This window comes from Enterococcus malodoratus, assembly GCF_027659535.1.
GTDB classification, from domain to species: Bacteria; Bacillota; Bacilli; order Lactobacillales; family Enterococcaceae; genus Enterococcus_A; species Enterococcus_A malodoratus.
Map to the genome: position 1 here is coordinate 403,701 of NZ_JAQDPG010000001.1, position 57,671 is coordinate 461,371.

The following is a 57,671-nucleotide window of genomic DNA, read 5'->3' on the forward strand; positions in this document are numbered from 1 at the left end:
GTTGCTCGTTCTTCGGGTTCATCTTGAAAGAGCAAGTTGATGATTGAGACCGCTAATGAATTAAATAGACCAAAGCCTGCGCCTAAAATGAAGCGGCTGATCAGGATCGGAACATAGCTGTTTAAAAATAAGGGTGCTACCCCGCCGCCAAAGCCAACTAGGAGTAATCCTAGCTGGACGGTGCGTTTCGTGCCGATTTTTCCAGCGATAAAACTAGAAAGGACAACGAATATTACGACCGCTAAAGCGGGTAAAGTTGCGACTAATTCTACTTGTGTCGTGGTCATACCAAGCGCTGCCCGCATTTGCGGCAGTGCTCCATTGATTGATAAGGCACTGGTTAATAAGAGTGAGATAGACAAAATAGATAAACGGGTCATGATACTGTTTTTATTAATCATTTTTCTACGCCTCAACTTTCTTTATATGAAGCAAAGCAGTTTGGAAATCGCCATAAAAATCAGGTGCGTTGACGCCGAGATTCATCAGTTCATCTCCATAATACTGTTGCTCTGTCGCCTGATCTTGATAGCGAGCGGTTTCATCTAAGCCGGTCAAAAAGACTTCATGGAAAACCGGCTGTGCCGATGCCAAGGTACGGGCCATCATGACTAATGCTTCTGTTTTGTCGACTGAGACAAACATCCACGCGGTCAGATTCCCTTCAAAAGGACTATTCAAGCGATAAAAGTCACCGAATTGGACTAAAGGACGAATCGTTTGATATTGCTGCACCTGTTCTTTCACAATTATTTTCTCTTCTTCGGACATTTCCGTCAAATCCAATTCGTAACCGAAGACTCCGCTCATAGCAACGTCACCTCTTGTTTTCAATGAAGTGATTCGACCTGTTTGATGATTTGGCACGGCCGAAACATGTGCAGTCATAGAAGAAATCGGATAAGCCAAACTTGTCCCATATTGAATCTTCAAACGTTCCACTGCATCGGTATTGTCAGTTGGCCAAGATTGTGGCATGTAATAAAGGAAGCCGGCATCAAATCGTCCGCCGCCGCCAGAACAGCCTTCCCATAAAATCTTCGGATAGCGTGCGATTAGATTTTCCATTAATTCGTAAACACCTAGAATATGGCGATGAGCCGTTTCTCCTTGATTTTCAGCTGAAAGTTCAATCGAATAAACATCTGATAAGCTGCGGTTCATGTCCCATTTGATATAATCAATCGGCACTTCATCTAAAATGCAGCACATTTGATTTTCGATATTTTGACGGACCTCTTTGCGTCCCATATCCAATAAATGCTGATCACGTGAAGATGACGGCGTCCGATTTGGTTCTTGCATTAAGTAATCAGGATGTTCTTCGTAAAGTTTTGAATCGACGGAGATCATTTCCGGCTCAAACCACACGCCGAATTGCAGGCCTTTTTCATGAACGTAATCCGCGATGCCCTTCAACCCGTCTTTTAACTTGCCCTCGTATTCAAACCAATCTCCTAATGAAGAATTATCTGAATCGCGATGACCAAACCAGCCATCATCCAGCACAAACATTTCGATACCTAAATCAGCAGCCTCATCAACGATCTGCTCGATCTTTTTACTGTCAAAGTCGAAATAGGTTGCTTCCCAATTGTTTACTAAAATAGGACGCTCCTTCAGTCGGTGTTCCCCACGAGCTACTCGTTCCCGCAATAAATGGTGAAGGCTGCCACTCATTCCATTCAACCCTTGATCGGAGTATGTCAGAATGACTTCCGGTGTTTGAAATTCTTCATTGGAAGAAAGTTCCCAAGAAAAATTGTAGTCATTGATCCCTGCCAGCACTCGAACTTGATCAATTTGATCTTTTTCCAATTCGAAGGCGTGATTGCCGGAATAGACCAGATGCATTCCGATGGCCGGACCGCTCATTTCATTCGTATCGTGATTGACTAACGCGATAAAACTATTCATATGATGGCTTGAAGCACCGCGCCGACTCTCAAAGCTTTGGATACCGGAATGAATGCTGTCGCGATTGATTTGGCGTTCCCGCAAGTGGGCCCCGGGTAATGAGATGACTTCATCATAGACTCCGCTGTTACTTAGGTCCATTTGCATCGAAGCGATTTTTTCTAAAACGATCTTTTCGCTGGTCTTATTAAGAACTTTTGCTGACCGCGTGATTACTGGCCGTTCATGGTAGATCGTATACGCTAACTCTACGTAGATTTCTTGATCGCGATCTTTCAGAACGATGACTAAGGTTGTCGCTTCCGCCTCATTCAGCACATAAGCTTGCGGCATTCCTTTTAGTTCTGGTTTGCCTGCTTCGATGCGATAATCAAAGTAGCGCAGGTCGTGCAAGTTTGAACCATTTTCCCGCCGAATGATGGATGCTGGTAAACGATAATCCATTGATCCGTGACTGGAATACTCCTGCGGCAATGTATCCTTTGAGTAAGCCCTTTCAGCGTTGCCCGGTACATTTCCCGAAAATCCGCGATCTCTGCGCAGATAGTTTTTATTACCGGTATAGTGTTGGACAGTTTTCCCAAAGTATAGATGATGAAGAACCCCATCCTCTTCTATTTGTGCGATGTAAGAGATTTCATTGTTGTGTAGATGGAAAACCTGTGTTTCTTGATTAAATGTTGCGTAGGTTTGTGACATTTTTTTATTCCTCCTCTTAACTTGTTGTTTACCTTATAATGTTTACTAAACAATTATGTCAAGAGAAATCTGCAAAAAAAAGAGAACTTTTTTTCAAAAGCCCCCTACATCACTATTTGTTTGGAATAAAACTTTCCCGCACGACCAGCTTTGAAGGAAAAGTCATGATGACTGTTTCTTTTCGTTCTTCCTCAATCCGTTCTTTGGCTAAACGTACGGCTGCTTTGGCAATTTCCTGTGCGCTGATATGCACCGTTGTTAAGCTGGGAGTCAAAAGCTCCGCGATTTCGATGTCATCAAAGCTGGCGATCTCAATGTCTTGTCCGACCGTAATCTGAGCAGATTGCAGGGAGCGGTATACACCGACGGATAACGGATCACTGCCGACTAAAAGTGCGGTAGGCAGCTCTTCCTCTGAGTTCAGCCATTCATCCATCAGCCGCTTTCCTTCAAGCGGTTCCCAAAGTCCCAGTTTTGCCTGCTTCTGCAATTCGTTCTTTTCCATAAATTCCTGATAGGCGCGAAAACGTTTCTCGTCTTCGCTGTAAATTTTCTCGCCGGCCTCATTGATGTCAATATTAAACCCGCCAATATAGCCAATGCGCCGATGTCCCTTCTCATAGAAAAGCTGTAGGACACGTTTGGTCATTCGCTCAAAATCGGCGTAGACCATGTCGACCTCTTGATTGATATCCGGATTATCGATCACAACGATGTTCTTATTTTGTTTGCTTAACCGTTGCACAGCCGTCTCTGAGACGGTCCCGACAATAATAATCGCTCCGAGTTTATCGAAGTCCTGCCAGGTTTTTGGATTGTCCTCCAGATTGTAAACGCGGTTCATACCGAGATGCAGCCGCCGTGCTTCTTGCTCCAAACCAATTCTGAGAGCATTAAAATAAGGATCATCCAACTCCTTTTGACGACTGGTCGTGGTGATCACACCAATCGAAGGCAATCGGCGTTTTACGTACTTTCGTTTATCGATATCATAGTTCAAGTCTTTGATTGCTTGATAGATTCGTTCTTTGGTTGATTCTGCGACGGATAATGTCGGATCGCTGTTCAATACTCTTGAAACGGTTCCGGGGCTGACCCCTGCTTTTCTGGCAACGTCTCGAATTCCTACCATCTATGTTCACCTCAATTGTTTACTAAACAATAACTTGGATTTTGCTGTTCGTCAATGATTTTCGGCAATAAATTGCTTGATCGTCTCGGCGACCTTTTCCGCACTGGTTCCGATGGCTGGATGTCCGGGAGTCTCAAATAATTTGAATTGCGCTCGTGGGACCTCCTGAATGATCGCTTGATATTCCTCTTCTAGGTTCGACCGAAGCGCGCCATCATTTTTAGAGCCGGTCAGGAGTAATGGGCAGCATAAAGACTCCAGTGAATCGACAAATAAGGACTTTTCTGAAGTGATTAATCGCAGCATCGAATCGGTATCTTTCTTGACAACGTCGCTCCAATCATCACCGATACACCAATGATAAAATTGCGAAGTTTCGGGATCTGCTGCTACGGCCGATCGTTCAGCTGCTAATTCTTCAGCAAAACCCTCATGCAGAGTGCGGCCGTCAAAACTATCAGCGGTAACTGTCGCAAACAAATCAGGCCTCAGTAAAGTCGCATTGAGCGCGACCCAAGCGCCGCCACTGGTTCCGATTAAGTGAACTTTTCCCAATTGGAGGTGTTCAAGTAAAGCAATCACTTGAAGCACCTCGGCTTTCCAAAGTTCGGTAGGAAATGTATCTAGGCGATCAGACTGGCCATAACCTAAAAAATCGAGCAGAATCACTTGAAAATCCGCATATAACGGCAACATTGGTGTAAATAATTTTGATGACGAGGTATTCCCATGCAAAAAGAAGAGCGGCTCGCCTTCCCCGATGATGTCGTAATAAAGCTGTTTACCTTGATAATTGAAGAAGCTCATCGTCAAATCCTCCTAGTTTATTTTCAGTATAAAACAAAAGCAATCACTCATGTTATGATCCACGTCATAAAGTAGTGATCGCTCTTGTAGTCATTTTCTAAGTGTTCCTCAATTGAATTCGGTAATGAATTGATTGATTGTTTCGGCAACCTCTTCCGCGCTGGTTCCTATTGCGGGATGTCCGGGATTATCAAATATCTTAAATTGACCATTAACGACTTCTCCTGCGATCGCGCGGTATTCTCTTTCGATATTGGGGCGAATGGTTTCATCTTTTTTAGTCGCAGTTAAAAGTAATGGTGCCTGTAAAATTTGCAGTGAGTCGAAAAATAGTTCTCTTCTAGAAATGATCAGCCGCCACATGGAGTCTGTATCCTGTTCAACAACTTCTTCCCAATCGTCACCGATACACCAATGATAATATTGCGAAGTCTCGAAATCGGTTTGGTTTGAACAAGATTTTGCCAATAAGGTTTCATCAAAGCCCTCGTGAAACGTCCGACCGTCAAAACTGTCCGCGGTAACGGTTGCAATCAGATCCGGTCTAAGAAATGCTGCGTTGATCGCGACCCAGGCGCCGCCGCTGGTACCAACTAGGTTTGCTTCTCTGATGTTTAAGTGCTCTAATAGTGCAACTGTTTGACGTGCTTCATCTTTCCATAGTTCTGTAGGGAATTTATCCAAGCGATCAGATTGACCATAGCCTAAAAAATCAATCAAAATCACTTGAAAGTCATTATAAAGGGGTAAAATGGGCATAAACAATTTTGATGACGAGGTATTTCCGTGCAAAAAAACGAGTGGTTTTCCTTCTCCAATTGTTTCGTAAAAGACGTTCTTTCCCTTATAGCTGAAAAAGCTCACTATAATCCCTCCTTAGAACTTAATACATCCATTTTTATTATATCAAGAAAAGTAAGTGGGAATAATTATTTGTCTTAACGATAATTTTACAAAAAATAAAATATTTGGGTTTGACAAAATATTATAAATATGATTTTTAATATTATATTTCGTTTTCGACCCTCATTTGTTTAAATATTTTGATTGAAAAGAATGCGATCAGAACTGTCACAAGTGAAGTTCCGGCAATCAATAGCAACAGCATTGCTTCTGAGGCTACAGCCGCGAAACCGCCGTACATTACTTGTCCTAACGGTACCGCTAAAGTTGTTACGATCATAACCAAAGACATGATCCGGCCAAGCAGTGCTTTGTCTGAAACCAATTGAATGTAGACGATTAGTTGGACTGAAACTACTGTAACAACGCCCATTGCACAAGCAACGATGATTGTCATAATCCAAAAGGCCAAAGCCGCGTTTTGAATCAGACCAAACGGGATCACCAATAAACTAAACAGGATAGCAACCAAGATCAGATTTTTGGTAATACTTGTTTCATTCAAACGATTGGCGATCACACCATACACCACGGTTCCAAACAAGCTGCCGATCGCTAGAATGGTATTCATTAAGCCAAATTGGGCGTCGCTCACCCCTAGTTGAATGCGTGAAACGTAAGGGATGATCACTTGAATGAAGGATGCTAAGAAAAAGTTCAATAAGAACGCCACCATAGCGACTTTGACAATCACCTTTTGCGCCTTCAAATATTGCGTGACTTCTTTCAAATCACCCGCTACGACTTGGAAAAGCGAGCCTTCTGTCACCGCTTGTGATTGCGTCGGAATAGTTAACAGCACTTCACAAAAAATAGCAATTAAGAACAAGACGCCGGTAATCACAAAGATCTGATAAACTGCATCGAAACGATAGATGATGCCTGCAATAATTGGACCTAAAACGGTACCTAATGTTCCAATAGAACTGATGATGCCGTTCGCTCTCGGAATTTCCTCGTCAGTACAAATCACTGGGATTGCTGATTGAACGACTGGCGTTTCAAAGGCTGAGACCATTCCGATGATTATGGTCAGAATTCCGATGGCCGTAACAGGATTCGCTAAACGAGTGACTAAGAAGAGCCCCACTGACAAGATTAGATAAAGGCAATCCATGAACAGCATCAAGTTTCTTTTTGGCAGACGATCGGCCAGCACACCGCAGAACGGCAGACAAATCAAACGTCCCACAACTGATAATGAAGCAATCACACTAAATGTGAAGGCTGATTTGGTGATATCCAAGACATACAAGGAGATCACGAATTGAACGATCGTGGTTCCTAAAACTGAAAATAATTGACTTCCGATTAATAAATTAAAATTTTCATTTTTTCTCATAGTTAAACCCTGCTTTCCTACTCCTTCAGTGACGATCAATAATACTCATTAACATACCTACCGTTGGTATCTATGTGTTTAAAAAAAATAGCTCATTCACTGCTATCTTTTTTAATATACTCAAACATCTTATACGCTTCTGTCATGATCTCCTCATTGAAGATCGGAATTCCCATGCTGTCAAAAATCTTCTTAGTAAAGTCAATCTTGCGTTTTAACTGTTCTTCTGTAAAAACGGTCAGATGCAGTCCAATCCAAGTGTTCAGGTTCATCATCAAGACATCCGCTACCTCTTCCGGATATTCCGTCTCGATCGATCCGTCATTGACGCCCTCTTCCACGATCTTTTTGATCTCAGGAATCACTTCACTAAACATATCAATGAACTGCTCTCCGATAAAACGCGGGCTTCGCAGCGTAACCGCCGCTGAATAGTTCAATCTCATCCGTGAATAGTCGGTAAAAGCATCTAAAATCGCGCTTTGCAGCTTTTCTAGTCCAGTATTCCCCTGGTGCTTGCGCAAACTTTCCTCCGCCGATTCTGCTGGTTCAATAATCGTTTCAAAAATCTCAAATTTCGATTTGAAATGCTGATAGATCGCACCTTTGGTCATTCCATCTAAGCCGTTCACGATATCTTGAATTGAAGTGTTGTCGTAGCCCTTCTCAAGAAATAACTTTTTCGATACAGAGAGGATTTTTTGCCTTGTTTCCTCAGGATTTTTCCCTCTAGCCATAGCGTCAGCTCCTTACATACCACTGGTATCTATTTAGAATATACCCCGCTTTTAGCTAATTGTCAAACGGTTTTTAGGAAAAGATATTTGTAAATATTTTCTTTGCGATATTTTTAGTCCGTAATCTCCCCCTTCATCCTCCCCTTCCCTGTTTCATTAAACCTTTAATAGCGGTATGTAAAAGGTTTTTTACCTGTTTTTTCTCGTAGTTCTGCGCAGATTGTTTTATGCTGTAGGAAAAATATGAATCCACAAGAATCCCCCGTAACACCATTGTTGGATGTTACGGGGGATTCTGAAGTATCGATATTGGAAGTCGCTGTATTAAACTATTTTTCCCACCACTGATTGCGCTTCGACATAACCGACCATGACCTTTACATCTTTATCTTTCAAGTTAGGAAAGACGACCATCGTAATCGTTTCTTTGCCTCTAACTTTCAAATATTCCAAATCGATTTCTACTAATGGCGAGCTAGGTTTTACTGACTGCCCTTCTTTTGCTAAGAGGTTGAAGCCTTCTCCCGCCAAGTCTACCGTGTCAATCCCGATATGGATTAATACCTCTGTACCCTCATTATCCACTAGACCAATTGCGTGTTTTGTAGGGAATATTGAAGTTACTTTCCCTTTAATTGGTGAAAAAACCTTGCCATTAGCCGGTTGGATCGCAAAACCGTCCCCCATCGCCATTGTCGAAAAAACTGGATCATTGACTTGAGTGATATTAATTAGATCCCCGGTGACAGGCGCGTAGATTTCTTTTTCTTTCTTTCCAAAACCAAACATTGATCTTCCCCTCTTCGACTATACTTTATTCACAAATTTGAATGGCGCGACCGGATAACCGACTTCATTAAATAATCCAACGAATGGCGCATTTTCCCACGCATATTGAACCTCTTGACTGTTTTGTATCGTATCGACAATCAGTCTGTTTTCCTTAACGGAGATATTTTTGATACGTGCATCTGTTTTAATGAGCGATTTGTCCGATAAATTTAAAGAAGCCGCCTCATCTACTTCAATCACAACTTTTGTCTCGGTCCAGCTGATAACTTTTGCTACAGGCGCGCTCGGATAATATACATCGTCCAAAATTTCCCCAATTCGCTTCCCTAGAACTGCTTTTTCAGTTGGATGGATGTCCTCAACTTCTCCACAATCAAGACTAGTTACTAAGAAAACGTTTTTGAATTTTTGACTAGCTTGAGTCTGCACCGCTCGAACGCTTGCCCAATCATGCTCGAGCTTGTCCGCGCAAATTGGCAGTTGAACGATATAAAATGGGACTTGCGTCTTCAAATCCATTCTCCACCGATTGATCAGCCGATCCAGTAGGTTTTCATATAGAGGACCGAACATTGTGTCCTCTTCCCCTTGATACCAGATTACCGAGGAAAAAGTGAACGGTGTGATCCGCATAAACATCTTTTGATAAAGTCCGCTTGGACGATTGAACAAATAGGGATTTGCTGGTGGTGGCCAAGGTGAATGACCGATTTGCTCTTTGATCTGACCCATTGTCAACTCAGGATGCTTCTTCACCCAAGCAGCTTTTTTTTCGACATAGTCCTGATAACTCTCAAGATAGTTAGTGAACTCGGTATCGAAAAACGCCTTTTCTTTTCCACTTGTTTTTTTTATAAAGGGCGCCAAAATTACTTCATTCAGCACAGCGTCATTCTCTAAATCTTCTGAACTTATCCAGCACCCGGCACTGGTTCCCCCCTTGCTGCAGACCACGGCTCCAATGATCCGTCCAGGATGTTTTTTTTGATACTCCTTCATGGCATAATAAGCGACGGCGGATAACTTACCTAAATTGTCTGACTTTAACTGCGCCCAATTTGTTTCAGTCACTTCATCAAGCTTTAATTCAAAATCAGGCATTGGAACTACATAGAAGAAAATCGGTTCCTCCTCAGTGATTTGCAAATGCTCCTCGTTAAAATGAGCCTCCTGCGACATCGGGTATTCCATATTGGATTGACCAGCAAAGAGAAAAACATCTCCATATTGAACGATAATCTCTTTTTTTTCTTTTCCTGCTTCAATTCTCATTTTTTCGGTAACACCATAGGATTGCGCAGGGATCGTAAACACAAATTCGCCCTCTGAATTACTCATTTCATTTAGCGTTAATTCCCCCATTGAAAGGAGAACGGGATGATACGGTACTGTCATTCCATTAATCAAATGAACGTGTTCTGCCTGCAAAACCACATTATCTGTTAGCAATGGATTTAGATTTAACATGATTATCAATTCCTTTTTTCATGCTGTGACGACCTTGACTATTTGGTGATAGGAAATAGCCGGCCATCTGCGTTTTAGTAATTAATTACTCTTTAATTATTTGGCAATGTAATATGTTACACAAATGATACCGTTTTCTTGCTATACTGTCAAGTTTTTTTGAAATATATTTCTAATTGATAGATAAAATTGAAATTTATTACTTATTTTGTTAAAATGGAAACAGGAAGCTACAGAAAGGGTGTTAACTTGATGCAAAATATCGAAGAAGCCATCACGATCCATTACACAAAGATGTTTAAAACAGACAAAAAGATTTTTGAACAAATCATGGCTGCTCCAGCAGAATATGTCGGGCTGTCGATTCACGATATGGCGGAACGGTTCGATGTGAGTTCACCGACGATTTTACGAGCGATCAAAAAAATCGGATACAGCGGATATCCAGAGTTTAAGCTGGCATTAGAATCTTTTGTCATTGATAAAAACCAAGAAGAACCCGCTATAAAAAATTCATTGTTCCATGAAGTCATTAATACTTACGAACGCTCTTTCACGAAACTAAGAGAACTAGATTTTGAAAAAGACATCATCGAGATCGTCGAATGGATGCACAATTCACAAGATGTGAAGTGCATTGGTTTTGATAATACGGGGCTCGCCGCGCAACAGCTAGTTTATTCCCTCTATTCTCAGGGAGTTTTCTATGAAGCAATTACAACGGAGACCCAGATGCACTATCTTAGTCAGACCGCAAGAAAAGACTGGGTCTACATCATTTATTCAGTTACTGGTATGTCGATATACAACGAATTGCTCGATGCAGTCACTGAAGCGGGCGCTAAGACTGTGTTGATCACCATGAATAAAGACGCTGAAATCGCAAAAAAGGTATCTAAAACCTTTGTTTTGCCCGCCGCTTCGACCTTTCTTCGTGATGATGGATCTTTAAGACAATTAGATGTCCGATTCGAACTGTTTCTCTTTTCGGAAGTCATCTCCTATTACTTTAATTGGATAGGTGATCAACGGGAACAAAACAGCCATTCGTAATCAGCTAAAGTCGTTAAATCCTGCTATCGGATTTAGCGCTTTTTTTTGCGACAAAAAAGAGGATTGTTGAGCTTTCAACATCCTCTTTTGACTATTTCTTTATTTCTCGGATCCCTTTTCAGCATAGCTCATATCATTGATAGTTTCGACTTTCCATTTGCCAGCTTGATAAGTTGCTTTCGAGATACTCGCATTTTCTAAGCCAGACATCGGAATGTCACCAGATACACTAGAATCCAATTCATTCAGCAGAGTCGCTAAGGTCATGCCATGAGATACCACTAAGATTGAATCGTCGCCATTTTTACTTGCAGCTTTGACGATATCATCCAACGCTTCTTTTGAACGACTTGCTACGGTGTCATAATTTTCCGCCGGCCAATTTTCGTTTTCTTTAACATTTTCTTTGTCAATCTCTGCCAGATCATCTGAAAGCTCTTTGATAAACCCGTTATAGCCACCGCCCTCTTTAGCAGCTTTTTCGGTATATTCGTTGGCGCTTAGGTCTTTTCTTTTAGCAATTGCCTCTACCGATTCCGCTCCTGGTGTAGCCTCAAAGGTCCCAAAATTGAATTCTCGCAGCCGTTTGTCTTTATTGATTTTTACCTTTTGACCTGATTTATCTAAGATAATCTCTGCTGTTTCAATAGCCCGTCCGCTATCACTGCTATAGACTTTATCAAATTTTATGCTGTCACCGATCCCTTCACCAACATCCTCTGCCACTTCAATTCCTGTAGGCGTTAACGGTGCATCGCTCCAGCCTTGTGATTTTCCCGTCGTGTTCAGCATCGTTTTCCCATGTCGAGTAAAATAAACTGTAATGGCTTCCGCTTTTTTATCTGTGGCTGCATCGGTAGAATTAGTTGCAGCGTCTCTCCCTGAGCAACCTGCCAACACCCCAACTGACAATAGCCCGACAGCTATTTTTTTCAAATGATTCATTTGCTTCTCCCTCCATCTTTGATCGTTTTGCAATCCTCACAGCTACTAAATAACTATTAAAAGACCAAGACATTAAACGAGTTTTTTCAAAGTTCTTCTCCATTACTTGCGATTACCTGTTTAAACCAGTTAAAGCTTTTCTTCCTGTAGCGTTTTAAATCCTTAAGATCGGTCTCATTGCGATTCACATAAATAAAACCATAGCGTTTCTTCATCTCTCCCTGCGAGCTTAAAATGTCAATCGGTCCCCATGTAAGAAAGCCCATCAGATCGATACCATCTTCCGTAACAGCCAAGCGCAATTGTTCTACATGATCACGCAAATAGTCGATTCGGTAATCATCCTCTACCGTCAAATCATCGTTCAATGTTTCTTTCACCCCAATACCGCACTCAACGGTAAAAACAGGTAATTTGTAATGGTCAAATAATTCTTTTGCGGCTAAGCGCAGCCCTTTCGGATCAATGATCCAGCCCCATTCGCTCACTGCTAGGAAGTCATTTTTCTGCTGAGTCCCACCCAAGAACGAATCTAAGAACGAATTCACAGTAATATTTGCTCCCGTTTTCGCCATCGCGCTTTGATAGTAACTAAACGGAATGAAGTCGACTATTCCCTCTTTTAGATACTGCTTATCTTCTGCAGTAATCTCCGGCATGATTCCATTCATTTCCCAGTCATGCAGAAAATCCTGAGGGTATTCTCCGTACACAAAAACATCTGTTGTTTGGTATGTCAACCTTCTATTTGCAATTTGAGCACTTAGAATCGCATCTGGATGGCTTGATTCTGGATAAAACGGTGAAAAAGCGACCATTCCGCCAACTTGCGCATGCGGAGCAAAAGCCTTCACCAAATGTTTAACTGATGCAGAGGCTAAGAATGAGTGGTGCTGTGCTTGAGCTTCATATCCCGCCAATTTTTTTCGATCAATATCTTTTGGTAGTAAATCACTAGTCAAAGTGAATGCCACATTTTGTTCATTAATCGGAATATAGTAGTTCACTTTTTTACCGAAATGCTTGATCACGATTGCCGCATATTTCTGATAGGCTTCCAAAACGTTCCTCGATTGCCAGCCGCCGTATTTTTCCGCGAGAGCATCTGGCAGATCAAAATGATAAAGACAGACGATTGGCTCGATCTTCTGTGCAATCAATTCATCAATCACCCGATCGTAAAACGCTAATCCTTCATGGTTCACGTTTCCTTCACCATCCGGTAAGATACGTGCCCAGCTTAATGAAAAACGGTACGTGTTAAAGCCCATTTCAGCGAAAAGCGCGATATCTTCTTTATAATGATGGTAAAAATCGATACCATTCTCCCAATCCGAAGAAGTCTCGGCATAGGTTTTCTTTTTCTTCGTATCGTAGACAGTCAAACCCTTACCTTCTAAATTCCAAGCGCCCTCCGCTTGCATACTTGAGACAGAGCCGCCCCACATAAAATTCTCTTTAAATGAATCCATAATCAATCTCCTCACATCCTAATATCTAACTTTCCTCCAAACAGACTTTATGCCGGTTTCTCTTCATCTTTCCAAAAGAAAGTAACAAGAAGAAATGAAAGGATTAACGTTACAATGATTCCAATAACGAGACCATAAAATCCTTGGTCGATTCCATTTGGTCCGATAACGCTTGGAAGTAAAAAGATCCCTGCAATCAGCGCATAGCCCTTCGTGCCCATCAATCCAACAATCAAACCACCGATAACAGCACTGATACAACCTAAGATAAATGGTTTTCTTCTAGGCAGGTTAATCCCATAGATTGCTGGTTCTGTGACACCAAAGATTCCTGAAATAAATGCAGGATAGGTCAAAGCCTTTAATTTCTTGTCTTTTGTTTTTAGCATTACCGCCAATACAGCGCCGACCTGTCCGAAGATCCCAATCGTAGTGGCCGGGATCGTCATGTCATAGCCTAAGACCGCCAAATTGTTCAACGTGATTGGCACGATGCCCCAGTGAATCCCGAAGATCGTACAAATTTGCATCACGCCAGCTAGAACTGCCGATGTAATAACTGGACTTAAATTATACAACGCTTGTGTACCTGCTCCGAATAATTGCGATGCCCATGTTGCAATAGGACCAATGACGATGAAGGTCAATGGGATCACGACTAATAACGTACCTGCCGGAACAAAGAAAGATTTCACCACATCTGGAACGACCTTCTTCAACTGTGTTTCGACTTTAGATGCAATCCATGTTGCAATGATGATCGGAATTACACTAGAAGCATAACTCATCAAAATGACTGGAATCCCTAAAAATGTCAAATGTACAGGAGACTCGATAATCGTTCCTGTAAATAAGGTGTATAACGGTTTTTCCGCCATAATACCCGCCAGAGTCGGATATACCATCGCTGTTCCAAGTGCCATTCCGATAAAGACATTTCCCTTAAACTTCTGCGCAGCAGTATAGCCTAAGAATACTGGGAAGAAGTAGAAGAAACAGTCGCCGATGATATTTAAAATTTGGTATGTGCCGGAAGTCATATCCAATAAGCCTAAAGCAATAAATACGGTGCTCAACCCTTTAATCATCCCCGTTGCTGCTAAAATCCCAAGCGTCGGTGTGAAAACACCTGATACTAAATCAATGAAACGATCAAAAATTGAAAGTTTTTTCTCTTCGCCCGGTTCTTCCACTATATGCTCACCTTCATTGATTTCATAAATACCGTTGATATCGTTGTATACATCGCCCACTGCATTGCCGATAACAACTTGATATTGGCCGCCGCTCTGAACTACGGAGACAACACCCTCAGTACTCTTAAGGATATCTGTGTTGGCTTTATTCTCATCCTTCAATTTGAAACGTAAACGTGTCATACAATGACCAAGATCATTAATGTTTTCTTTTCCTCCAACATTTTGCACGATCGTGCGTGCTAATTCTTCATATTTCATCCTTCATTTTCCTTTCTTTTTCCACCAAGATAGTAACGAAAAATAAGTGCATGCTGTCTTCAACAATCTTTACTGCGGGGATTTAGATGTACTCCCGATTCCCCTATCACCCAGAGAATCTAAGGTTCTATTTCCAACGCTAAGTAATTTATTACTCATTAATAATAATAAATGAAACATATTACACTTTGAATGATAACGGTTTCTGAAAGGGAAGTCAACAGATTTTTTGAAATACTATTCATAATAATAAATAAAAGTGTAACTTATTACTTAAGTTGAAAATCGATCACTCTCCTCATTAGAAACAAACGAAAGACTTATAAACACAAAATTTACTTTTTATATAAAAAGTGTATTGCTCCACCTGGTAAAAAGTCAGAAGACTCTTTATTAAAAATTGAGCTCTCCTAATTTGCTGAATTAAACCTTTAATAGCGGTATGTAAAAGGTTTTTTACCTGTTTTTTCTCGTAGTTCTGCGCAGATTGTTTTATGCTATAAGAAAGATAAATAAACGAGGGATTAAAAATGGATGTTGGACAACGACTGAAACAACGAAGAAATGAATTGCAGCTGAAGCAAGATTATGTGGCGGAGAAATTGGGTATCACCCGCCAGACGATGTCGAACTGGGAAAATGGCAGAAGCTACCCCGATATCGAACGAATCATTCGCTTATCAGAAATTTACGACTTATCGCTGGATGAGTTGTTGAAAGGAGATCGAGAGATGGTCAAGCATTTGCAGGAAAACACAGTCGTCAATCATTTTTTGAAGATTTTTATTACGATGCTTTTTATCAATGTGTTCTTAATGGTTGTGCTTTTGTTTAATCAAACGATGAGTGAGCCTTTTATCATCATTATCTTCTCCTTGATTGGGGCCAATACTCTCTCGCTTTTTTATCTGATTATTAAAAAAATTTAGGAGCTGATTTTTATGAGTCAAACAATGATAGTGATTCTTTTGATGGTCTTACTGGTACTAGCGGCGGGATGTATGTGGTACTTTATTTACTCTCTTGTTATGATAGACGCCAAAAGTCGTGGAATCAAAAATCCTAAGTTTTGGTCTATTGTATCTTCCGGCGGACAAAACGGCGGCGGCCTGCTCCTCTATCTCTTTACACGGCGAAAGACTGTTAGTCGGATGAACACTGCGGAAACGGCTGAATTTCTTACTCTCAAAAAGAAGATTTATTGCTTATTAGCCGTGATGTTTTTTCTATTCTTGTTGTTTGTGATGGTCATATTTCGTTTCAGCTAAAAAGCGAACCAATGTTACTCGGCTCGCTTTTTAGCTGTTTCTTTTATTTTTCCCGCCTTCTTCTCCAGCTCCAGCAGATACTGCTTTCGTTCCAATCCGCCGGCATAGCCGGTCAAATTCCCATCGCTCCCGATTACTCGATGACATGGTACTACGATCGCTAGTTTGTTTAACCCATTGGCCCGTCCCACCGCGCGAACTTTATTTTTATCCCCTAATTGAAGAGCGACGTCTCGATAACTCAACGTTTCACCACTGGGAATCGTTTCTAGAATTTTCCAGACTTCTTTTTGGAACGGCGAACCGTCATAAAACAACGGCAATGAAAATTCGGTCCGCTCGCCTCTGAAATACTCACTTAGTTGTTCTTCCACCTGCTGATTAATAACCGTTCGTCCATAGATGATGCGGAAGTTATACTTTGACCGTAATTGCTCGACTTCTCGTTCCAAGCCGCGCCGATCTTCAAACTCCAATAAGTACAAGTACTCATCGTCACTCAAACAGAGCATCCGACCGATCGGTGTTGAGATAAATGAGGCATTTAATGTTCGAGCATCCAACTTTTTCGCCGGATTGCCCATGATTTTGGTAAAGGCGTCATTAAATCCGCTGGAGGATTCATAGCCCGTTTCAAGCTGCTGATCAATTACTTTACTGCCGTGACTGATTTCTTTAAAAGCCAACCCCATTCGGCGTGCTCGTGCATACTGAACAAAAGTCATATTGTAGACCTCTTTGAACCTTCTGCGGGCTGTAGCGGAATTCAAACCGATAGCTGAGAAATCTGCTTCTTTCCAACGTTTTTCCGGCTGTTCTTCCACCGCGTTGACTAGTTGCTGCACCTCTTCAGGAATTGCTTGCGGAAAAGACAACGGCTGACAGATCTTGCATGGGCGATATCCCGCCAACAACGCTTCTTCCGCCGTTGAGTAAAATTCACAGTTTTCAAATTTTGGTTTTCTAGCACGGCAAGTCGGATGACAGAAAATTCCTGTCGTCTTGATTCCGGCAAAAAAGAGCCCATCGTAATGACGATCCTTTTCCTTTAAGGCATGATAGTATTCTACTTGTTTTTTCTTTGAAGTAATCATGAGTTACTCCCCCTTTATTACCCCTAGTATATCTTTTTGCGAATCGGCTTTCTTGCGGAAAATGAACAACTATTTTTTATACCGTCGATTATTAAATAACTAAAATATGATAGCAACAATCATTTCAAAGGTTATTATACCTTATAAAATAACTGTCGTTTGACAAGGTTTAGCCTCTGTCATATACTTTTAGTTATAAAGGAGCTGGCCAGAATGAATCAGCAAGAAGCCAATCGGCGAATGGAGGAAGAAATCCAGTTTTTTCCCTGGTTCGTCCAAAATTATTTTCGTAAAAAAAGCGGTGATCAATACTCTTCCATCACCTTATATGAATATGCCAAGGAATATCGGCGCTTTTTGAATTGGTTGATTCAAGAAGGTTTTTCTTCGGCTGACCAATTAGCTGAAATTACTTTGGCTGAATTCGCTGCTTTGTGGCCAGAAGATCTGGAATTTTACAAAGCGCATCTTGTCAAAGCACCGAAAATTTTAAAAGAATCAACCAAAAAACGCCTAGAAGAAAGCGATCAAGCTCTTCCCTTACGGCAAAATGCGACCGTTCAACGCGGTGTCACTGCTTTGCGCTCGCTTTTCAGTTATTTGAGTGAAGCGATCGACCGCAAGACAGGCAAGCCTTATCTTGAACACAATATGATGGGAAAAGTCGCAAATGTCAAGGATAATAAAACGATGGCTGAACGCGGGGCGGCTATTGAGAAGAAATTATTCTTAGACGAGGAAGCCTTGGATTTTCTTGATTTTATTGAGAAGCGCTACATCGATACCTTGGAAACGCGCCAGGCAATTACCGCATTTAAGAACAATCAAGTACGAGATCTCGCGATTATCGGGCTTTTTCTCGGAACGGGAATGCGGCTGTCTGAGCTGGTCAATATGAACGTGCAGGACCTCGACTTGAACACTGGCGAAGCACGGGTATATCGTAAAGGCGGAAAATGGGATATGGTGGTGATTTCTTCGATCGCGATCGAATATCTAAACGTCTATCTGGAACAGCGAAATCAGCTTTACCAGCCAGACGAAAATGAATCGGCCCTCTTCCTCACCCGCTATCGCGGCAAGGCCAAGCGCATCGCCAACGGCGCCGTCGAAGCCATGGTTGGAAAATATTCAGAGGCCTTCAAAATCAAGATCTCGCCGCACAAACTGCGCCACTCAGTCGCGACCCAATTATATAGCAAAACCAATTCACTCGTGCAAGTCGCCGAACAGCTCGGCCAGTCCGGAACCTCAGCAACGACCGTTTATACACATATCGCTGGTAAGAAGAAACGCGATGCGATGAATGATTTGTGGACGTGATAAAAGGAGCCAAGAAATCGCAATGATTTCTTGGCTCCTTTTTAAATTTCCCATTGAAGGGGGCTTCCTAAGTATCGAGAACGAATGACAAAGTGAAAATACAGTCTAACTATTGGGCTTTACTTCACACTCAAAAAGCTTCTGAGGTCTTCTTCTACGTTTTAACTAAATAATCTAAAGCTGTTTCTTGTTACTATTTATTAAGCCCAAATATCTCCAATTGTAAATCCTTCTGTAAATGGATCAGTCGGATCTAAAACCAGATTATTGAAGCCATAGATCCATGAACAGCCAGTGATTGTTGGGACAATTGCTTTATAGTCCCCGAACGTTGTCTCTTCAACTAATTCTCCTTTATAGACAACACCTAAAAGTCCTTGATGTAGGAAAGGTTCATTTAGTTTTAGTTCACCTTTAGCATACATCGCAGCCATACGAGCACAGGTACCTGTTCCACAAGGGCAGCGATCGAGCGCTCCGATCCAGGTAGACGGGTTATCAAAATCGACCTCACCACTGGCTACGGTTACCGCATTTTTGACATCTGCATTTGGATCATCCGTTGGGCCGAACAATTGAGAAATAGTAATCCCTACTCCAGGATAATCTGGATGAACGACAGGTAATTGCTCTTGTGCCGCTTTTAAAATCAATGACGAAATACGTGTGATCTCACGACCTTGATCAGGCTCTAATTCTACCCAAGGGAATTGACGAACATCTGCCATAGCATAGAACATTCCTCCCCAAGCAACATCGACGGTGACCTTTTCAACGCCATGTCCAATGTGAGGCACATCAATGACAGTATCTGTGTAAGCAGCAAAAGCAGGAACATTTTTAAAGGTCACTTCTGTAACTTTGCCATTTTCACATTTTGCCTTGATCCCGATCAAGCCAGCAGGAGCTTCTAAATTAAATTCAGTGTATGGTTCTTGCATCGGGATAATCCCCGTTTCTAATAAAGCAGTAGCCACAGAGATTGTGTTGCCTCCAGACATCATGGGATACTCTACCTGTTCCATGATAATGAAACCAGCTGCCGCATCAGGGTGCTTTGGCGGCACAACAATATTGCAACAAAGAGGCGGATATCCTCGAGGTTCTCTAAGAAGAAATTTGCGTAAGCTATCATCTGTTTTTCTTAGGTTTTCCATCATTTCGTACACACTGTCACCTGGGATATGTCCTACGCCTCCAGTTACAACGCGCATAGGCTCGCCGTCATGTGTCTCTACACAATTGATCATTCGTTTAAATGCCATAATTACTTGCTCCTCTTTAATTGTATTTTTTATTACTAAAATTCGGCTGAAATAAATAGGTTTTCAGGTGCAATTTTGTCTTCAACCCTATCCTTCCAGTCATCTGCTTCAACGTCTTGAATGGAAACGGAAAAATATTTTTTGTCTGCTTGCATTTCTTCAGCAAGAACAGCCTGCATTCTTTTAGCAATTTTATCTTTCGTTTTTTGATCCCGTCCTGGATACATTTGGATCGCAATATGGGGCATCGAGTTTCTCCTCCTTCCGCTTAAATTTATTAGACGTTTCAGGGGCATACAATTGACAAAAGACACCGCCGACTATTAGAACAGCCGCACAAACACCTAGAGCAGTATATGCACTAAAACGATCAACAATCATCGGTAAAAGAAATGTTCCGAGGGCAGCACCAATACGACTTATCGCAATCACGGCACCCACACCTGAAGCTCTCAATCTTGCTGAAAACAATTCAGGCGGATAAGGATTCTCAGCAACAACGGAGGCAGCCATGCCGAGCGCAAAGATAGAAAATAAAACAATCGTAATCACGAGCGGTGCCTTTTGCAAAAGAATCATCCCAATAACCGCAATAGCCGGTACGTAAAAAGTTGTCATTAAAAAGGCTCTCCTTGAGATTCGATCAAAAAGAATAACACCGACGATTGCACCAACTACAACAAAAATATTGTAGATTGTACCAGACGTACCGCTATTTCCCATGTTCATGTTTTTGACTAATATGGGAATAAAGATACTTACACCAAAATAAGGAAATACTTGGCAGCCGTAGAAAATACCGCCAACTAGAGTATTTATTCGATTGTGTTCATTAAACAACTCTGACCAACTAACTTTCTCAGACTCTCCTTGCTCAACTATCGGTAAACTATAGTCCGAACCCAGCTGAGCGTGTACTAAACGTAAAGCCTCATCCTTTTTGCCAACAGTCGTTAACCATTCTGGAGACTCTGGAATATTGAGAACAATTCTAACAATCGCCGCCACGACACTAAGCAGCGCAGACGACATAAAAATCCATTTCCACGCGCCATTCCCTAAATTAACCATGGCGCTTCCAACAAAATAGGATGCAACAAAGCCGATACTCCAGAATATGATCAGATAACTTTGAAATTTATCCGCCCATTTATCTGGCAGCCATTCGGTCAACAAGGCACTACCTACTGTATAATCGATCGCGATCATTAACCCCAAAGCAATTCTTAAAATAAATAAGCTGATTGGACCGACTACGAAAAATTGAGCTAAGGAAATAACTGTAAACAGGATCATGTCTATATTGAAAAGGATTCGTCTACCCATGCGATCGGCTAGATTACCAACCACAATGCTCCCCATTAAACCAATCAATGTCCCGGCACCGATTAATCCCATCCAAAAACTGTTCAGTCCTAACGGTTCGGAAGCTTGTGTTAATGCTGTCCCTGCAATTCCTAATGCATAGGAACAAGCCATTTGTCCTAAAAGCATACAAAGAAATACTTTTTTATGAATCGTCTTTAACGATGAATCCTTATAACTCGTTTTCATTTCCATCATCATTTACCCTTTTCCTCTTTATAAAGACTTTGGTACACATAGATCGACAAACCAATATCCAAAACACCTGAACCCACACTTTCATACAAGGTGATTTCTTGATCGTTGTCTCTGGCAGATACTTTTTCAGTCAATGCGTCACCGAGTTCTCCAGTTACATCCTCTTTAGTAATCTTCCCTTCATTGAAAGGAATCAAAATATCGCCAGCGGCTTCCCACAAACCCTCTACATGCTCAGTTAAAATCTTCGATGCTTTAAGAACGGTGTTTTCATCGATTTCCTGCATGAAAGGAGTAAAAGAACCAATCGCATTTACATGTGTCCCGGGATTAAGCTTCTCACCTGAAAAAACTGGAGATTTTGCTGTCGTACACGTACAAATAATATCTGCTTGTTCTGCACATTCATCCCCTGATGCAGCAGCGACAATCGAATAGTCCTGATTTTTTTCTTTTTCAATCATTGAGATGAATTCATCGATACGTTCGGGCACAACGTCATAAACATAGACTTTTTCTAATTTTCTAACCTCTTGAATAGCAAGTACTTGAGAATATGCCTGCAACCCTGTACCGATGATAGATAAAACAGACGCGTTTTTTCTAGCCATTAAATCTGTCGCAACAGCAGCACTTGCGCCTGTTTTAATCGCCGTTAAATAATTCGCATCGATCAAAGCCTGCAATACTCCTGTTTCTGCTGAGTAGAGGCTAATTTTTGAAATGGTACTTGGAAGTCCAATAGTCACATTTTTGGGAAATACAGAAGAAAATTTTGAACCAAAAAATGGTTGACTAAGTGAATTAGCGACTAACCATTGCCCTACATTTTCTTCACCGCGTATAGGCATATATATTCTATTTCCAGCACGTATTTGGCCTTCTGCACATTCAAAATATAATTTCTTCACAACCTCAATCACATTTCCCATACTTAAAAATGTTTTGACCTGCTTTTCATTGATTGTCTTCACGATATCATCCCTTCAACATTTGAGTTATTTACGAGATTATTGTAACGATGGGCTTGTCGTAAATAAACCAACAAAAAGTGTTGCCCGCTATCAGTTTTCTTAATACCCAGTCAACCTGTGCTTTTGTTCACAATTAGCGATGGCGTTATAAGACCTTTTGTTATCGGGTATTCAGGTTCCTAATACCAGCGCTTGACATTGCATTAGAAAAAGCTGATAATTTCTAGGTTCGCAGTACATATACTCTTAGGAGGTCAGTATGGATAAATACGATGTAATATTAGAGGTTGTAAAAACAAGTAATATTTCTCAGGCCGCAAAGAATTTAAACTATAGCCAATCAGCGATTAGTCAAACCATTAAATCTTTTGAAAATGAGATGGGGTTCCCAATTTTTAAACGAACGAACTCTGGTGTGATGCTTTTACCAAATGCAAGTTCTGTTATAAAATCACTTGAGATTATTCATCAAGAGAACCTGCGATTACAACAGCTATCAGATGCTATGACGCAATCAGAAATTGGGACTGTCCGCATCGGAAGCTTTATTAGCTTTGCAATGACCTACCTGCCCAAAATATTAAAAGAATTTACGACAAAATATCCAAAAATCAAATTTGAGATTTTTACAGGAAATCAACAAGAAATCTATGAAAAATTAAGCCGAAATGAAATTGATGTTGCTTTCACATCGATGTATGGCATGGATGAGTTTTCTTATGAAGTTTTTTTACAAGATGAGTTTGTCGTCGTGTTGCCCTGCGATCATCCATTTGTTACCGAACCTACTGTTTCCATCAATCGGATAGTCGATGAAACATATATCCTATCTGGAGAAAGATTTGATTTTGAAATTGGTAGTTTCATTCATTCCCTTGGTTTAGAACCACAATACACCTTCGAAATTTTCGATGAACTTGTAGCTTTAAAACTTATCGAAGCCGGATTTGGCATCAGTATTTTTTCGAAATTTTTTCTCGATAGCATACCTAACCATGTCAATGTCGCTATTCGGCCAATTAGTGAACACTATTATCGTTCATTAGTCATTGCTAAAAACTCAGATGTCTATTCTTCTGCAGCATCTGATATTTTCAACCGATTTGCCACAACATGGCTCGAGAATATTGGTGAAAAACAGTAGCTTGAACCCTACTTATTGGTTATCCAGAAATATTTTTGCTACTCTTAGTTTAGACATTTTTTTGAGAGTGTTCTGAACGATCTAGAATAATGCACAATATTTTTTACTTTTCATGAGTTTTAGAATAAACCAAAAGCAGCCAAAGATAATTTTATCTTTGGCTGCTTTTGGTTTATCAGCTAGTGACTCTTTTTCTTTAACTTCATTAATCTTGCATTCTCAATTTTACTCCTGTCAGTCAAGAAATGGTCGAACACCATGACAAATAGCCCGCCGAAATAGCGGGCTGAAATATTACTGCAAGATAGCAGCTCAAATAATCGATCTCACTCCTTCCACCTCATACCAACGTCGGATTTCATGATGAGAGGAAAGAGTGAATCAGTTATTCTCGCCTTCGAATGCGATCCAGCAGCCGCTTTCGAAGACGCTTCGGTTTCTCTGGCGGTGATTGAGTGATCTCTGAGGTTTCAAGCGGCACCTGCTCTTGCTCAATCTTCTCTGTGACGATCAATCTTGCCGGAACGGATTGGTCATCGACCACCACATTTATCAGTGAAGTATGCGGCGGCATACATGCTAGGATCAGGCTAAATGCTTGGTTCTCATCCAGCTTCCACGGATTGATCCCTTTCGGCAGTTCGATGGTTTGAATCAGTACATCTGGTTCTGGTCTCTCTTCCAAGATAGTCAAATCTTGCGGAATCCGGATATTCTCAAGGCTCTCCATTGGTTCCACGGGCTCTGTTTGCGGTGGCAGAGCTTCTGTTTTTTTCGGCAACGGTTTTGTCTGAGTCTGGCCCATCGCCGCCTCCATCATTCTAGTCAGCGGGTCTTTTGCTTGTTTCTTTACCTTCTTTCGGTCGTCAAAAATCGGTTCAACGATTTTCTCCCGCACAGTTGCATGCAGCACCTCTTTAAATAAGCCGACACCATCCTTTTCAAACAGATCGAGCTTGGTTAATTTTGTCAAAGATGCTTTGATTTCTTCCGCCGTTTTCGTCGGATCGAAGTTTTTTAGTTGAAGATGCTGGGATTTGCCATTACTGTTCGCAAATTCCGCATCTAGCGTAATTGTTTTTATCATTTCATTCATTTCTTTTCTTTTTTTGTTTTTAACCTCCTTTCTCGCTACGTGGTCATGATTCAGCTAATCCTGCCAAGGGTCTTTTAATTACTTGTGTATATAATTGCTCAAGCTTTTCAGCGATAAATGTTTGTGTTGGAAATAATTTGATTGATAATAATTGCCAGTCCTTTTTCCCAAAGTATTCGCCAAAATAAAGATAATAACGGCGCATCGCAGCTGTCGAGCGCGTTTTTAGAAAAATATGCTGAACCAAGGCCCGCAGGACATTTGAAAAATCCGCATCACACAATTCTTCTCTTACTTGAAGTGCGATCAACATTTCGATGGTGGCCTTTCCATCTGTTGTCTCATAGTAAAATGTACGGATACGTTTCTCCAATGTTCGACGGGATAATTTGAATAATTGCTGTCTGCTTAGTCCATGTTCCTTCAAAAGACTTCCTCCTTTCGGGCTAATTTTTAATCATTATTATCTAAGATATCTACACCAACAAAATACCCCTTTTGTCACGGCTTTTACACACCATTTAATTAATAATAAATTAATCATAATGATTTTCAGAGGCTGATTGTGATGCTATCAGGCTTTAATCCATCATAAAATAATGAAAACCTTTTCAAAAAATGTTGATTCTGTAGTTCAAAAAAAGCCCTTTAAGTTAGAATCAACTTAAAGAGCGCACTTCATAAGTGTTTTTATATCGGTGATTATTCCGATGCTGTGTCCGACTGACCATCGTCTAGAACAAATTGAAAGGTCCCTTCATGGGTAAATGGTCTGCGTCCACCACGATAATTGTCATCTGTGAAGGTCATGAAGCTCTTTACAAACTCATTCTTAGTATCAATGGTATAAGAGACACAAAGTCCGGATTCCTCGACCCAATCAACGGAATAAATCCCGCCAGGATACTCCTCAATATGGATCTTTTCGACATCAGTCGCCCCTTCGTCTTCTTTGCGAATCGAGGTCCAACGCAACTGTTTTTCCTCTAAAAAATCAATGCGAAATTGCAGCCCTGAATCGAATTTAATGATCGCTGTTTTACCTTCTAATGGATGTTGTTTCATACATGCACCTGCCTAAAATCAATTATTTGAGTACACCACTCCTAGTCAGCATACAGGGTTTAGCAGCGGATATCAATCGAAAAAAGTAAACGCATACAGGAATTTACTTTCCCGATTTTTATTCTGCTTGATTTCCGGCCGCGATGGTTTGAAAACCAGAATTTAAGGCCTCATTTTCTGTTAGATTAAAATGCAAAGCCTTATCAGGCATTCCTTGATTCTGCATTGAAACTAACACTACTGGCTGATTGCCTCTGAATCCAAAGAAATAGATATGTCTGCCAGCCGATGGGTTCTGAGCCGTTTGCGCATCGGAATAAACCGAGACGATACTATATTCTGATGCCGACTCCCCCGAATCAGACCATTCAGCAGATACAATAGTGTCATTAACTGCGATTGGATTCCGTTTAGAAGCACCTAGCACATCATCAGGCAGTTGCATGCCATAATAATTAACATTATTACTAGGACGATACTCGTTATAGCTTTGCCCCATGACACTTTCCCAATTCTTCATAAATGCTTGCAGCTCACCTGTTTTACGGGCATCCCAAATTGTGTTTGATACACTTACCGGATTCTCCGAACTTTCGTTTATCTCCTCTGATGCCGATGAAACGATTGTTTCGGAACCGCTTGAATCATTGCTTGAACTAATTGTTTCCTCCGTACTTGAAGTATCACTAACGGATTGTTTTTCTGTGGAATACGTTTCAGAAACTTTAATCTTTTCATTACTGCTCTTCTCAGTCGTCTTTGTTTCGTTTTTGCTGCATCCTGCTAAACTTAATAAGCCAATACAGACACTTAAACTGATAAATATTTTTTTCATTTGATCACTCCAAATTCGTTTCTTTATTATTGTTATAATAACTAAAAAACGAAGTAATAAGGAGCCTTTTTTTGTCTGATTAGAAAAGTTTATTGCGCACCTGTTCCAACCTTCATATCAATTTCATCAAGTTATAACTCCAATATATTGGGGTTAACCTCAATATATCGTGCAAAGTATAGTCACTCTTAAAAGAACAGTTATTTCATCTTGCGAAAACTTATTTAATAATGATTTTTTTAAAGTAATAAAACATAAAACCAGCTCAGATACTCATCACGGGTTTCTGAGCTGGTTCATTTTTTATTCGACGTTCTCTTTCAACCAAGCAATCAACCGCTGCGCTACTTGTTGATTTTGATTCTTGATGGTGGCTTTTCCATCACCTTTTTGCGCACCATACGAACCAAAGCCGGCATGATTTCCTCCAGCGATTTCCTGATAATCCGTATTCTTGGGCAAGTCTTGTTTGGCCTTTCTATATGCCTCTTGATTTAGTACCCGATCATTTTCCGCAGTCAGTGATAAGACTGGAATATTTTTATCAGCTAGGCTGCCCTTTTCATCTGGATAGCTGGCCAAGAAAAATTGCCCCGCCAGCTTATCAGAATGTTCCTTTGAGAATCGGCTAGCCATCACCCCGCCCAACGAATGGCCCCCAACAACATAAGTCCGATTTGGGTGTTCAGAAAGTACCTTCTCTCCTCGATTTGGCGCCAAAACAGCCAAATCTAAAGGCATTTTCAGTATATAGACAGGATAACCTGCTTCTGCCACCGTTTCAGCCCACGGACTATAACTGCCGGGATCAACCAACGCACCAGGATAAAAAATAATCATCGGTTTCGTTTTATCTTTGGCGGGAAAATACAGCCAATCGCTCGTATCCTTCACCTGCTCCGTTATCTGTTGAGCATTGTTCGTGGGCGAGTAAGTTTGTGTATGTAGATAGGCAACCCCACCAACCAGTACAACAACCAATCCGATAAAAATCGTCAGAAGAACTTTTTTCCATTTTTTCACGACAATCGTTCCTTTCTTTCGTTGTCATGATACCATTATCGCAGGAGCCGCAGCAATTATTGTGACCACCTGTTTGGAAGATAATCCTTCAACTAGTTAAGCAAAAAAAGACCAATCATTTTGGCTAATAATTGATCTTTTTTCAACTTATTTTTGTTGGAAATTCAGCGCCGCTCCAATAAGATTCGCGTCATTTTGAAATTTGCAGCATTTGATTGCGGGCATTATTGCTTCTACGCCTTCCTTTTTAAGAGAATCAAACAGTCGTGTGGAAAGCTCCGCCGCTAAATCGGGACGCCTAGAGATTCCGCCACCCAAGACGATCAATTCTGGATCAAACATCACTTGGATATTATAGAGATTATTGGCCATGATTTGATACATTTCGTCCAGCAATTTTGCAGCGATCGGATCACCATTTTCTTTTAAAGCGAACAGTTCTTTTCCTTCAACCTGCGTTCCGGTTTGCTCCGAATAGAAGTTCGCGGCTTTGACTAAGGTGCCGTTCAAGCTAAATGTTTCGGTGTTCTGACTCTTCAGCAGACCAACTTCACCGCCGAAAAGATGGCTTCCTTTATACAATTCTCGCTGAACAAAAAGGGCTCCGCCTACCCCTGTACCTAAGACAACAAAAGCGATGTTTTGCGCATCTTTTCCAACACCCAGGCCTACTTCCGCGATGCCTGCACAATTGGCATCATTCTCAATCGTTACTGGCAGACCGAAGTAGTGTTCAAGCTCATCGAAAATCGGGCGTTGATGAATGTACTCGACCGCGCTGATACCCAAAATTTGTCTTTTAACTTGGTCTACCGCACCCGGTGAGCTGATTGCGATACCTTCGATAGACCGATCGTAGGCATCGATCACCTGCTTAAACTTTTCGAGTAATTTCTCAAATGTATCAGGCGTTGGAAAAGCGGAAACCTCACTCAGTGCTTGCTTTTCCCAAATGCCATGTTTTACTGAAGTTCCTCCAATATCAAATACCGCTAAACTCATCTATCATCACCTAAAATCCATTATTTTGACTGACTGTTTTAAACCATTTGCCGCTCTTTTTCACTGATCGCACCATTGTTTCTAGGTCCAATCTGTAGAAGCCATAGCGATTGCGGTAGCCGTTCAGCCAAGACCAGCAATCGATAAATGTCCAGGCATGATAGCCAAAGCAATTGCTTCCTTCAAGAATTCCTTGATGCAAATAGCTTAAATGTTCTTCCATAAAAGCAATTCGATAATCGTCTTCTATTTCTCCTGAAGCATTCATAAAGCGCTCCTCATCAGCAACGCCCATGCCGTTTTCACTCACAAACCAAGGAATATTGTGATAGTCGTCCTTCATCATGAGCGCGACATCGTAAAGTGCTTCGGGATAGATTTCCCATCCACGGTAAGGATTGATTTTCTTGTCCGGCCAATCATAGGGCGCATAAAAATCAGCAGGCATTTGTGCTGGGTGATTCGCTGCTTGCGGCGCCTGAACCCGTCTAGGCTGATAGTAATTCAGTCCAATAAAATCCACTAAATTTTCTGCGATCAGCTCTTTGTCGCCAGCGTTTACTTCTGGCAGCAAATTATTTTCCGCTAAAAGTGTTTTCAGGTCTTCGGGAATCGAACCTAAAACCGCCGGGTCTAAAAAGCTTCGAGTATTCAATAAATCTGACCGATACGCAGCCAACAAATCAGCTTTGGCCTCACTTTTAGGATACGTAGGCGAAATATTTAAGATAATTCCGATTTCTCCTGTTTCCGATACTGCTCTAAAGGCTTTTACCGCCGCTTTATGAGCAAGCAAGGTATGATAACCCACCTGAACCGCGCGTTGAAAATCAATGACCGCGGGATAATGATACTGATAGAGATAACCGCATTCGACATGCACCATCGGCTCGTTGAAGGTCGTCCATTTTTTGACTAAATCGCCAAATAATTCAAAACACGTTTTAGCGTAGAAGGCAAACGCCTCGATAGAGTGCCGGCTTTCCCAGCCACCCTGATCCATCAGCCACATGGGCATATCAAAATGAAAAAGATTAATGATCGGCTCCACTCCATGGGCACTCATAGCAGAGAAATAATCGAGATAAAACTCAACCGCTGCTGGATTGATCGTCTTTCCATCCGGCAGCAAGCGCGCCCAAGAAATAGAGGTTCTAAGTGAATTCAAGCCAATCTCTTTCATCCGTTGACAATCAGCTAAATAGTGATCGTACACGCCAGACGTGATCGCGGGTCCTTGGTTTTGATTGAACTTCTCGGGGGCTTCATGGAACCACTGATCCCATGTTGTTGCTGACTTTCCAAAAGCTAAACTTTGGCCTTCCGTTTGAGGTGCAGACATTGCCGCTCCCCATAGAAAATTTTTAGGGAAATCCTTCATAGTGACTCCTTTTTATTTGTGCAATATTTGTTCAGATTCCAACCACTGGGACAAGGCATCCGAATATAGATGAATATACCGCTCATACACCATATCCAACTGGATCAGGATTGGAATTTGCGGAGAAATATTTCCCAGCGCTTCTTCTCTGGTAAAGCTCGCGGCAATCAAGACCACATCCGCATGAGGGATCAGCTGTGAGTAACGATTCGACGTAATCAACAAAACTGAAACGTTTCGTTCCTTTGCGGTTTTCATCGCCGCCAGCAATTCTTCATCATCTCCGCGTAAACTAGAAACAACGATCAACTCGTCTTCATTGGCAAAATGGGCCGACATGAGAATAGAGTTTTCATCTGTAATCACGCGAACATATTTGCCGACTCGCGAAAACTTGAACTGGAAATCCGCGCCGGCATAGGAATTGAAGCCTTTTCCTAAAAAATGAATGATTTTATGCTGGTGCAGCAGCTCGCAAAAGGCATCCACAACCTCTTGCGAATAGTTGCTGTCGCTTCTTGTCGCCAGCGAATGGTACGCCGCGGTTATTTTTGATGACACGGATAAGGTTGATTCCTCGTTATCTAAAGAAAGCTTATAGAGAAAAATCAATTCTTTGTAATTATTCAACCCAATCTTTTTACAAAATCTGGTAATCGATGATTTCGAAACAGCTAAATGTTCGGATAATTTATCGATCGTCATCGGCGCTTGCTTACTCAATAAGTAATCTGCTATCACCTGCTCAACAGATGTAAAGTTCAAACGACAGGACTCAATTAGAATAAAAAGGTCTTCTTGCATATGATTTCTCCTCAATCGACGATCTGAATCGTCTTTATTTCTCCCGGTTTAAAGGTTCCTAGAGGAATAATAGCATTTTTTTCCATTGAAGAAATAGCGTTTCCTTTCAGATCGACAAACGTATAGTTCATTTCGTGTGACTCTTGCAGTGTTCCGCCTTCAACTTCTCGGCTGAAATCAGGATTGTAGACACGAACGTCAAAGCCAGGCCCATTCGCCGTTTTTACTAAGGAACTAAAAACAAGGGTACTGCTGTCAAATTCGATTCCTGTTAGTGCGGTCACTTTAGTTTTCAGCGGATTCGAGACAAAATATTTAAGCGTCGTCGTAAAACGATTCAGCTCCTGAATCTGATAAAACGGACTGCTGATTGCATAGTCCAAGTAATCCTTCGCAAGCTGTGCTGGTTGATAAGCGTTGTCTAACTGAAGCGCAAATTTAAAGGTCATTTTTTTATGCAATTGACTATCTGGTGTCGGAATATATTTGAACTCATTTCCTGAAGCTACACCCGGACGTCTAATCAGATCGGGCCGACCTAGATAGCCCACGGAACGGAACAATGTCAACGCCATCGTCTGAAAATTATCTCCAACAAATTGATATTCCTTCATTCCTTTACTGAAAACAGTCCAGCTAGAGTTCTCAGCATGACTATTCACATATGTCAGCATAGGGAAAATCGCCGTGGGTTCTTCCCGCCAGCCTAATTCTTTCCAGTCATTGATATGGCGATCCTCCACGGCTCGCTTGATCGTGCCAAAAGGCGTATCGGTATAGGAAAAATTATTCGTATGCGGCGTATTGATCAACACTCTCATTCGGTGGTCGTCTGCCTGATTTTCAAGTACCAAATGGCATTGAAGCTGTCGGCTATCCTTCATTAACTCAATCGTCAACTGGTAAGGAATTGTCTGCGTTCTTTTTTGTTCTTCCCGTTCCTGTAAATCTTTAGCGACCTGCCATTCACCGACAAAAGTTAATTTCGACAGTAATGGGCTTTGACTCGCTTCACAGCTGGCTTCTTTTAAATCCAAACGATAAAGCTGATCCGCGTAAGGAGGCGAATAGTCATAGGTATCGCCTTCATCGCCGCTATCTTCGAAGGCTAAAAAGTTCTTAAAGGTTTTTCCGGCTTTTTGGTCCACTAAGGACAACTCGCCCGCCTCAAAAATCAGCCGATAATAGTCGTTTTCGATTGAATCAATTGCTGCTTTTGGTGCGGCTTCTTTCATTCCGGCAAGATATTCCACTACTTGATAAGTGCGAAAGCTCAAGGCAGGAATCTCTGCTTCCAGCAGCAATTCGTGCACGTAATAAAAGCTCGCAGGATCTTCATCCTGTTTCTCACGCCGAATCGAGCCGCAGAACTCTTTTCTCGTCTTCACCAATTCAAAAGGAACCGCGCGTCCATCCATCTCAAGCGATATGCCCGCAAACGGAGTAGACACTTCACACTTCATTACTTTTTTGTTTTTCCATGGCAAGGTATTGAAAACAACCAGTTCACCTTCTGTCAGATCCATTCGCGACTCGGCGATTTTTCTCGTCAGATAATCCACCAACGAGTAGGAAAGCTGATCCGCCTCAACAAAACGCTCCATAATAATCTGATTGGTTTTATCACTATTGCAGCCGCCAGCGGAATCATGCGCCTGATTTTTATTCAACAGCTTCCAAATGCGATCAAGCAGCCCTTTTTTATAAGGAATCCCGCATTTTTCTGCCATCACCATCAAAGGCTCCGCTTGATAGATCATTCTCCGTTCGACTTTATCGTTCAAATACTTATGATCGTAGCGGGAAGAGTAAATCGACCGATGAATTTTTGACACCGAGCTGGAAATAAACTCGCCGTCCACCGTTGGAAGCTCCTGCTCCTTGATTGCTTCAAAAAACATCTCATAATTGCTTTCAACGAGTTCGACATCTTTTAATTCTTGATTGTATTGTTCCATCCGTTCACGTAAATTAAAATCAATATATCGCTGATCACCGCCCACGGGTAAAACTAACTCGGTGCCAGTCGCTCCTTCGGAAATCGTATCGATCAAGGATTCTGCGTCATCCGAGTAAATTAGGCCGACTCCTACAAAGTAGCCATTTTTTATATTCGACGTTAACACACTGGAACCATCCTCTGCTCCCCAATGAAATTCACGCTTGGTCGTAACCTCATTCGGAACGCCGCGCCAGAAAACAGCTTGCTGAATACCGAATTCGTTATAGATTTTTGGCATGTCCTTGCTTTGACCAAAGGAATCAGGCAAATAACCGATGTTCATATAGCCGCCCAATGACTCCGCCAGCTTCATTCCCAGATTCAAGTTTCGAACGATCGACTCGCCTCGCACGATCAGCTCGTCGGTTTGTGTATACCACGGACCAATGGCCAGCTTTCCGCTTTTTACTAGCTGCGACAAGCGCCCTTTTTGCTCTGGAAAACTCGTTAAATAATCATCCAAAATACTCATCTGTCCGTCTAACAAATAATAGTCGATCTGCTCTTCTTCTAATGCCTGCATCACCTCATCTAAATGATAAGCCAGCTGAACAAAGGATTCATTGGTGGTGAAATACCATTCAAAATCCCAATGCGTGTGATGTATTACATGAACTTTTTTTTGCATAAGTGCCATCCTACTCGTAAATTATTGTTTCCTATTTATTTAAAATCGATTTGATCAATGATCTCAGCCAACGCATCCGGATCGTCCTGTTGCAAGACACCGTCCCTAAAGTCCTTGTCGATCAGCTTTCTTGCGATCAGGCTTAATAGTTTTAGGTGTTCGGTGGCGCCCTCTTCCGGAATCGTCAAACCGAAGGCAACCTTTACCGGCTGGTTATCAAGCGCGTTCCAAGGAATCGCATGTGCAAATTTGACTAGAAATAACCCCGGCTTCTTATTGGCACTGCTTTTGCAATGAGGAATCGCGATATGATCCTTAAAGCCTGTCGTTGCTTCCTGTTCTCGGGCTTTTAAGCCTTCAAAATAAGTTTGTTCATCCGTTACGAAGCCTGATTCATAGGCAAATTTTGCGATACTTTTAAAGGCTTCCTCCTGTGTGGTTGCTGTTTCATCAAATAAAATATGTTCCCGATTAAATACTTCTCTATTCATTTTCACTCTACCTGCCTATTCGTTTACTGTTTGCATCATTTGATCTTGTTCTTCTTGCTCAATAGCGATATCCTCGACAACTTGTTTCCGTGTAAATCCAATCAGCAGAGCCGTTGTCAATATGCCCGCACTTACACACAATATCCATGTGACAAAAGGAATCGGTTGTTCAATATAGCCAATAAAGGTTCCTAACGGAGATCCGATTCCGCCGTAAAACTTGCAGCCCGTTGCAGCCGCTAGACCGCCGGCAACTGCCGAACCTGCCACGTTAGAAAAAATCATTCTGATTGGATCGGCCGCTACGAAAGGAATTGCTCCTTCTGTGACACCTACGATCCCCATTCCAAAAGCAGCGCTGGCCGCGATCTTCTCATTTTTAGAAAATTTCTTTTTAAACAGGATCGTTGCTAACCAAACGCCCAGTGGTGCAACAGAAATTGCTGCTTGTGTAGCTGTTCCTGGAACGAAATTCGCACCGTCGATCCCATATTTCGTTAAAGTATCTGTAAAGATCGCGGTTCCAAAAACTAGCGCTGTTTTATTGATCGGTCCGCCCAAATCAAAGCCAATCATCGCACCGCAGATCGCTCCAATTAAAATCGGCGCTCCGGCATAGTTATTGTTTAAGTTCGTTAGTCCTTGATACATCGCATCCATTCCGATTGCGATGGGATTTCCAATAATATAAAGAACGATCAATGTAATGATTGCTGTTGCGATGAATGGAATGATCATGATCGGTACGATCGGAACTAATAATCTAGGCCATTTGATTTTCTTCAGACCCTTAACTAGATAACCAACAATAAATGCCACGATGATCGCGCCGATAAAACCGCCGCCAGCTTCTGTGTTTAAAAACTCGGGATCATTTACAAGGTAAGCCCCAATCATTGCTGGTGCAATGGCTGGTTTGTCAGCAATCGAATTCGCTACAAAACCGGCGAATAACGGAATCATCAGTTTGAAACCGATTTGCCCCACATAGAACAGCTTAGACATCAAGAAACCCATTTGTGTTTTGTTATCAAAGCCCCAGTTAACGATTCGGCCCAAATCATCTTTTTGGAAAGCGTATAAATTGGCGATCGTTAAAATCAAACCCGCGGCAATAACCATAGGAACCATATAAGAGATCCCGCTCATAATGTGCGTGAAGAAGTTTATCTTCTCTTTATCGTTCCCGATTTGAATCTTTCCGACCTTTGAGCCCTTTTTCCCAAAAACCTGCGCTTCTGCAAAAGCCTGATTGATCAAGGCTTCTGAATCTTCAATCGCCGGAATTGATTTTGTGACAAAAAGCGGCTTGCCAGTAAAACGCATCGGATCGATTTTGATATCAGACGCAACAATCACTAAATCAGCCTGTTCAATATCTTCCGCTGTCAGGACGTTTTCCGCTCCAATCGCGCCATTCGTTTCGACCTTGATTCCATAGCCCATTCTTTTAGCAGCCTGCTCAAGTGATTCCGCCGCCATGTACGTATGCGCGATGCCCGCCGCACATGCTGTGACAGCAACAATGTTTCTCTCCATTTTCTTGTACCCCCAGTTATTTATTTTCCATTATGAAGATTAACTTAATAACATCTATAAATAAAGCGTTTTCGGATTTTTGGGTACTAGTACCAGCTTTTAATGTAATCTTGGGATTTATTTCAGGTTCATCTTTACTCACATTTAAATGATTATCACACGAAAAACGCAGCGCTCCACCTTGTAAGCCACAGTAAATAAGCTAAGAAAAAGTAACTTTTTCTTAGCTTGCAGCTGGTCACAATTCAATTTGTCTTACACCAAATATTCACTTTTAAAAGCTATTAATTGTTTCAGGTAAAATTCTTTTTAAAAATTTTCGTGTCCGCTCTTCTTTTGGTTGGGTAAAAAAAGTGTTAGGCGTTCCTTGCTCTACAATTTGACCCTGATCCATAAAAATTACATGATTGGCGACATCTCGAGCAAAGCTCATTTCATGGGTCACTACTACCATGGTTACCCCTTCTTTTGCTAATTGCCGCATCACCTCCAGCACCTCTCCTATTAGTTCTGGATCTAACGCCGAAGTGGGTTCATCAATCAAAAGAACTTCCGGTTTGAGTGCGATCGCCCGCGCAATCCCTATACGCTGCTGCTGTCCGCCAGAAAGTTCATGTGGATAGTACTTTTCAAAAGCACTTAGCCCAACTTTTTCAATGGCGGCCTGAGCGATTCGCAACGCTTCCTGTTTAGGAATTTTGCGGGCGATGATCAATCCCTCCAAGACATTTTCCAAAGCGGTCTTATTCGCAAATAGATTGTAGTGTTGAAAAACAAATGCGGTTTTTTTGCGTATTTGCGTTATTTCTTTTTTCTTGATTTCGGCAAGATCATACTTCTGCTGGTTTATTTCCAGCGTGCCGGAGTCCGCTTTCTCAAGACCGTTCAAGCAGCGCAAGAAGGTTGTTTTTCCTGAACCGCTGGGACCTAAAATAACTACCACATCGCCTTGATTAACCGCCAAGCTAACGTTGTTGAGAATCTCCTGCTGATAAAATTGTTTGCAAATATTTTGGACTTTTAGCATGCTGTTGCTCCTTTCTAGCCGACTGATAATTTAACCGCTTGCTCAACAGATAAAATAGGCCTTGCAACCCGCCGCAAAGTAGCAAATAGACGACGAATATCACTAAGTAGGATTCAAAATACTGATAACCATGGGCGGCTTGCACTTTGGCGATGGCCGTAATATCTTTGATCGTCATGACGAAAACCAACGATGTTCCCTTTACTAAATTTATCGTTAGATTGGATAAATTCGGCAACGCCGCGACCAAAGCTTGCGGAAATATAATTCGCCGATATGTTTGATAGGTGGTCAACCCAACCGACTGCCCCGCCTCTAACTGCTGCTGGCTTACGGTCGAAAGTGCGGAACGAAACACCTCCGATAGACTGCCCGTTGTCAACAAGCCAAAAATGATGAAGGCATAGTACAAAGGAGACAAGTTGAAGATATTGATTGAACTATTTACGGCGGTTAGTAGTCGATTTAATAAACTGGGTAAGAGACTATAAAAAAACAAGATCAGCAGAATCGGCGGTGTCGCTCGAATAAAAGCCAGATAAATAACCGAAAAAGTCGTTACGCCTTTTACTTTGTGAATCCGGCCAAGTGCCAATAAAATTGCTGGGCCGATACTGAGCGCAATGGAGACGACAGCGATCAATAGTGTCACTGGAACTCCGCGTAGTGTTAAAAGGAACGTTTCAATAATATAAGTCCAATTCATTTAAGCCGTCTCCTTTCGTTGCGGAACTAAAATCAATTCCAGTCCCTGTGTCGTGATAGCTAATAACAATGCCATTCCCCAATAGATAAATGCAGCGGCGGAATAGACTTCCAATGAATGATTGCCAAAATTTTGACTGATCAATAAATTTGCTCCCCCAAGAATATCCACCAAGCCGATCGTATAAGCTAACGCAGCATCCTTCATCAAATTTAATAATGCGGTAGAGAAATTAGGTAAAGCGATTCGAAAAGCTTGAGGAAGAATAATCCTTCTAAATGTTTGATTTTGACTCAATCCAACACTTAAGCTTGCCTCCGTCTGCCCTTTTGGGACTGCCAAATAGGCTGAGATAAAAACTTTCGAGATCATAGCCGCAAACAACAGTGTCATCGCGATCACAGTGAATGTTGTCCGCGACCACTCCTCACTTCGGATACCCAACCACCAAAATAAAAATTTGGGCAATCCATAAAAAACAAGAAACAATAAAACGATTGGAGGTGTGCAGCGCAGAATAAAAATATATCCCTCAGCCCAACGGCGAATCATTCGTTGAGGCGCAAATGTTCCCCAAGAAACAAGAAATCCCAACAGTGTTCCAAAAAGAACCGTCAACCCCATGACTAGTAAAGTTTTGGGAATGTAGCCAGTTAATTGAGGGATCGTTTGCCAAACTTTTGACCAATCATAACGAACCATTTAGCTTCCTCCTATTCCTGAATAAACTTGAAAACATCCTCACCAAAGTATTTTTTGGACAGCTCGATCAAGGTTCCATCACTCTCTAATTCCTTAACAGCCTTGTCATAAGCAACAGAGAATTTTTCATTCTTATCATTGCGGTGCAATAGCGGGAAGGTTGGAATGCCCTTATAAGGAACGTAACTTAACTGATCTGCATATTGATGATAAGAGCCTTTCTCGTTTCTAACCGCCTCCTCAAAAGATAACTTAATGTCAAAATAGGCATCATAGCGTTTTTCTAAGACCCAAGCATACGCATCAGAGACATTGAAAGCCTCAGCTGCCTTTAACTGGATCGGGTGTTCGGTGTGTTCCTTGTTGTATTCTTCGATCACATTCCATTGTGCATTTTGCGGTGAAATAGGTACTAATTTCCCTCCAAACTTTGCGATATCATCAATGCTTTGATATTTTTGTTCGTCCGTCTTACGAACAGTAAACCCAATGATACTAGCTCCGATCTTTTCTTTAGGAATAATGAATTTTTCAGCACGCTCTTTTGTGTACCAGGCACCCTTGACGCCAAGATCGTATTTTCCTGATTCTAATCCAATCAACAGATCATCATCGCTGGTTCCGGTAAACTTCAGCTTATATTGGGGCAGCTTTTTATCGATCGCTTTAAGAACCTGTACCTCAAAACCGTCGGATTCACCCTTATCATTGATATAATCATATGGCACATAATTCTGAGTGTGGGCAACATTGATTGTTGTAATCTTTTCTTCCGCAATCGCCTTTTTATTACTGCTTCGAATTCCCAATGTCAACGCAATAATCGCAATTGCTGCAATACCTACTACCAATCCTTTTTTCATTATTCATCCTCCATTCTGCTATACAAAGTGCTTCGCTGCTTGTCGAACTAACTCAAGATTTCTTAATGGAATATCATTGGGAACTGTGCAATCTGCTCCAAGAATAATGCCGGTAGTTCCAGCTTCTTCTAATAACGCGTTAACAGCAGCTTGAATTTCCGTCGGTTTACCGCGATATAAGAGTCCCTGACTCGAATTTTCAAATCCGCCGATCACTGTTTTATTGAAAAACTTTTGTCCTTCAGCAAGTGAGACACCTTCTGGTCCAACCGCCCAATTCACTGCGGCGGCCGGATAATCTTGATACAAATGCAAATCATTTTTTGCTCCTTCATATCCGCAGATATGCAAGATATTTTGACCACTGGCCGCATTTGCGGCTTCTAAAACTTTTCGTTCACTCGGTTGAATAAAATCTTGATAAAGCTCTCTGCTTACCCGTTCATCCTGAACATTCTGCACACTCAAGTAGATACCGTCGATTGCCGTTTCTGTCAAAATCCTCGTTACTAAATTCACTAAATCATCCGCAATGATACCAAGAGCTTTTGCCACCAAGTCGGGGGCCTCAGCCAACAAATCAATAAATTGCTTTTCGCCTCCCGGAAGCTGCCATTTAAGATAAGTAGCTGGCGCAAAAATATTATAGAAAGCCGCAATCTCTTCAACAAATTGATTGGTCTGCTGATTTATTAAATCAACCTGTCCTTGATTCCATGAATGTTCTTTCCCAATTGATTGAAATTCCTTAAGGTCTGATACCTCTTCAACCTGTTGAATTGCTTTATTGGGATAATAGAAATACCCATCACTCATCAACTTCACAAAATCCGGCTGAAATTCCTCAATGAACTTTCGATGTCCAGCGATATTTTGTTGAATCGTTACTTCGTTCGGAGCCGCCTCCTCTGGCTTTTCCAAAAAGTGAAACCAAAACCCTACAGGTACACGCTCGACCTTTTCTTGATTTAACGCTCGCAACACTAACTCTTTTTTTGTCATAAAAACACTCCTTATCTCTTTTAGGTAAACAAAAAGGACCTGAAAAATTTTCAAGTCCTTTGGTCATCATTAAATTTCGCCATACGCTAATGCCGTCATTTAAAGGTATGCCAAAGAACATGATGGGCATAGACACATCATGTTTGGCATCATCATTTTGTTTGTTCGTCTTGTGTCCTTCATGATTGCTCGCTCCTTTCAGAATTGTTCTATCTCTAGTAAATCAACTATACCAGCTGCTAACTTGCTTGCCTAATTGAGATTTCTTATGACTATTCATTGCTTTTTATTATGATGCATCACTTCTCTTGCAATGTCTTCTTTAGTTCCGTTAGAAAATAAGTGCCAAGCTCAGTTGGTTTGCGCATCCGGTTGCTTATTACTACCAGAGAGTGCTGGTCCGCATCCTCCAACGGACGCAAAACGATCTGATCTTTGGTTAATCCTTTGATTATTCCAAGACCAGAGGCATAAGCATCTGAAGCGGCCAATAAATTCATTAAGGTGCCTCGATCATTTGTGTAGTAGTTCGAGCATTCCTTGGATATACCGATGGGGTCTTCGTTCAGATAGGCTGATCCGTGATCTTCTTGAATAAATCGAACCTGCGGATATGCCGACAGATCGTCTTTTGTTATTACCTCTTTAGCCGCAAGTGGATGATGAGCGCCCAAATATATATGCGTTGAAAAATTACCTAGAACCTCAAAGTTCAGACTTTCTTGATTGAAATAGCGTTCCAGCATTCGTTTACTTTGCTGATTAAGATAGATGATCCCCAATTCGCTTTCAAAATCGCGGATACTTTCAAGAATTCGTTTGGTGGTTGTTTCATTCAAATAGAAATTTTGGCAAACTGACTGAAATTTTTCTGCGACCTTCATAAACGGTTCATAGAGAAAATCATAATGCTGGGAACTCACCGTAAAACTCTGCTTAGTTCCCAACAAAAAATGCTTTTCCATTTCTTCAACCTGGGCTAAAATTCGTTTAGCGTAGGTCAAGAAATCACTGCCAGCTTCCGTCAGGCACGCACCTGATTTTGACCTATGAAACAATTGTACGTCCAACTCGTTTTCCAGCTCCTTGATGGAACTGGAAAGACTGGGTTGAGTCACAAATAATTCTTTCGCCGCCTGACTGAAGCTTCCAACCGTAGCGATCGTTTGGACATAGCGATATTGCTGTAAGTTCATGTTCACCTCTCCTGTCTCACGTTTTTACTCTTCAAAAGCGCCAAAGCCTTGAGCCAGATCACTCAGCAAATCTTGACTATCTTCTATACCAATCGAAAGACGTAATAAATTATCTGTTAGCCCATAGGATTCTCGCAGGTCTTTTGGAATATCAGCATGGGTTTGAGTAGTCGGATAAGTGATCAATGTCTCCACTCCGCCCAAACTTTCGGCGAACGTGATCAAATTCAAATTTGCTAAAAAGTGATTGATTTTACTCGCGTCTTTGACATAGAAGCTGATCATTCCGCCGATGCCGGGATACAATACTTTTTCGATCTGCGGAAAATCTTTTAAAGCTTTGGCGATTTCCTGCGCATTGCGTTCCTGTTGTTCAAAGCGGATTTTCAAGGTTTTTAAACTGCGAATGAATAACCAGCTGTCAAAACTTGATAACGTTGGTCCGGTCGTATTGCTCAACCAAGCCAATCTTTCTCCTACATCCGGCTCCTTCGCAACGACGACCCCCGCCAGCAAATCGTTGTGTCCGCTTAAAAACTTCGTACCAGAATGAACGACGATATCGGCACCTTCCTTTAGCGGCTGTTGTCTCAACGGAGTAGAAAATGTATTGTCTACGATCAGACAAGCTTGGTACTTATGAGCCAGTTTGGCCGTATCAGCGATCGAAACTTCTTGCATTAAAGGATTCGTCGGTGTTTCCAAAAATACGGCGTCGATTTTTTTAGTTAGTTGACTTTCTAAGCTGTCAAAATCATCGAAATAATGAAACACAGAAAAATTCTGTCGTTCCAGCTCTTTGAAATAGCGATAACTGCCGCCGTAAAGATCACGAGAAACTAAAAATTCGCTTTTCGCCGGAAACAAATTGAAAACTAATTGGATCGCACTCATACCGGAGCTTGTCACGATTCCCTGACTTCCTGCTTCTAACTTCGCCAAGGCCTCTTCCAAAATATCTCTGGTGGGATTTTTCGTACGAGTATAATCATAGCCGGTACTCTGTCCTAACCCCGGATGAGAAAAAGTCGTTGATAAATAAATCGGTGCGGATACCGCTCCCGTTGGATCGTCCTTATGATTGCCGATTTGTGCTAATTCTGTCGCTGTCTGATACCCCATATTGATTGCCTCCCCTAATTTTATGATCAAGTTTGATTAGATTTCTGATTGCTGTTTCTATGATTTCTGGACTTGTCGCCAAGTTAATACGAATAAAACCCTTAGTCTCAGGCGAAAACCATTCTCCATAATCGATCGCTAAGCCTGCTTCGTCCTGGATAAAGCGTTTCATGTCTAAACTAGGCAACCAAGCCCTCAAATCGAGCCAAGCCAAGTAGGTTCCTTGAAGTTCGCTGATTTTTATTTCAGGAATTTGCTTCGTCAATCGCTGCGTCAGCAATTGATAATTTCCCTCTATCACCGATAACAGATCAGCCAGCCATTCATCGCCTGTTCTATAAGCAGCCCGAGCGGCTGTTTGCCCAACCACGCTAATTCCTGTTTGTCGATAAAGCTCTTCCCATTTCTCATATCTCTTGCGCAAGTTTTGATCCGGCAGCCAAATATGAGCATTCAGCAAGGATGCTAAATTAAAAGTTTTTGATGGCGCATTGCAGACAATTAAATGATCCAAAAAATTTAGTTCCGTCGCGATCGTCAGTGCTGAAATAAAAGTATGCCCCGGTAAAATCAAATCAGAATGAATCTCATCAGAAATGACCAGTACATCATATTTTTGACACAGAGAAAGAATCGCCTTCAGCTCTGCTTCTGTCCAAACCCGTCCAACTGGATTATGGGGCGAACAAAGAATGAACAGCTTAATCTCATTTTCAATCAATTGCCGTTCAAAATGTTCAAGGTCCATCTGATAGCCAGCCTCTGTTTCAACCAGCTCTGAGGTAATCAATTGTCGTTGCTGATTGTTCACAACATCGAAAAAAGGATAATAGACTGGCGGCTGAATAATAATCTGATCCCCTACATTGGTGAAGCATGCGATCAAATCATGAATTCCTTGAACGACTCCCGTTGTAAAATGCAGCCACTCTGCTTGAAAGATCGTCTGTTCATGCCGACTCTGCCATTCCTGATATGTCGAGAAATAATCCGCTGGTGTTAGCGAATAACCGAACACACCATGAGTCATTCTCGCGATCAAATCGGCTTGAACCGAATCAGGCGCCGCAAAATCCATATCCGCTACCCAAAGCGGGGTTAAATCCGCATTGTCATAACGCTCCTGCAGCGCGTCCCATTTCAATGAATCGGTACCCTTTCTTTTTCGATAATACTTCTGAATAAATTTCGCGGCTTCCATGTGCTCACTCCTTTTCCTTAAAAACAAAAAACGCCCCTTTGTCATTCGACAAAGGGACGGATCAGACCGTGTTACCACCCAAATTCGTATTATATAAAATACCTCGACAGTTCCAAAAAGAAACTCGGTGGGGTAACGGTCACTGCCGTCTAACAAGCGTTAACCCGTTAGAAAACTCAGAGCTCATCTTCATTGAGTTTGCCTTATCCTCTTTCTCACCAGCCGAGGTCTCTGTATCAAGCAGCGTCAATTACTCTTCTCTTCAACGTTCTATTATTTAAATTAATCTAATTATAATCATTGTGCCATCTTTGTCAAATGAAACTTTAAATTAACCTGCCTTGATTTGGCCGTTCAATACGTTCTTTGTATTCTGGCAAATATGTTTGGCGACGTCGGCATTGTTCATCGTATAGAGATGAATCCCCGCCACATCCTGCGTGGACAGATCCACGATTTGATCGATCGCATAAGCCAAGCCCGCCTCTTTTAGCGCGATCGGATCGTGCTCATATTTTTCTAAAATAGCCAAAAATTTTCGTGGCAATTTTGTATTCGTAGTCTTGATCAGCCGCAACGCCTGATTGCGATTAACAATCGGCATGATCCCCGCTAAAATCGGGACTTTGATATCCGCTAGATAGCAGGATTCCTGAAATTGATAAAACAGTTCGTTATCAAAAAACAACTGAGTAATCAGCTGCTCACAACCGACAGAAACCTTATGTTTTAGATTTTTAATATCCTCCACGCGATTATGGGATTCGGGATGAGTTTCCGGATAACAAGCTCCGCTGATATGAAAATGCGGCGCCACCTTTTTCATATAATCGATTAAATCACTAGCATAGACAAAATCCTTTTTTGGCGGCAAATCGGGAAGAATATCTCCCCGCAAAGCCAATATCTGATTGATCCCGATCTGATCAAGCTGTGTTACAAGTTCGACCAACTGTGCTTGACTGAGATACGCGGCCGGCAAATGGGCGATTGTCGGAACATTTAGTTCTTTATGAATATAATCCGCAACTTTCAGCGTAGTCTCCTCAATCGTTTGACGGTTATTGCTGCAGGTGACACTAATAAAATCAGGCTGCAGCTGCTTTAGCTCCTTTAAAGTTTTGAAAAGTTTCTCGGCACCAATTTGCGTATTGGGCGGAAAAACTTCGAAGGAAATCGTACTAGACATAGGCTATAATTCCTCTCTGACTTGCTTTACCGCTTCCGTCATGTTGGTCAAACTAGCGGTCGTTTCCGGGATACCGCGTGTTTTCAAGCCGCAATCAGGGTTGATCCAGACTTTTTCCAGAGGAACTTTCGCCAGAATCTTATGGATCGTCTGTTTGATTTCATTTACTGCAGGCACTCGTGGAGAGTGGATATCATAAACACCTGGACCAACTGCTGTTCGGAAATGTTGCTGCTTCAGTTCGTCTAGTATTCCGAGATTCGAGCGGGAAGCTTCAAAAGAAATCACGTCCGCATCCATTTGATCGATCGCCGGAATAATATCGGTGAATTCGCTATAGCACATATGCGTATGGATTTGGGTCGCTGCCTGCACCTTGCTGTGAACCAATCGAAAGGCTGGAATCGACCAATCCAAATATTCAGAGTACCAATCGGTTTTTCTCAGCGGTAATTTTTCCCGCAATGCGGCTTCATCAATCTGGATGACTCGAATCCCATTTTTCTCCAAATCAAGGACTTCTTCTTGAATCGCCAAAGCGATTTGCAGCGTCGAATCCTTCAAGCTGATATCCTCCCGTGGGAATGACCAATTCAAAATAGTAACGGGGCCCGTCAGCATGCCCTTCACGATTTTGTCCGTTTGTTTTTGCGCGTAGGTCGACCATTTCACCGTGATAGGTTTTTCGCGAGCCACATCGCCCCAAATGATCGGTGGTTTTACGCCGCGGGTACCGTAAGATTGCACCCAGCCGTTCTTGCTGAATAGGTACCCCGACAGATTTTGTCCAAAGTATTCCACCATGTCATTCCGTTCAAATTCCCCGTGAACCAAAACATCTAACCCAATTTTTTCTTGCCATTCCAGCCAGTCATTGATTTGCTGAGCGATAAACTGATCGTAAGCTTCTTCGCTAATTTCCTGCCGCTTGTATTTTGCTCGTGTTAATTTGACTTCTCTTGTTTGCGGAAATGAACCGATCGTCGTAGTCGGTAATACCGGATAATCAAAAGCTGATTTCTGAATAGTTTCCCGCTGCTCGAAGGTTGGTTGCCGCGTGTAATCCTTCTCTGTTAGAGCGTTGATTTTTTCTTGTACGGCATGATTTTCTGTAAATCGACTTTCAGCAAACAATTTCTGATTCACCTGCAACACGTCTTTTGCTCCAGTTAGTATATCTGCTATATCTACAAGTTCTGCCAGCTTCTCTTTCGCGAAAGCGAAATGCTGATTGATTTCTGCTGAAAAAGTTTCATTCTCAGTCGTAAAAGGTACATGCAGCAGAGAGCATGAAGTAGTCAGTACCAGCTGCTTAGATTCGATTTTTTTAAGAGCCTCAATCGTCTGCTGGTAATTATTGCGCCAAATATTTTTTCCGTTCACGATGCCGGCGAATAATAGTTTGTCTTTTGGGAAACCTTGTTTCACTAATTCCAGCGTTTTGCGTCCTTCCACAAAATCCAAGCCGATCCCATCAAATGGCAGTGCGATAACTGTTTCGTAAGCATCACGAATATCACCAAAATACGTTTGCAGCAAAACTTTTATTTGAGGTTCCGTCAGTAATTTTTCATAAATGGCTTTAAACTCTGCCAGCTCTTCGGTTGTTACATCCTTCACTAGACTTGGTTCGTCTAATTGAATCCATTCAGCGCCTAAAGCGCCAAGTCTTTCAAAAATTTCTTTGTAAGCCGCAATCAGCTCATCAGTGATTCTCTGCTGATCCGTTCCCAGCTCAAACTCACTGAGCTGTAGCAGCGTATAAGGTCCGATAATTACTGGCCGTGTCTCAATCCCCAGGGCCTTGGCCTCATGATATTCCTTAAAAATTTTGTCGCCGCTGACAAAGACACGTGTCTCTTTCTCAATTTTTGGCACGATATAGTGATAATTCGTATTGAACCATTTTTTCATCGGCCTTGCCTTGACATCCCCCTTTTCTCCCTGATAGCCACGAGCCAAAGCGAAGTACTTCTCACTTTCGGCTAGGTTCAATGTCGTTACTTCTTGCGGAATGATATTTAATAAGCAAGCTGTATCCAAGGTTGTGTCATAAAAAGAAAAGTCGTTGCTGGGAATTCCGTCAATACCGCTTTGCTTGATCAACTCCCAATGCTTCTGTCGCAGTTCTCTCGCAAAATCCGTTAATTCATCAATCGTTAACTCATTTCTAAAATATTTTTCCGTAGCAAATTTTAATTCTCTATTTTCCCCAATTCTCGGGAAACCGATAATCGTTGTTTTCATATTTTTTCCTCCTCCAGTTGTGTTACGGAACACAATAGCACGCATTTTTTTGCTTGAATAACTGAAAAAAGTAATAACTAGTTATAGCCAATACCTATAACCTCCGTTATACTCTTAAAAAAAGCGAGGTGGAAATATGCGATTACAACAACTGATTTATTTTGAGAAAATTATTGAAAAAGGTTCGATCAACGAGGCCGCCAAAGCTTTATATCTAACCCAGCCAAGCTTGTCCAACGCACTAAAAGAACTGGAAAGTGAAATGAAGGTGCAGCTGCTGGTGCGAAATAAGCAGGGGATCATTCCCACTTCAGAGGGTCGTGAATTTCTGATCTATTGCCGCCAAATTTTGGATCAGGTCAATTTGTTGGAGGAAAAATTTAAGAATGAACCGCTCCGTAAACAAAATTTTTCGGTCTCTGCCCAACATTATGCTTTCGTGGTACACGCTTTTGTAGAGCTGCTGCGGACAGTAAATGCCGATGAATACAAATTCACCTTACGTGAAACAGAAACGGAAAATATTTTTGATGATCTGGCTAGCTTCAAAAGTGAGTTGGGAATTTTGTATTTGAATTCCTTCAATCAGCAAGTATTAACTAAATTGTTCAAAGAAAAGGGACTCGAATTCACCCCGCTTTTCGAAGCAAAGCCGCATGTTTTTGTTAGCCGCAGCAATCCGCTCGTTGCCAAAAAATCACTAAAATTGGCGGATCTTGAAGATTATCCCTATCTGTCTTATGAGCAAGGCGAAACCAACTCTTTTTATTTTTCCGAAGAAATTCTCAGTACTTGGGATCGAAAAAAGAACATCAAAGTCAGCGATCGCGCCACCATTTTTAACCTGATGGTTGGACTAAATGGCTACACGATCAGTTCCGGTATTATTAGTAGTGAGTTGAACGATGACAAAATCGTGGCCATTCCCCTAGAATATGACGATGTAATCACGCTCGGTTGGATCAAACAGCAGCAACTGGAACTTTCTCCGGTAGCTCAAAAATATTTGGAGCTGCTCAAGGAACACATTCGCGGATATGGCTTTGACATAATTGTTTAGACTCATCAAACAGTTATTTTAATACACAAACGATTGTCCGTTAAATAAAAATCGTTTTAAAATAAATTTAGTTTTATCCTTTAGACTAAAATCGTTTATCATGCCTATTTTTCCTCTTTTATCACCATTACCAATTTATTGTTAACACAATATCCTACATTCCCTATCAACCACAAAAAAATCCATCTATCGAAATCATCGTTATTTAAACCTTGTTTTCCCACGCGTTCAATGTCCAAACAAACTGCTAGTATATAAAATTAATTCCTTCTAAACAACGATCTTTTCCTACTATATAATCGTATTTTCCCAACACAAATCTTCCACTTTTCATAACTCTTCATATAAATAATATTTATCATTACCCAATGTTTTGACTATGAACCTGCTCTCCTTTTATACTGCTCATGCAATCAAAATTTAGGAGGATTTACTTATGCTTACAGGTTTAAATCGTTTAAACAACCCATTTTTAAATAAAGGAACGGCGTTCACAAAAGAAGAACGCGCAAAATACGGAATCACTGGTATGCTGCCTAGCACAGTTCAAACTTTAGAGCAGCAAGCCGTTCAAGCCTACGGACAATATTTAAGCAAACCATCAGATTTAGAAAAACGTATTTTCTTAATGAATATCTTCAATACAAACCGAACATTGTTTTTCAAATTGATGGGCCAACACTTAGTTGAATTCATGCCAATCGTTTATGATCCAGTCGTTGCTGACTCAATCGAACAATATAATGAAATCTTCGTTGAACCGCAAGATGCTGCTTTCCTATCAATCGATGATCCAGCAAGCATCAAAGACAGCTTGAAAAATGCTGCTGACGGCCGCGACATCCGTTTGATCGTTGTTACTGACGCAGAAGGAATTTTAGGTATGGGCGACTGGGGTGTCAACGGTGTAGATATCGCCATTGGTAAATTAATGGTCTACACTGCTGCTGCGGGTATCAACCCTGCACAAGTATTGCCTGTATCTATCGATGCTGGTACAAATAACGAAGAATTATTAAACAACCCGCTTTACTTAGGTAACAGCCATGCTCGTGTTGAAGGCGATACTTATTATGACTTTATCGATCAATTTGTTGATGCAGCAACAGATCTTTTCCCTGAACTTTTATTACACTGGGAAGATTTCGGCCGCGGAAATGCCGCAAACATTTTAGAAAAATATCAAGACAAGATCACGACCTTCAACGATGACATCCAAGGTACTGGGATTGTCGTATTAGCTGGTGTTTTAGGTGGATTAAATATTTCTGGCGAAGCATTGAAAGACCAAACAATCTTGACATTCGGTGCTGGTACAGCCGGTGTCGGTATCGCCAATATCCTATTAAAAGAAATGGTTCGCCAAGGAACTCCTGAAGAAGAAGCACGCAAACACTTCTATCAAGTCGACAAACAAGGTCTATTATTTGAAGACACAGAAGGCTTAACACCTGGACAAATCCCATTTGCTAGAAAACGTTCTGAATTTACTAATAGTGCTGACTTAACAAACTTGGAAGCAGTTGTAAAGGAAATTCATCCAACAATCATGATTGGAACATCTACACAACCAGGTGCTTTCAGCGAAACAATCATTAAAGATATGGCTGCACACACACCTCGTCCAATCATTATGCCTTTATCAAATCCTACTAAGCTAGCGGAAGCAACTGCGGAAGATTTGATCAATTGGACAGACGGCAAAGCATTGATCGGTACAGGGATTCCTGCTGACGATGTTCAATACAATGGTGTTACTTACCAAATCGGCCAAGCCAACAATGCATTAATGTATCCTGGTCTAGGCTTAGGACTAATTGCTTCAACTTCTACTCGAGTAAATGACGAAATCATTTCTCAAGCTAGCCGTGCATTAGGCGGAATCGTTGACGTAACAAAACCTGGTGCATCTATCTTGCCTCCAGTAGCAAAAATTACTGAGTTTTCTCAAATTATTGCTGAAACAGTTGTAAGATCTGTGGTTGATCAAAAATTGAACCGCGAAGAAATCGCCGATGTTAAAGCAGCTGTTGAAGCGGCTAAATGGATTCCTGAATATAAAGACTAATTCCAACCATTCATCCCTCTCTCATTGACTGGTTCATTAGATAAAATAGATATAACTCTCTTAAATGAGGGAGTAGATCGTCTTCTACTCCCCATTTTTTATGCTTCAAACATAGCTTTACTAAAGAAAGGATCTTTTAAAATGGCACAAAAAGAAACATCAACTGCGATGCCGGTTGAAGAAAAAAAGACCAGCTTCTGGTCAACAAAAATCACTGGCGTTAGTTTGCCGATCTATCTAATCATGGTCGTTGTATTGATCGTGGCGATGGCTTTAGGTAAATTACCAACTAATATGATCGGTCCAATTGCGATCTTAGTAATTTTTGGGAACCTATTCCATTTTATCGGCAACAAAATTCCAATCGTAAAAAGTTATTTAGGCGGCGGTTCGGTCTTTGCGATCTTCGCTTCTGCTGCAATTGCGACTTTTGGCATTCTGCCTGACGCAGTCGTCAAATCAACTGAAAACTTTGTAACCAATATGGGTTTCTTAGATTTTTATATTGCTGCTTTGATTACCGGTAGTATTCTTGGTATGAACCGCAAATTATTGATGAAGGCCTCTGTTCGTTTTATTCCTGTTGCTCTTATTTCAATGGTCGTCTCTTTCTTTGCTGTAGGACTTGTCGGTATGCTGATTGGTAACGGTTTTGCAAACTCTGTTTTATATATTTCATTACCTGCTATGGCTGGCGGTGTTGGTGCCGGTGCGGTGCCATTATCAACCATTTATGCGCATGTTTTGGGGACAGATGCTTCTTCGATCATCTCTCGCTTGATTCCTGCAACTGCTATGACAAATGTTTTGGCGATTATTGGTGCAGCTTTAGTTGCTCGTGCTGGTCAATCATTACCTAAATTGAACGGTAACGGTAAATTGATGGAAAAAGGTGATCTTGGCGATGGCAAACCGCGCGAAGTAAAACCTGATATTGCACAGCTTGGTGTTGGTTTGATGGTTGCATTGACTTTCTTCATCTTAGGTCAAATCTGCAATTTCTTCGTTCCAAAAATTCACGCTTATGCGTTCATGATCATCATCGTAGTTATTTGTAAAATTACGAATATCCTACCTGAATACTATGAAGATGCAGCCATCATGTTCAATAATTTAATCGTTAAGAACTTAACTGCTGCAGTTCTTGCTGGTATCGGTATTGCTTTATTAAACTTAAATGTTTTAGCTTCTGCTCTAACTTGGCAATTTGTTGTTCTATGTTTGACCAGCGTTGTCGTAATCTCGCTTGTTTCTGGATTCGTGGGACGTCTGTTCGGATTGTACCCAATCGAATCAACAATTACTGCTGGATTATGTAACAACTCGATGGGCGGAACGGGGAACGTTGCCGTATTATCCGCCGCAAACAGAATGGAACTAATCGCATTTGCCCAAATGGGGAACCGTTTAGGCGGCGCTATCGTCTTGATTATTTCTGGATTCTTGATGCAGCTGTTCTCATAATAACTAAAAACCACGATGTCCTGTTTTAGGATATCGTGGTTTTTTAGTTACACTGCTGATTTCACTATCACCTGTTCTTTGATCGTTTTGCGGTATTGTCGTAAAAAATAAAAGGAGAAAAGCAGCGTGAGTCCTTCCGTTACCGGCAAACTGACCCAAGCCCCGGTCAATCTCCATATACCTGCTAGTATAATCACCAAAGGAACTAAGAAAATATACCCACGGAACAAAGACAAAGCAAAAGCTTGTTTCGCCTGACCGATGGCTGAAAAGAAAATACTAAATACGACATTCAGTGATGAGCCGAACAACGACAAAAAGAAAATCGGAATGCCAAAAGCGGCCAATTGAATCAGCATCGGATCATTCTCCCGATTGAAGGCCGAGATGATCGGATACTTCAAGAAAAACAGGATCAGATACAAAACAACTGCCATAATAAAACTCGTTCTCAAGCCAAATGTCAGTGTCTTCTGAATTGTCAGTGTCTCTTTTTTGCTGGCGGCACGACTGATCAGCGGCTGAATTCCTTGGGCAACTCCGGTAAATAAGGAAAGTGCCACAACGAGAATATTCGCCAATACGCCATAAGCGGCGATGGCGATATCCCCTCCTAAACCGATCAATACTTGATTGAAAACCAATATACTGACACCGGTACTCATTTCAGCCAGAAAAGAGGACAAGCCTAATTGAATACTCTTAGTAATTGTCCTAAGCTTTGGCTTTACCCATTTCAACGAAAGCCGCCGTTTTGAGAAATTACGATGCGTACTTAAAATCGCCAAACTGAGTAATGGCGACAAAACGGTAGCTAAGGCCGCACCGGCCATGCCCATATTCAGCGGAAAAACGAAAATATAATCAAAAAGCATATTGAAAACACTGGAAAAAATCATCGCCTTCATCGCCAGCTGCGGATTCTGATCATTCCGAATGAACGCTAGGCATAGATTATTCAGGATGAAAAAAGGCGCCATCACTAAAATGAAACGCATATACATCGTCGTCAAGCCTACCGTTGCCCCACTGGCACCTAATAACAGCGCCAAAAAACGACTTGAAAAGAGTCCTAATCCCGTGAAAAGAAGTCCAACACTTCCCCCAACAATCAGTAATTGCGAAAAATAGTCGCCGCTTCTTCCCTTCAGTGCAAACAACGTTGCACCACCCATTCCCAACAACAAGCCGATGCCCGTCAGCAGGTTGAATACCGGAAGCGCAATGTTCAAGGCTGCTAATCCCAGCACGCCCACACCATTGGCGATAAAGAATGTGTCGGCTAAAATATACAATGACAACCCTAGTGTACTTAAGACGCTTCGTGTGACATATCCTTTGATTTCATTCATGTGATTCCCTCCAAAAAAAATAGCATCCTACCCTCCATTGGCCTACGGGGCAGACTGCTACTCAAAACAAAACCCGGCGATTTTGCTAAAAGTTCTTCATATTTTTCATTAATTTTAGCAACGAATCGATGAAAAAGCAATCACTCATTTTTTAAAAATCCAAATACATGATCCGCTCCCCGTTTTCCGGATCGTATTTTTGACTATCAATGAATCCAAAGCGCTGATAATACTCAATTATCTTTTCATTTTCCTCATGTACGCTTAAATAAATCCGCTCAATCTCATACTGCTGTTTCATGAAATCAATCAGCAAAGGGATGAACAAGCTGCCATAACCTTTCCCTTGAAATTGACTATCGATCATCAAACGGTCCAGCCACATACCATTGCCTTGTTTAGCACCAATCATCGAAAAACCGACTAGTTGTTTATCATGATATAGAGCTAATGGCTGCCACTGAAGCGATTTGTCATAGGCTGCTTCCAATAGCGATTGTTCGTTTCTTTCGATAAAACCACGCTGGCTTTCTGAAACTGAAAGTGCGGCAATTGCCCGCCAATTCGTTTCATCCACCTCTTTAATCAAAAAATCCATCGCGTAATCCTCCTCTATGCACTCATTTTACCGTACCCATCCTACAAAAAACAGCAATCGATAAAATCGACTGCTGCTTAAACGTACCATTGATTTGTATTTTACTCGATTATTTCTTTGCTTTCACGCATAAAGAACGCTGCTCCAATGGCTCCAATCAAAACGATCGCGCCAGCCACATAGCAAATTTGAACCAATCCTTTATCGAAAGCATTAACAACAACTTTTTGCAGTTCGTGGGCAAATGGTGCTTTGCTTATGGCATCAGAGAAAGCGATCTGATGACCCGAAAATGGTCCTGCATTGATCAATCCCTGAGTCAATTTCGCTGGTAAATGCAGACCGGCCGCATGCTGATTGACAACATCTGCGTAGCGATTCGCTTCGACCAAACCTAAGATTACCACGCCGAAGCTTGTCCCAAATTGACGGAACACATTCAGCAAACCTGAAGCCATTCCCATTTCATGCGGTGCGACGCCTTCTAAACCAGCTGAATTCAACAGAGGGTTTACGATCCCATTAGCAATACCGATCATGACTAATGTTGGCCATAATTGTGCGTAACCCATTGTTGGAGACATTTGTCCAATCAAGAATAGGAAGCCTGCCCCACTGATCAATAATCCAGCTACGATCATCCACTTTTTCGAGAATCTGTTGCCCAGAATTCCTACGACCGGACCTAAAATCAGTGACCAAACGGATAAAGCCAACTGACGAATCCCGGTATCAAAGGCCGACCAGCCGATATAATTTTGCATCAATACTGTAAGATACGTATTAAACGCATAAATGCCTGAACCTAAAGCAAAGGCCACCAGAGCTGAACCGACAAAGTTGATGTTTTTAAACATCTTCAAATTCATCATTGGGTTTTGAACCTTTGCTTCCGCATAGATGAACAACGCTAGGAAAACGACAGCTAGTACTAACCAGCCGCCAACGCGTAAGTCTGTCCAAGCCCAGTTGATATGCGTTTCCTTTTGGATCAACCCATAAATCGCACTAAACAGTGCGGCTGCGGATAAAATCATACCGATAAAATCAATTTTCTGATCTTTTCCATAGCTTGGGGTTTCATTGACAAAACGAATCGTCATCCAAACCGCAATGATACCAATCGGTAAGTTGATAAAGAAGATAGAGGACCAACCGAATGCATCGACCAGCAGCCCGCCAACCAACGGACCTGAGGCAGAAGATAATCCGATAACTGAGCCCAAAATACCTAGAGCTAAGCCACGCCGTTTGCCGTCAAAGTTGGAGGCCACCAGCGCCATCGATAGGGACATCATCCCTGCGCCGCCGATCGCTTGTATACCGCGGCCAATATCTAAAATCAATAATGTAGGTGCGAAGCCGTTAACTACCGAAGCGATCACAAATAGGATCAAACTGGCTAAAAAGACTTTCTTGCGCCCGTACATATCTCCCATTTTTGAAACGATCAGCAACGTAACAGCAAAAACCAATGTATAAGCATTTAATACCCATTGTAATTGAGCAAAAGGTTCATTGAAGGCCTTTTGCATTGTTGGTAACGCCACATTTACAACCGTGACATCCAAAAGCCCCATGAAAACACCTAAAGACATCGCGATTAATGAGAACCATTTTTTTGAAGAATCTTTCATATATTTTTCGCACTCCTACTAGCTATAATTAGCAATCTGCCGATTCATTAAATTATTTCCGATCAGCGATTTGTTTCTTAATCCAAGTTAATTTTGCTTTCGCAATTTGGATATCCAATTCGTAAGCCTCCACCAAAACATGAAACCGTTCCGCTCTTTCCGGAAAACGTTTCTGATGGGCTTCCATATCCGCTTGCGCTGCTTGATAGAAGCATAAATCCTCTTCGATAAACCCTCGAAATTCTTCCAAAATCCTCAATTGCTCCGGAAGTGTTACACTATCTAACGAACGTAATTTGAAATGCTGCGTGACATTACGTTTCGCATCAGAAGGTATTTTTTGTTTCATCAATTCAATAAAGCGATCTACACCCTTTTCAGTGATATGCCAGAGCTTCATTTTTCGTCCTTCTTCATGCAACGTTGAAGTGACTAAACCTTCTTTTTCCAGCTTTTCTAGTGATGGATACAACACGCCGCTAGAAACTTTACGCATAGGCTGCAAAGATGATCCGACAATTTTTTGTAATTTATAGCCCGTTTTATCATCTGGAATCAATGAACCCAGCAGCAGTAAATCGTACATCATACCCTCCCTCCGACAAACTTCATAAGTCTTTTAGATATATTGCCTCACTTATTATAGGTCTTTTAGACACATTGTCAACGGAAAAGTATTTTGTCTTTCTAAACACAATTATCAGAAGATTTGACTCAATAATTCTGACCAACAAAAAAACGAATTCAAAAGAATTCGTCTAATCTAATCACTTCGTCTTCTCAATAAATCCGCGAATAGCTCGATCAACAAAATCACCGTTGCCGTCTATTGTATGACCGCCCGTTTCGCAAATCGCGGTGTCGGCCTCGACTCGTTGAAGCAACTTTTCGATTTGTTCATATTTTGCCATTGGATCATCTTTCGCATGACAAACTAATAACGGTACCTGAACTTGCTCTAGCGGATACTCGTCATAGTTCAAAGTCATATCCGTATTGGTTACTTCACCATCGGCCTTAACACCTTTTTGTCTTGGAGTAGCCGGCAGCATCGTTTCGAATAAACTATTGGTCGAAACGGTTGATCCCATCATCTTGTTAAAGACAAATCCAAAATGTTTCATCGTAAACCATAGGATAAAATCATTCACAATAAAAGCTGGCGGTCCTTGCAATCCCATCTCTTTGACCTCTGCTGGTGTTCGTTTCTTATCTGGGGCGCCAGAAGACAAAAGAATAACGCCTTTTACACGATCAGGATAATCCAATGCCATTCGTAAAGTCGTCGCCCCTCCCGCTGATGTCCCCAAAACATACCCCTTTTTGATCTGTAATTGATCCATCAATTCGATAAAAGCCTTTGCTTGATTCTTCGGTGTTGGCTTTTCCGGCAAATCTGAACCGATATAGCCAAAACGCGAAGGAGCTATTTTTCGTTGTTTATCTCCGACTACTTGACGAAGACTCGTCATTCCTTGATCGTAACCGCCAAAAATCCCGTGAGCAATAATTATTGCTTCACCTGAACCTTCATCAAGATAATTCATTTTTCCAAAACTGGTATTCAATGCTTTCACTTCATACCGATTCAATCGAACGTACGCGGCTGTGATATCACGTCTAAATTGATATAATTCAAATCCAATGAAGCCAACAATTATTAGTAAAAGTAAATAACCCCACACTGTCTCATTCCCCTTTTTTATTATTGACTTAAGTATATCAAATAGTTTAAATACCTATACCAGCCGTTTACAAAAACACTCTCCTCGTGATATCTTTTATGGGCATGAACAATTTGCATTCCTAAGGAGAAAATGAATGAGCCATTTACCTGAGCACCAAGTGGATAACCTTGTCACTCGCATTAATCGCATCGAAGGACAAGTAGGTGGAATCAAAAAAATGATTATCGCAGAAAAGCCGTACAATGAAGTTCTGATTCAATTGAATTCTGCACGATCAGCGATTCAAGGCATTAGCAAGATCTTACTTGAAGCACAAGCAGATCATTCGTTGATGAATGTTTCTGACGGCGCCTCGTTGGATGATGAGCTAAAGCAATTGCGAGAAGTCATTAAACAGTACAATAAAATGAACTAGACATTAAAAGGAAGGAACGATTGAAAATTTCAGTCGTTCCTTCCTTTTGGGTTCAACTACTATGGTAATTATTAGTCTTTCTTCGGTATTCGAATCGTAAAGGTCGTTCCTTCCTTTTTTTGGCTGGTTACGTCAATTGTTCCGCCATGAAGCCGCACGAGCTCTTTCACGATCGATAATCCGAGTCCCGACTCGCCTATCTTTGTATTTTTTCTAGATGGGTCCACCTTGTAATAACGATCCCAAATATTTTTTTGTTCCTCTTCCGTCATTCCGATACCATTATCCTCCACCGTCACAACAATATCCTGATCTGCTTCTTGCAGATTAATTTTTACCGTTCCGTCCTCGGTAAATTGAATCGCGTTCTGAATCACATTCACCATGATCTGAATGAAGCGGTCATGATCCGCGTACACTTCTATCGGTTTTTCGTTTAGCAAAAGCAATTGATCGTTCATCAAAGCAGCCTTCTCTTTTAACTGAGCAAGAATATTTTTGATCACTTCCGTTGCATTGAATGGTGTTTTCGTTAACGTGATCTGCTGACTTCGAATATTTTCATAATCTAGATTCTGCTTCACTAATCGAATCAATCGGTCCGTTTCATTTTGCATCAGTAAAATCGCCTTTTCTTTCTGTGCTTCCGGAATGGCATCGTATCTTAGCCCCTCTAGCAGCCCTTTGACCGTGGTCAGCGGCGTTCGCATCTCATGCGAGGTATTGGCCATGAACTGTTTACGTAATTCTTCCTGCCTGACGATTTCCTTTTCGTTATCCTGCAAAGCCACCGCCATTTTATTAAAATCATGGGCCAACTCATTAAACTCGTCTTTACTGTTCTTCTCTTCTATCTCGATCTCATAATTTCCGTTAGCAATTTGGTTCACTGCTCGTTTTAGGTCGTTGATTTT

Annotated in this window: 53 protein-coding genes and 1 other annotated feature (2 of these 54 cut by a window edge); of the genes, 9 read left to right on the forward strand and 44 right to left on the reverse strand. The window is 41.5% G+C overall.

The features are described from left to right. The 9 genes from PGP85_RS02005 to PGP85_RS02045 all read right to left on the reverse strand — a co-directional run. Positions 1-401 carry the 5' end (the start) of an MFS transporter gene (locus PGP85_RS02005; protein ID WP_270325752.1) on the reverse strand. The gene continues 790 nt to the left of window position 1, outside the view, so 401 of the gene's 1,191 nt are visible here — the first part of the coding sequence; its start codon is at positions 399-401; its stop codon lies beyond the left edge, outside the window. A gap of 4 nt (positions 402-405) precedes the next feature. After that, positions 406-2,616: an alpha-galactosidase gene (locus PGP85_RS02010; protein ID WP_270325753.1), complete on the reverse strand. Its 2,211-nt coding sequence runs from the start codon at positions 2,614-2,616 to the stop codon at positions 406-408. 112 nt (positions 2,617-2,728) lie between these two features. Continuing rightward, positions 2,729-3,748 carry a LacI family DNA-binding transcriptional regulator gene (locus PGP85_RS02015; protein WP_270325755.1) on the reverse strand — a complete coding sequence of 340 codons (1,020 nt, stop codon included), beginning with the start codon at positions 3,746-3,748 and terminating at the stop codon, positions 2,729-2,731. Between the two features lie 51 nt (positions 3,749-3,799). Further along, positions 3,800-4,555 (reverse strand): alpha/beta fold hydrolase, encoded by a 756-nt coding sequence (locus PGP85_RS02020; protein WP_270325757.1) that lies wholly within the window; start codon positions 4,553-4,555, stop codon positions 3,800-3,802. Positions 4,556-4,663: 108 nt separating this feature from the next. Next, positions 4,664-5,419, reverse strand: coding sequence for an alpha/beta fold hydrolase (locus PGP85_RS02025; protein ID WP_010742070.1), 756 nt, complete (start codon positions 5,417-5,419; stop codon positions 4,664-4,666). A 142-nt stretch (positions 5,420-5,561) separates the two neighbouring features. Further along, positions 5,562-6,800 (reverse strand): MFS transporter, encoded by a 1,239-nt coding sequence (locus PGP85_RS02030; RefSeq protein ID WP_270325759.1) that lies wholly within the window; start codon positions 6,798-6,800, stop codon positions 5,562-5,564. A gap of 92 nt (positions 6,801-6,892) precedes the next feature. After that, positions 6,893-7,537, reverse strand: coding sequence for a TetR/AcrR family transcriptional regulator (locus PGP85_RS02035; protein WP_251866504.1), 645 nt, complete (start codon positions 7,535-7,537; stop codon positions 6,893-6,895). A gap of 324 nt (positions 7,538-7,861) precedes the next feature. Further along, positions 7,862-8,326, reverse strand: a complete 465-nt coding sequence (locus PGP85_RS02040; protein ID WP_270325760.1) for a PTS sugar transporter subunit IIA — start codon at positions 8,324-8,326, stop codon at positions 7,862-7,864. An 18-nt stretch (positions 8,327-8,344) separates the two neighbouring features. Further along, positions 8,345-9,796, reverse strand: a complete 1,452-nt coding sequence (locus tag PGP85_RS02045) for a sialate O-acetylesterase (RefSeq protein ID WP_270325761.1) — start codon at positions 9,794-9,796, stop codon at positions 8,345-8,347. Positions 9,797-10,048: 252 nt separating this feature from the next. Between PGP85_RS02045 and PGP85_RS02050 the strand changes: the two genes are divergently transcribed. After that, positions 10,049-10,849, forward strand: coding sequence for a MurR/RpiR family transcriptional regulator (locus PGP85_RS02050; RefSeq protein WP_270325763.1), 801 nt, complete (start codon positions 10,049-10,051; stop codon positions 10,847-10,849). A 99-nt stretch (positions 10,850-10,948) separates the two neighbouring features. Here PGP85_RS02050 and PGP85_RS02055 read toward each other — a convergent pair whose 3' ends face one another. The 3 genes from PGP85_RS02055 to PGP85_RS02065 form a co-directional block, all read right to left on the reverse strand. After that, positions 10,949-11,794 carry a histidine phosphatase family protein gene (locus PGP85_RS02055; RefSeq protein ID WP_270325765.1) on the reverse strand — a complete coding sequence of 282 codons (846 nt, stop codon included), beginning with the start codon at positions 11,792-11,794 and terminating at the stop codon, positions 10,949-10,951. A gap of 86 nt (positions 11,795-11,880) precedes the next feature. Then, positions 11,881-13,266, reverse strand: a complete 1,386-nt coding sequence (locus PGP85_RS02060) for a glycoside hydrolase family 1 protein (RefSeq protein ID WP_270325768.1) — start codon at positions 13,264-13,266, stop codon at positions 11,881-11,883. Positions 13,267-13,313: 47 nt separating this feature from the next. Continuing rightward, complete coding sequence (locus PGP85_RS02065; protein WP_270325770.1) at positions 13,314-14,723, reverse strand: PTS transporter subunit EIIC; 1,410 nt, start codon at positions 14,721-14,723, stop codon at positions 13,314-13,316. A gap of 530 nt (positions 14,724-15,253) precedes the next feature. Between PGP85_RS02065 and PGP85_RS02070 the strand changes: the two genes are divergently transcribed. Together PGP85_RS02070 and PGP85_RS02075 are read left to right on the forward strand one after the other, a co-directional pair. Further along, positions 15,254-15,652 carry a helix-turn-helix domain-containing protein gene (locus PGP85_RS02070; RefSeq protein ID WP_251866503.1) on the forward strand — a complete coding sequence of 133 codons (399 nt, stop codon included), beginning with the start codon at positions 15,254-15,256 and terminating at the stop codon, positions 15,650-15,652. 12 nt (positions 15,653-15,664) lie between these two features. Next, complete coding sequence (locus PGP85_RS02075) at positions 15,665-15,991, forward strand: hypothetical protein (protein ID WP_270325772.1); 327 nt, start codon at positions 15,665-15,667, stop codon at positions 15,989-15,991. A 14-nt stretch (positions 15,992-16,005) separates the two neighbouring features. Here the strand turns inward: PGP85_RS02075 and PGP85_RS02080 are convergent, their stop codons facing one another. Further along, entirely contained in the window at positions 16,006-17,085 is a 1,080-nt protein-coding gene (locus PGP85_RS02080; protein ID WP_270325774.1) for a bifunctional transcriptional activator/DNA repair enzyme AdaA, read from the reverse strand. Positions 17,086-17,298: 213 nt separating this feature from the next. On the opposite strand from PGP85_RS02080, the gene xerS reads away from it, so the two are divergent. Continuing rightward, the gene (gene xerS / locus PGP85_RS02085) at positions 17,299-18,408 is read left to right on the forward strand and encodes a tyrosine recombinase XerS (RefSeq protein ID WP_270325776.1); all 1,110 of its coding nucleotides are present in this window, start codon (positions 17,299-17,301) and stop codon (positions 18,406-18,408) included. A 200-nt stretch (positions 18,409-18,608) separates the two neighbouring features. Here xerS and PGP85_RS02090 read toward each other — a convergent pair whose 3' ends face one another. The 4 genes from PGP85_RS02090 to PGP85_RS02105 are packed head-to-tail and all read right to left on the reverse strand — an operon-like array spanning position 18,609 to position 22,210. Next, complete coding sequence (locus PGP85_RS02090) at positions 18,609-19,673, reverse strand: proline racemase family protein (RefSeq protein WP_270325778.1); 1,065 nt, start codon at positions 19,671-19,673, stop codon at positions 18,609-18,611. Between the two features lie 35 nt (positions 19,674-19,708). Continuing rightward, entirely contained in the window at positions 19,709-19,921 is a 213-nt protein-coding gene (locus tag PGP85_RS02095) for a tautomerase family protein (protein ID WP_251866498.1), read from the reverse strand. Further along, positions 19,866-21,239 (reverse strand): MFS transporter, encoded by a 1,374-nt coding sequence (locus PGP85_RS02100; RefSeq protein WP_270325781.1) that lies wholly within the window; start codon positions 21,237-21,239, stop codon positions 19,866-19,868. The genes PGP85_RS02095 and PGP85_RS02100 overlap by 56 nt, the downstream gene beginning before the upstream one ends. Continuing rightward, on the reverse strand, positions 21,236-22,210 hold the full coding sequence (locus PGP85_RS02105) for an ornithine cyclodeaminase family protein (RefSeq protein ID WP_270325783.1): 975 nt from the start codon (positions 22,208-22,210) through the stop codon (positions 21,236-21,238). The genes PGP85_RS02100 and PGP85_RS02105 overlap by 4 nt, the downstream gene beginning before the upstream one ends. 259 nt (positions 22,211-22,469) lie before the next feature. Here PGP85_RS02105 and PGP85_RS02110 point away from each other — a divergent pair, with 259 nt between their 5' ends. Further along, the gene (locus PGP85_RS02110; protein ID WP_270325785.1) at positions 22,470-23,354 is read left to right on the forward strand and encodes a LysR family transcriptional regulator; all 885 of its coding nucleotides are present in this window, start codon (positions 22,470-22,472) and stop codon (positions 23,352-23,354) included. A gap of 385 nt (positions 23,355-23,739) precedes the next feature. Here PGP85_RS02110 and PGP85_RS02115 read toward each other — a convergent pair whose 3' ends face one another. The 21 genes from PGP85_RS02115 to metE form a co-directional block, all read right to left on the reverse strand. Next, positions 23,740-24,441 carry a DUF2922 family protein gene (locus tag PGP85_RS02115; RefSeq protein WP_270326124.1) on the reverse strand — a complete coding sequence of 234 codons (702 nt, stop codon included), beginning with the start codon at positions 24,439-24,441 and terminating at the stop codon, positions 23,740-23,742. Positions 24,442-24,493: 52 nt separating this feature from the next. Further along, positions 24,494-24,877 (reverse strand): hypothetical protein, encoded by a 384-nt coding sequence (locus PGP85_RS02120; protein WP_270325787.1) that lies wholly within the window; start codon positions 24,875-24,877, stop codon positions 24,494-24,496. A gap of 275 nt (positions 24,878-25,152) precedes the next feature. After that, on the reverse strand, positions 25,153-25,515 hold the full coding sequence (locus PGP85_RS02125; protein ID WP_270325789.1) for a MoaF-related domain-containing protein: 363 nt from the start codon (positions 25,513-25,515) through the stop codon (positions 25,153-25,155). 118 nt (positions 25,516-25,633) lie between these two features. Beyond that, a complete protein-coding gene (locus tag PGP85_RS02130; RefSeq protein ID WP_270325790.1) occupies positions 25,634-26,350 on the reverse strand; it encodes a DUF4767 domain-containing protein in 717 nt (238 codons plus the stop codon). A 303-nt stretch (positions 26,351-26,653) separates the two neighbouring features. Beyond that, complete coding sequence (locus PGP85_RS02135; protein ID WP_270325791.1) at positions 26,654-27,373, reverse strand: alpha/beta hydrolase; 720 nt, start codon at positions 27,371-27,373, stop codon at positions 26,654-26,656. Positions 27,374-27,520: 147 nt separating this feature from the next. Further along, on the reverse strand, positions 27,521-28,375 hold the full coding sequence (locus PGP85_RS02140) for an ROK family protein (protein WP_270325792.1): 855 nt from the start codon (positions 28,373-28,375) through the stop codon (positions 27,521-27,523). A gap of 10 nt (positions 28,376-28,385) precedes the next feature. After that, entirely contained in the window at positions 28,386-29,756 is a 1,371-nt protein-coding gene (locus PGP85_RS02145) for a glycoside hydrolase family 1 protein (protein WP_270325794.1), read from the reverse strand. A 12-nt stretch (positions 29,757-29,768) separates the two neighbouring features. Further along, the gene (locus PGP85_RS02150; RefSeq protein ID WP_251866484.1) at positions 29,769-30,560 is read right to left on the reverse strand and encodes a MurR/RpiR family transcriptional regulator; all 792 of its coding nucleotides are present in this window, start codon (positions 30,558-30,560) and stop codon (positions 29,769-29,771) included. A gap of 11 nt (positions 30,561-30,571) precedes the next feature. Further along, positions 30,572-33,190 (reverse strand): glycoside hydrolase family 38 N-terminal domain-containing protein, encoded by a 2,619-nt coding sequence (locus tag PGP85_RS02155; protein ID WP_270325796.1) that lies wholly within the window; start codon positions 33,188-33,190, stop codon positions 30,572-30,574. A 35-nt stretch (positions 33,191-33,225) separates the two neighbouring features. After that, positions 33,226-33,681, reverse strand: a complete 456-nt coding sequence (locus tag PGP85_RS02160) for a PTS sugar transporter subunit IIA (RefSeq protein WP_251866482.1) — start codon at positions 33,679-33,681, stop codon at positions 33,226-33,228. Between the two features lie 15 nt (positions 33,682-33,696). After that, positions 33,697-35,220, reverse strand: coding sequence for a PTS fructose transporter subunit IIC (locus PGP85_RS02165; RefSeq protein ID WP_270325799.1), 1,524 nt, complete (start codon positions 35,218-35,220; stop codon positions 33,697-33,699). A gap of 274 nt (positions 35,221-35,494) precedes the next feature. After that, entirely contained in the window at positions 35,495-36,247 is a 753-nt protein-coding gene (locus PGP85_RS02170) for an amino acid ABC transporter ATP-binding protein (RefSeq protein WP_270325801.1), read from the reverse strand. Further along, positions 36,186-36,953: an amino acid ABC transporter permease gene (locus PGP85_RS02175; RefSeq protein ID WP_270325803.1), complete on the reverse strand. Its 768-nt coding sequence runs from the start codon at positions 36,951-36,953 to the stop codon at positions 36,186-36,188. The genes PGP85_RS02170 and PGP85_RS02175 overlap by 62 nt, the downstream gene beginning before the upstream one ends. Continuing rightward, the gene (locus tag PGP85_RS02180; RefSeq protein ID WP_270325805.1) at positions 36,954-37,655 is read right to left on the reverse strand and encodes an amino acid ABC transporter permease; all 702 of its coding nucleotides are present in this window, start codon (positions 37,653-37,655) and stop codon (positions 36,954-36,956) included. Between the two features lie 11 nt (positions 37,656-37,666). Continuing rightward, positions 37,667-38,518 (reverse strand): transporter substrate-binding domain-containing protein, encoded by an 852-nt coding sequence (locus PGP85_RS02185; RefSeq protein ID WP_270325807.1) that lies wholly within the window; start codon positions 38,516-38,518, stop codon positions 37,667-37,669. Between the two features lie 18 nt (positions 38,519-38,536). After that, positions 38,537-39,520, reverse strand: coding sequence for a uroporphyrinogen decarboxylase family protein (locus PGP85_RS02190; RefSeq protein ID WP_270325809.1), 984 nt, complete (start codon positions 39,518-39,520; stop codon positions 38,537-38,539). Between the two features lie 299 nt (positions 39,521-39,819). Then, complete coding sequence (locus PGP85_RS02195) at positions 39,820-40,716, reverse strand: LysR family transcriptional regulator (RefSeq protein ID WP_270325810.1); 897 nt, start codon at positions 40,714-40,716, stop codon at positions 39,820-39,822. Between the two features lie 24 nt (positions 40,717-40,740). Further along, positions 40,741-41,838, reverse strand: a complete 1,098-nt coding sequence (locus PGP85_RS02200; protein ID WP_270325812.1) for a PLP-dependent transferase — start codon at positions 41,836-41,838, stop codon at positions 40,741-40,743. Further along, entirely contained in the window at positions 41,792-43,039 is a 1,248-nt protein-coding gene (locus PGP85_RS02205) for a MalY/PatB family protein (RefSeq protein WP_270325814.1), read from the reverse strand. Before PGP85_RS02205 ends, PGP85_RS02200 begins: the two co-directional genes overlap by 47 nt. Positions 43,040-43,088: 49 nt before the next feature. After that, positions 43,089-43,314, reverse strand: a binding site (T-box leader). A gap of 56 nt (positions 43,315-43,370) precedes the next feature. Then, on the reverse strand, positions 43,371-44,228 hold the full coding sequence (gene metF / locus PGP85_RS02210; RefSeq protein WP_270325816.1) for a methylenetetrahydrofolate reductase [NAD(P)H]: 858 nt from the start codon (positions 44,226-44,228) through the stop codon (positions 43,371-43,373). 3 nt (positions 44,229-44,231) lie between these two features. Continuing rightward, a complete protein-coding gene (gene metE / locus PGP85_RS02215; protein WP_270325819.1) occupies positions 44,232-46,475 on the reverse strand; it encodes a 5-methyltetrahydropteroyltriglutamate--homocysteine S-methyltransferase in 2,244 nt (747 codons plus the stop codon). Positions 46,476-46,611: 136 nt separating this feature from the next. On the opposite strand from metE, the gene PGP85_RS02220 reads away from it, so the two are divergent. From PGP85_RS02220 to PGP85_RS02230, 3 genes are all read left to right on the forward strand, one after another. Then, the gene (locus PGP85_RS02220; RefSeq protein WP_090403886.1) at positions 46,612-47,535 is read left to right on the forward strand and encodes a LysR family transcriptional regulator; all 924 of its coding nucleotides are present in this window, start codon (positions 46,612-46,614) and stop codon (positions 47,533-47,535) included. 436 nt (positions 47,536-47,971) lie between these two features. Beyond that, a complete protein-coding gene (locus PGP85_RS02225) occupies positions 47,972-49,603 on the forward strand; it encodes a malolactic enzyme (RefSeq protein WP_270325822.1) in 1,632 nt (543 codons plus the stop codon). 141 nt (positions 49,604-49,744) lie between these two features. Then, positions 49,745-51,067 carry a 2-hydroxycarboxylate transporter family protein gene (locus PGP85_RS02230; RefSeq protein WP_010742169.1) on the forward strand — a complete coding sequence of 441 codons (1,323 nt, stop codon included), beginning with the start codon at positions 49,745-49,747 and terminating at the stop codon, positions 51,065-51,067. A gap of 47 nt (positions 51,068-51,114) precedes the next feature. Here the strand turns inward: PGP85_RS02230 and PGP85_RS02235 are convergent, their stop codons facing one another. The 5 genes from PGP85_RS02235 to PGP85_RS02255 all read right to left on the reverse strand — a co-directional run bounded on the left by PGP85_RS02235 (position 51,115) and on the right by PGP85_RS02255 (position 56,339). After that, entirely contained in the window at positions 51,115-52,419 is a 1,305-nt protein-coding gene (locus PGP85_RS02235; RefSeq protein WP_270325824.1) for an MATE family efflux transporter, read from the reverse strand. Positions 52,420-52,570: 151 nt separating this feature from the next. Further along, complete coding sequence (locus tag PGP85_RS02240; protein ID WP_270325825.1) at positions 52,571-53,017, reverse strand: GNAT family N-acetyltransferase; 447 nt, start codon at positions 53,015-53,017, stop codon at positions 52,571-52,573. Positions 53,018-53,118: 101 nt separating this feature from the next. Then, positions 53,119-54,654 (reverse strand): MFS transporter, encoded by a 1,536-nt coding sequence (locus PGP85_RS02245; RefSeq protein WP_270325826.1) that lies wholly within the window; start codon positions 54,652-54,654, stop codon positions 53,119-53,121. A 52-nt stretch (positions 54,655-54,706) separates the two neighbouring features. Then, positions 54,707-55,243: a PadR family transcriptional regulator gene (locus PGP85_RS02250; RefSeq protein ID WP_010742173.1), complete on the reverse strand. Its 537-nt coding sequence runs from the start codon at positions 55,241-55,243 to the stop codon at positions 54,707-54,709. Positions 55,244-55,421: 178 nt separating this feature from the next. Next, complete coding sequence (locus PGP85_RS02255; protein WP_270325828.1) at positions 55,422-56,339, reverse strand: alpha/beta fold hydrolase; 918 nt, start codon at positions 56,337-56,339, stop codon at positions 55,422-55,424. Between the two features lie 136 nt (positions 56,340-56,475). Here PGP85_RS02255 and PGP85_RS02260 point away from each other — a divergent pair, with 136 nt between their 5' ends. Beyond that, positions 56,476-56,757 (forward strand): metal-sensitive transcriptional regulator, encoded by a 282-nt coding sequence (locus PGP85_RS02260; protein WP_090403901.1) that lies wholly within the window; start codon positions 56,476-56,478, stop codon positions 56,755-56,757. Positions 56,758-56,828: 71 nt separating this feature from the next. On the opposite strand, the gene PGP85_RS02265 is transcribed toward PGP85_RS02260, so the two are convergent. Next, a protein-coding gene (locus PGP85_RS02265; RefSeq protein WP_270325832.1) for a sensor histidine kinase crosses the window boundary here: on the reverse strand, positions 56,829-57,671 show its 3' portion. Its footprint extends 615 nt past the window's final position; the window shows 843 of its 1,458 coding nt (coding positions 616-1,458); the start codon falls outside the window, past its right edge; the stop codon is at positions 56,829-56,831.

Excerpts from the sequence above, each read along its gene's own strand:
- PGP85_RS02010 (WP_270325753.1), bottom strand. The coding sequence starts at position 2,616 with ATGTCACAAACCTACGCAACATTTAATCAAGAAACACAGGTTTTCCAT.
- PGP85_RS02015 (WP_270325755.1), bottom strand. The coding sequence starts at position 3,748 with ATGGTAGGAATTCGAGACGTTGCCAGAAAAGCAGGGGTCAGCCCCGGA.
- PGP85_RS02020 (WP_270325757.1), bottom strand. The coding sequence starts at position 4,555 with ATGAGCTTCTTCAATTATCAAGGTAAACAGCTTTATTACGACATCATC.
- PGP85_RS02030 (WP_270325759.1), bottom strand. The coding sequence starts at position 6,800 with ATGAGAAAAAATGAAAATTTTAATTTATTAATCGGAAGTCAATTATTT.
- PGP85_RS02035 (WP_251866504.1), bottom strand. The coding sequence starts at position 7,537 with ATGGCTAGAGGGAAAAATCCTGAGGAAACAAGGCAAAAAATCCTCTCT.
- PGP85_RS02040 (WP_270325760.1), bottom strand. The coding sequence starts at position 8,326 with ATGTTTGGTTTTGGAAAGAAAGAAAAAGAAATCTACGCGCCTGTCACC.
- PGP85_RS02045 (WP_270325761.1), bottom strand. The coding sequence starts at position 9,796 with ATGTTAAATCTAAATCCATTGCTAACAGATAATGTGGTTTTGCAGGCA.
- PGP85_RS02050 (WP_270325763.1), top strand. The coding sequence starts at position 10,049 with ATGCAAAATATCGAAGAAGCCATCACGATCCATTACACAAAGATGTTT.
- PGP85_RS02055 (WP_270325765.1), bottom strand. The coding sequence starts at position 11,794 with ATGAATCATTTGAAAAAAATAGCTGTCGGGCTATTGTCAGTTGGGGTG.
- PGP85_RS02060 (WP_270325768.1), bottom strand. The coding sequence starts at position 13,266 with ATGGATTCATTTAAAGAGAATTTTATGTGGGGCGGCTCTGTCTCAAGT.
- PGP85_RS02065 (WP_270325770.1), bottom strand. The coding sequence starts at position 14,723 with ATGAAATATGAAGAATTAGCACGCACGATCGTGCAAAATGTTGGAGGA.
- PGP85_RS02070 (WP_251866503.1), top strand. The coding sequence starts at position 15,254 with ATGGATGTTGGACAACGACTGAAACAACGAAGAAATGAATTGCAGCTG.
- PGP85_RS02075 (WP_270325772.1), top strand. The coding sequence starts at position 15,665 with ATGAGTCAAACAATGATAGTGATTCTTTTGATGGTCTTACTGGTACTA.
- PGP85_RS02080 (WP_270325774.1), bottom strand. The coding sequence starts at position 17,085 with ATGATTACTTCAAAGAAAAAACAAGTAGAATACTATCATGCCTTAAAG.
- xerS (WP_270325776.1), top strand. The coding sequence starts at position 17,299 with ATGAATCAGCAAGAAGCCAATCGGCGAATGGAGGAAGAAATCCAGTTT.
- PGP85_RS02090 (WP_270325778.1), bottom strand. The coding sequence starts at position 19,673 with ATGGCATTTAAACGAATGATCAATTGTGTAGAGACACATGACGGCGAG.
- PGP85_RS02095 (WP_251866498.1), bottom strand. The coding sequence starts at position 19,921 with ATGCCCCATATTGCGATCCAAATGTATCCAGGACGGGATCAAAAAACG.
- PGP85_RS02100 (WP_270325781.1), bottom strand. The coding sequence starts at position 21,239 with ATGATGATGGAAATGAAAACGAGTTATAAGGATTCATCGTTAAAGACG.
- PGP85_RS02110 (WP_270325785.1), top strand. The coding sequence starts at position 22,470 with ATGGATAAATACGATGTAATATTAGAGGTTGTAAAAACAAGTAATATT.
- PGP85_RS02115 (WP_270326124.1), bottom strand. The coding sequence starts at position 24,441 with ATGATAAAAACAATTACGCTAGATGCGGAATTTGCGAACAGTAATGGC.
- PGP85_RS02125 (WP_270325789.1), bottom strand. The coding sequence starts at position 25,515 with ATGAAACAACATCCATTAGAAGGTAAAACAGCGATCATTAAATTCGAT.
- PGP85_RS02130 (WP_270325790.1), bottom strand. The coding sequence starts at position 26,350 with ATGAAAAAAATATTTATCAGTTTAAGTGTCTGTATTGGCTTATTAAGT.
- PGP85_RS02140 (WP_270325792.1), bottom strand. The coding sequence starts at position 28,375 with ATGAGTTTAGCGGTATTTGATATTGGAGGAACTTCAGTAAAACATGGC.
- PGP85_RS02145 (WP_270325794.1), bottom strand. The coding sequence starts at position 29,756 with ATGAAGGATTTCCCTAAAAATTTTCTATGGGGAGCGGCAATGTCTGCA.
- PGP85_RS02150 (WP_251866484.1), bottom strand. The coding sequence starts at position 30,560 with ATGCAAGAAGACCTTTTTATTCTAATTGAGTCCTGTCGTTTGAACTTT.
- PGP85_RS02155 (WP_270325796.1), bottom strand. The coding sequence starts at position 33,190 with ATGCAAAAAAAAGTTCATGTAATACATCACACGCATTGGGATTTTGAA.
- PGP85_RS02160 (WP_251866482.1), bottom strand. The coding sequence starts at position 33,681 with ATGAATAGAGAAGTATTTAATCGGGAACATATTTTATTTGATGAAACA.
- PGP85_RS02165 (WP_270325799.1), bottom strand. The coding sequence starts at position 35,220 with ATGGAGAGAAACATTGTTGCTGTCACAGCATGTGCGGCGGGCATCGCG.
- PGP85_RS02170 (WP_270325801.1), bottom strand. The coding sequence starts at position 36,247 with ATGCTAAAAGTCCAAAATATTTGCAAACAATTTTATCAGCAGGAGATT.
- PGP85_RS02175 (WP_270325803.1), bottom strand. The coding sequence starts at position 36,953 with ATGAATTGGACTTATATTATTGAAACGTTCCTTTTAACACTACGCGGA.
- PGP85_RS02180 (WP_270325805.1), bottom strand. The coding sequence starts at position 37,655 with ATGGTTCGTTATGATTGGTCAAAAGTTTGGCAAACGATCCCTCAATTA.
- PGP85_RS02185 (WP_270325807.1), bottom strand. The coding sequence starts at position 38,518 with ATGAAAAAAGGATTGGTAGTAGGTATTGCAGCAATTGCGATTATTGCG.
- PGP85_RS02190 (WP_270325809.1), bottom strand. The coding sequence starts at position 39,520 with ATGACAAAAAAAGAGTTAGTGTTGCGAGCGTTAAATCAAGAAAAGGTC.
- PGP85_RS02195 (WP_270325810.1), bottom strand. The coding sequence starts at position 40,716 with ATGAACTTACAGCAATATCGCTATGTCCAAACGATCGCTACGGTTGGA.
- PGP85_RS02200 (WP_270325812.1), bottom strand. The coding sequence starts at position 41,838 with ATGGGGTATCAGACAGCGACAGAATTAGCACAAATCGGCAATCATAAG.
- PGP85_RS02205 (WP_270325814.1), bottom strand. The coding sequence starts at position 43,039 with ATGGAAGCCGCGAAATTTATTCAGAAGTATTATCGAAAAAGAAAGGGT.
- metF (WP_270325816.1), bottom strand. The coding sequence starts at position 44,228 with ATGTCTAGTACGATTTCCTTCGAAGTTTTTCCGCCCAATACGCAAATT.
- metE (WP_270325819.1), bottom strand. The coding sequence starts at position 46,475 with ATGAAAACAACGATTATCGGTTTCCCGAGAATTGGGGAAAATAGAGAA.
- PGP85_RS02220 (WP_090403886.1), top strand. The coding sequence starts at position 46,612 with ATGCGATTACAACAACTGATTTATTTTGAGAAAATTATTGAAAAAGGT.
- PGP85_RS02225 (WP_270325822.1), top strand. The coding sequence starts at position 47,972 with ATGCTTACAGGTTTAAATCGTTTAAACAACCCATTTTTAAATAAAGGA.
- PGP85_RS02230 (WP_010742169.1), top strand. The coding sequence starts at position 49,745 with ATGGCACAAAAAGAAACATCAACTGCGATGCCGGTTGAAGAAAAAAAG.
- PGP85_RS02235 (WP_270325824.1), bottom strand. The coding sequence starts at position 52,419 with ATGAATGAAATCAAAGGATATGTCACACGAAGCGTCTTAAGTACACTA.
- PGP85_RS02240 (WP_270325825.1), bottom strand. The coding sequence starts at position 53,017 with ATGGATTTTTTGATTAAAGAGGTGGATGAAACGAATTGGCGGGCAATT.
- PGP85_RS02245 (WP_270325826.1), bottom strand. The coding sequence starts at position 54,654 with ATGAAAGATTCTTCAAAAAAATGGTTCTCATTAATCGCGATGTCTTTA.
- PGP85_RS02250 (WP_010742173.1), bottom strand. The coding sequence starts at position 55,243 with ATGATGTACGATTTACTGCTGCTGGGTTCATTGATTCCAGATGATAAA.
- PGP85_RS02260 (WP_090403901.1), top strand. The coding sequence starts at position 56,476 with ATGAGCCATTTACCTGAGCACCAAGTGGATAACCTTGTCACTCGCATT.